This window comes from Sediminispirochaeta bajacaliforniensis DSM 16054 (assembly GCF_000378205.1).
Lineage (GTDB): Bacteria > Spirochaetota > Spirochaetia > DSM-16054 > Sediminispirochaetaceae > Sediminispirochaeta > Sediminispirochaeta bajacaliforniensis.
The window spans coordinates 57,672-115,342 of the sequence record NZ_KB899412.1; the positions used below are offsets into that span (position 1 = coordinate 57,672).

At 50.9% G+C, this 57,671-nt stretch carries 51 protein-coding genes (2 of these 51 cut by a window edge); 22 read left to right on the plus strand and 29 right to left on the minus strand.

The features are described 5' to 3' along the window. The 5 genes from F459_RS0108055 to F459_RS24400 form a co-directional block, all read right to left on the minus strand. Nucleotides 1–630 carry the 5' portion of an ArsA family ATPase gene (locus F459_RS0108055; RefSeq protein WP_020612223.1) on the minus strand. Its footprint begins 300 nt before the window's first position, so 630 of the gene's 930 nt are visible here — the first part of the coding sequence; its start codon is at nt 628–630; its stop codon lies beyond the left edge, outside the window. Continuing rightward, nucleotides 630–920 (minus strand): hypothetical protein, encoded by a 291-nt coding sequence (locus F459_RS0108060; protein ID WP_020612224.1) that lies wholly within the window; start codon nt 918–920, stop codon nt 630–632. Before F459_RS0108060 ends, F459_RS0108055 begins: the two co-directional genes overlap by 1 nt. A 90-nt stretch (nt 921–1,010) precedes the next feature. Beyond that, nucleotides 1,011–2,699, minus strand: coding sequence for a carbon starvation CstA family protein (locus F459_RS0108070; RefSeq protein WP_020612225.1), 1,689 nt, complete (start codon nt 2,697–2,699; stop codon nt 1,011–1,013). 83 nt (nt 2,700–2,782) lie between these two features. After that, complete coding sequence (hydE, locus tag F459_RS0108075; protein ID WP_020612226.1) at nt 2,783–3,934, minus strand: [FeFe] hydrogenase H-cluster radical SAM maturase HydE; 1,152 nt, start codon at nt 3,932–3,934, stop codon at nt 2,783–2,785. Between the two features lie 6 nt (nt 3,935–3,940). Then, on the minus strand, nt 3,941–4,372 hold the full coding sequence (locus tag F459_RS24400) for a TM1266 family iron-only hydrogenase system putative regulator (protein ID WP_020612227.1): 432 nt from the start codon (nt 4,370–4,372) through the stop codon (nt 3,941–3,943). Here F459_RS24400 and F459_RS0108085 point away from each other — a divergent pair. Then, entirely contained in the window at nt 4,371–5,531 is a 1,161-nt protein-coding gene (locus tag F459_RS0108085) for a hypothetical protein (protein WP_020612228.1), read from the plus strand. The genes F459_RS24400 and F459_RS0108085 overlap by 2 nt on opposite strands. 52 nt (nt 5,532–5,583) lie before the next feature. Here F459_RS0108085 and F459_RS0108090 read toward each other — a convergent pair whose 3' ends face one another. Then, nucleotides 5,584–6,576, minus strand: coding sequence for a LacI family DNA-binding transcriptional regulator (locus F459_RS0108090; RefSeq protein ID WP_245540121.1), 993 nt, complete (start codon nt 6,574–6,576; stop codon nt 5,584–5,586). A 69-nt stretch (nt 6,577–6,645) separates the two neighbouring features. On the opposite strand from F459_RS0108090, the gene F459_RS0108095 reads away from it, so the two are divergent. The 3 genes from F459_RS0108095 (at nt 6,646) to F459_RS0108105 (ending at nt 9,907) form a co-directional block, all read left to right on the plus strand. After that, nucleotides 6,646–7,320 (plus strand): D-lyxose/D-mannose family sugar isomerase, encoded by a 675-nt coding sequence (locus F459_RS0108095; RefSeq protein ID WP_020612230.1) that lies wholly within the window; start codon nt 6,646–6,648, stop codon nt 7,318–7,320. Continuing rightward, nucleotides 7,317–8,486 (plus strand): carbohydrate kinase family protein, encoded by a 1,170-nt coding sequence (locus tag F459_RS0108100; protein WP_020612231.1) that lies wholly within the window; start codon nt 7,317–7,319, stop codon nt 8,484–8,486. Before F459_RS0108095 ends, F459_RS0108100 begins: the two co-directional genes overlap by 4 nt. Nucleotides 8,487–8,548: 62 nt before the next feature. After that, nucleotides 8,549–9,907: an MATE family efflux transporter gene (locus F459_RS0108105; protein ID WP_020612232.1), complete on the plus strand. Its 1,359-nt coding sequence runs from the start codon at nt 8,549–8,551 to the stop codon at nt 9,905–9,907. 74 nt (nt 9,908–9,981) lie between these two features. Here the strand turns inward: F459_RS0108105 and F459_RS0108110 are convergent, their stop codons facing one another. The 5 genes from F459_RS0108110 to F459_RS0108130 all read right to left on the minus strand — a co-directional run bounded on the left by F459_RS0108110 (nt 9,982) and on the right by F459_RS0108130 (nt 15,806). Further along, entirely contained in the window at nt 9,982–10,932 is a 951-nt protein-coding gene (locus F459_RS0108110; RefSeq protein WP_020612233.1) for a bile acid:sodium symporter, read from the minus strand. 254 nt (nt 10,933–11,186) lie between these two features. Next, nucleotides 11,187–12,548, minus strand: coding sequence for a family 4 glycosyl hydrolase (locus tag F459_RS0108115; protein WP_020612234.1), 1,362 nt, complete (start codon nt 12,546–12,548; stop codon nt 11,187–11,189). Between the two features lie 29 nt (nt 12,549–12,577). Continuing rightward, nucleotides 12,578–13,441, minus strand: a complete 864-nt coding sequence (locus tag F459_RS0108120) for a carbohydrate ABC transporter permease (protein WP_020612235.1) — start codon at nt 13,439–13,441, stop codon at nt 12,578–12,580. Next, on the minus strand, nt 13,434–14,456 hold the full coding sequence (locus tag F459_RS0108125) for a carbohydrate ABC transporter permease (RefSeq protein ID WP_020612236.1): 1,023 nt from the start codon (nt 14,454–14,456) through the stop codon (nt 13,434–13,436). The genes F459_RS0108120 and F459_RS0108125 overlap by 8 nt, the downstream gene beginning before the upstream one ends. Before the next feature lie 63 nt (nt 14,457–14,519). Further along, the gene (locus F459_RS0108130; RefSeq protein WP_020612237.1) at nt 14,520–15,806 is read right to left on the minus strand and encodes an ABC transporter substrate-binding protein; all 1,287 of its coding nucleotides are present in this window, start codon (nt 15,804–15,806) and stop codon (nt 14,520–14,522) included. Between the two features lie 312 nt (nt 15,807–16,118). Between F459_RS0108130 and F459_RS0108140 the strand changes: the two genes are divergently transcribed. Genes F459_RS0108140 through F459_RS0108150 form a run of 3 tightly spaced genes read left to right on the plus strand, consistent with a single transcriptional unit; the run spans nt 16,119 to nt 18,054 of the window. Beyond that, nucleotides 16,119–16,871, plus strand: a complete 753-nt coding sequence (locus tag F459_RS0108140; protein ID WP_020612239.1) for a FadR/GntR family transcriptional regulator — start codon at nt 16,119–16,121, stop codon at nt 16,869–16,871. Beyond that, nucleotides 16,846–17,142, plus strand: a complete 297-nt coding sequence (locus F459_RS0108145; RefSeq protein ID WP_020612240.1) for a hypothetical protein — start codon at nt 16,846–16,848, stop codon at nt 17,140–17,142. Before F459_RS0108140 ends, F459_RS0108145 begins: the two co-directional genes overlap by 26 nt. Before the next feature lie 21 nt (nt 17,143–17,163). Continuing rightward, a complete protein-coding gene (locus F459_RS0108150) occupies nt 17,164–18,054 on the plus strand; it encodes an ADP-ribosylglycohydrolase family protein (protein WP_020612241.1) in 891 nt (296 codons plus the stop codon). Between the two features lie 16 nt (nt 18,055–18,070). Here F459_RS0108150 and F459_RS0108155 read toward each other — a convergent pair whose 3' ends face one another. The 3 genes from F459_RS0108155 to F459_RS0108165 form a co-directional block, all read right to left on the minus strand. Next, the gene (locus F459_RS0108155; RefSeq protein WP_026294952.1) at nt 18,071–18,655 is read right to left on the minus strand and encodes a DNA-3-methyladenine glycosylase I; all 585 of its coding nucleotides are present in this window, start codon (nt 18,653–18,655) and stop codon (nt 18,071–18,073) included. A gap of 87 nt (nt 18,656–18,742) precedes the next feature. After that, nucleotides 18,743–20,335, minus strand: a complete 1,593-nt coding sequence (locus tag F459_RS0108160) for a ClC family H(+)/Cl(-) exchange transporter (protein WP_026294953.1) — start codon at nt 20,333–20,335, stop codon at nt 18,743–18,745. A gap of 245 nt (nt 20,336–20,580) precedes the next feature. After that, nucleotides 20,581–22,008: a nucleobase:cation symporter-2 family protein gene (locus F459_RS0108165; RefSeq protein ID WP_020612245.1), complete on the minus strand. Its 1,428-nt coding sequence runs from the start codon at nt 22,006–22,008 to the stop codon at nt 20,581–20,583. A gap of 302 nt (nt 22,009–22,310) precedes the next feature. Between F459_RS0108165 and F459_RS0108170 the strand changes: the two genes are divergently transcribed. Together F459_RS0108170 and F459_RS0108175 are read left to right on the plus strand one after the other, a co-directional pair. After that, nucleotides 22,311–24,578, plus strand: a complete 2,268-nt coding sequence (locus tag F459_RS0108170; protein ID WP_020612246.1) for a xanthine dehydrogenase family protein molybdopterin-binding subunit — start codon at nt 22,311–22,313, stop codon at nt 24,576–24,578. Next, nucleotides 24,575–25,066, plus strand: a complete 492-nt coding sequence (locus F459_RS0108175; RefSeq protein ID WP_020612247.1) for a (2Fe-2S)-binding protein — start codon at nt 24,575–24,577, stop codon at nt 25,064–25,066. The genes F459_RS0108170 and F459_RS0108175 overlap by 4 nt, the downstream gene beginning before the upstream one ends. Before the next feature lie 31 nt (nt 25,067–25,097). Here the strand turns inward: F459_RS0108175 and cysK are convergent, their stop codons facing one another. The 6 genes from cysK to F459_RS0108210 form a co-directional block, all read right to left on the minus strand. Then, entirely contained in the window at nt 25,098–26,036 is a 939-nt protein-coding gene (gene cysK / locus F459_RS0108180; protein WP_020612248.1) for a cysteine synthase A, read from the minus strand. A 1-nt stretch (nt 26,037) separates the two neighbouring features. After that, nucleotides 26,038–27,318, minus strand: coding sequence for an O-acetylhomoserine aminocarboxypropyltransferase/cysteine synthase family protein (locus F459_RS0108185; RefSeq protein WP_020612249.1), 1,281 nt, complete (start codon nt 27,316–27,318; stop codon nt 26,038–26,040). Next, nucleotides 27,315–28,256, minus strand: coding sequence for a homoserine O-acetyltransferase MetA (gene metA / locus F459_RS0108190; RefSeq protein WP_020612250.1), 942 nt, complete (start codon nt 28,254–28,256; stop codon nt 27,315–27,317). Before metA ends, F459_RS0108185 begins: the two co-directional genes overlap by 4 nt. A gap of 68 nt (nt 28,257–28,324) precedes the next feature. Beyond that, the gene (locus F459_RS0108195; protein WP_013255509.1) at nt 28,325–28,762 is read right to left on the minus strand and encodes an RrF2 family transcriptional regulator; all 438 of its coding nucleotides are present in this window, start codon (nt 28,760–28,762) and stop codon (nt 28,325–28,327) included. A 270-nt stretch (nt 28,763–29,032) separates the two neighbouring features. Beyond that, complete coding sequence (locus F459_RS0108205; protein WP_020612252.1) at nt 29,033–30,316, minus strand: NCS2 family permease; 1,284 nt, start codon at nt 30,314–30,316, stop codon at nt 29,033–29,035. Between the two features lie 66 nt (nt 30,317–30,382). Then, nucleotides 30,383–32,035 (minus strand): N-acyl-D-amino-acid deacylase family protein, encoded by a 1,653-nt coding sequence (locus tag F459_RS0108210; protein WP_020612253.1) that lies wholly within the window; start codon nt 32,033–32,035, stop codon nt 30,383–30,385. Nucleotides 32,036–32,098: 63 nt separating this feature from the next. Here F459_RS0108210 and ade point away from each other — a divergent pair, with 63 nt between their 5' ends. Then, complete coding sequence (ade, locus tag F459_RS0108215) at nt 32,099–33,829, plus strand: adenine deaminase (protein WP_020612254.1); 1,731 nt, start codon at nt 32,099–32,101, stop codon at nt 33,827–33,829. 8 nt (nt 33,830–33,837) lie between these two features. Here the strand turns inward: ade and F459_RS0108220 are convergent, their stop codons facing one another. From F459_RS0108220 to yqeC, 7 genes are all read right to left on the minus strand, one after another. Then, on the minus strand, nt 33,838–34,608 hold the full coding sequence (locus F459_RS0108220) for an ABC transporter ATP-binding protein (protein ID WP_026294954.1): 771 nt from the start codon (nt 34,606–34,608) through the stop codon (nt 33,838–33,840). 1 nt (nt 34,609) lies between these two features. After that, nucleotides 34,610–35,635 carry a FecCD family ABC transporter permease gene (locus tag F459_RS0108225; RefSeq protein ID WP_020612256.1) on the minus strand — a complete coding sequence of 342 codons (1,026 nt, stop codon included), beginning with the start codon at nt 35,633–35,635 and terminating at the stop codon, nt 34,610–34,612. Beyond that, entirely contained in the window at nt 35,625–36,716 is a 1,092-nt protein-coding gene (locus F459_RS0108230) for an ABC transporter substrate-binding protein (RefSeq protein WP_020612257.1), read from the minus strand. The genes F459_RS0108225 and F459_RS0108230 overlap by 11 nt, the downstream gene beginning before the upstream one ends. 21 nt (nt 36,717–36,737) lie before the next feature. Next, nucleotides 36,738–37,379, minus strand: a complete 642-nt coding sequence (yedF, locus tag F459_RS0108235) for a sulfurtransferase-like selenium metabolism protein YedF (RefSeq protein WP_020612258.1) — start codon at nt 37,377–37,379, stop codon at nt 36,738–36,740. A gap of 10 nt (nt 37,380–37,389) precedes the next feature. Continuing rightward, a complete protein-coding gene (gene selD / locus F459_RS0108240) occupies nt 37,390–38,430 on the minus strand; it encodes a selenide, water dikinase SelD (RefSeq protein ID WP_020612259.1) in 1,041 nt (346 codons plus the stop codon). Next, nucleotides 38,427–40,037, minus strand: coding sequence for a selenium-dependent molybdenum cofactor biosynthesis protein YqeB (yqeB, locus tag F459_RS0108245; protein WP_020612260.1), 1,611 nt, complete (start codon nt 40,035–40,037; stop codon nt 38,427–38,429). Before yqeB ends, selD begins: the two co-directional genes overlap by 4 nt. A gap of 90 nt (nt 40,038–40,127) precedes the next feature. After that, a complete protein-coding gene (gene yqeC, locus F459_RS0108250; RefSeq protein WP_245540122.1) occupies nt 40,128–40,919 on the minus strand; it encodes a selenium cofactor biosynthesis protein YqeC in 792 nt (263 codons plus the stop codon). Nucleotides 40,920–41,008: 89 nt separating this feature from the next. Between yqeC and F459_RS0108255 the strand changes: the two genes are divergently transcribed. The 11 genes from F459_RS0108255 to F459_RS0108305 all read left to right on the plus strand — a co-directional run bounded on the left by F459_RS0108255 (nt 41,009) and on the right by F459_RS0108305 (nt 54,386). After that, on the plus strand, nt 41,009–42,553 hold the full coding sequence (locus tag F459_RS0108255) for a response regulator (RefSeq protein WP_154651659.1): 1,545 nt from the start codon (nt 41,009–41,011) through the stop codon (nt 42,551–42,553). Between the two features lie 53 nt (nt 42,554–42,606). Further along, nucleotides 42,607–43,911, plus strand: a complete 1,305-nt coding sequence (locus tag F459_RS0108260; RefSeq protein ID WP_020612263.1) for a glutamate-5-semialdehyde dehydrogenase — start codon at nt 42,607–42,609, stop codon at nt 43,909–43,911. A gap of 9 nt (nt 43,912–43,920) precedes the next feature. Next, the gene (gene proB, locus F459_RS0108265; RefSeq protein WP_020612264.1) at nt 43,921–45,021 is read left to right on the plus strand and encodes a glutamate 5-kinase; all 1,101 of its coding nucleotides are present in this window, start codon (nt 43,921–43,923) and stop codon (nt 45,019–45,021) included. Nucleotides 45,022–45,059: 38 nt separating this feature from the next. Next, nucleotides 45,060–46,643, plus strand: coding sequence for a spiro-SPASM protein (locus F459_RS0108270; RefSeq protein ID WP_245540123.1), 1,584 nt, complete (start codon nt 45,060–45,062; stop codon nt 46,641–46,643). Beyond that, nucleotides 46,618–47,577 carry a glycosyltransferase family 2 protein gene (locus tag F459_RS0108275; RefSeq protein ID WP_020612266.1) on the plus strand — a complete coding sequence of 320 codons (960 nt, stop codon included), beginning with the start codon at nt 46,618–46,620 and terminating at the stop codon, nt 47,575–47,577. The genes F459_RS0108270 and F459_RS0108275 overlap by 26 nt, the downstream gene beginning before the upstream one ends. Then, a complete protein-coding gene (locus F459_RS0108280; protein ID WP_020612267.1) occupies nt 47,574–48,281 on the plus strand; it encodes a cytidylyltransferase domain-containing protein in 708 nt (235 codons plus the stop codon). Before F459_RS0108275 ends, F459_RS0108280 begins: the two co-directional genes overlap by 4 nt. Beyond that, nucleotides 48,274–50,130 carry a methyltransferase domain-containing protein gene (locus F459_RS0108285; RefSeq protein WP_020612268.1) on the plus strand — a complete coding sequence of 619 codons (1,857 nt, stop codon included), beginning with the start codon at nt 48,274–48,276 and terminating at the stop codon, nt 50,128–50,130. Before F459_RS0108280 ends, F459_RS0108285 begins: the two co-directional genes overlap by 8 nt. Then, complete coding sequence (locus F459_RS0108290; protein ID WP_020612269.1) at nt 50,114–51,781, plus strand: ATP-grasp domain-containing protein; 1,668 nt, start codon at nt 50,114–50,116, stop codon at nt 51,779–51,781. Before F459_RS0108285 ends, F459_RS0108290 begins: the two co-directional genes overlap by 17 nt. Next, on the plus strand, nt 51,766–52,773 hold the full coding sequence (locus F459_RS0108295) for an N-acetylmuramoyl-L-alanine amidase family protein (RefSeq protein WP_020612270.1): 1,008 nt from the start codon (nt 51,766–51,768) through the stop codon (nt 52,771–52,773). Before F459_RS0108290 ends, F459_RS0108295 begins: the two co-directional genes overlap by 16 nt. 15 nt (nt 52,774–52,788) lie before the next feature. Further along, entirely contained in the window at nt 52,789–53,283 is a 495-nt protein-coding gene (locus F459_RS0108300; RefSeq protein ID WP_020612271.1) for a GerMN domain-containing protein, read from the plus strand. 86 nt (nt 53,284–53,369) lie between these two features. Beyond that, complete coding sequence (locus F459_RS0108305; protein WP_020612272.1) at nt 53,370–54,386, plus strand: flagellar filament outer layer protein FlaA; 1,017 nt, start codon at nt 53,370–53,372, stop codon at nt 54,384–54,386. Nucleotides 54,387–54,835: 449 nt separating this feature from the next. Here the strand turns inward: F459_RS0108305 and F459_RS0108315 are convergent, their stop codons facing one another. Both F459_RS0108315 and F459_RS0108320 read right to left on the minus strand, forming a co-directional pair. After that, entirely contained in the window at nt 54,836–55,717 is an 882-nt protein-coding gene (locus F459_RS0108315; RefSeq protein WP_020612274.1) for a hypothetical protein, read from the minus strand. Next, a complete protein-coding gene (locus tag F459_RS0108320; RefSeq protein WP_020612275.1) occupies nt 55,717–56,901 on the minus strand; it encodes a hypothetical protein in 1,185 nt (394 codons plus the stop codon). Before F459_RS0108320 ends, F459_RS0108315 begins: the two co-directional genes overlap by 1 nt. 143 nt (nt 56,902–57,044) lie before the next feature. Here F459_RS0108320 and F459_RS0108325 point away from each other — a divergent pair, with 143 nt between their 5' ends. Continuing rightward, nucleotides 57,045–57,671, plus strand: partial view of a chemotaxis protein CheA gene (locus F459_RS0108325; RefSeq protein WP_020612276.1) — the 5' portion only. 1,737 nt of this gene lie beyond the right edge of the window; 627 of the gene's 2,364 nt are visible here — the first part of the coding sequence; it begins with the start codon at nt 57,045–57,047; its stop codon lies off the right edge, out of view.

The window sequence follows — 57,671 nt, forward strand, 5'->3', positions numbered from 1 at the left end:
ATAAAGCTTTTCAAGTCGCGAGGAAATGGCTCCCAGCTGCAGTGAGACCTTATCGTCTTCTTTTTTACGTGCCCCCTTTAGGCTTGCCGCATCGGGGTTGAGTCTGGTGAGGGTCTGCCGCTTTTTGAGTATTTTTTCCCGCATGGCACTTAACTCTCCAACCCATAATCGTGTGATGGACGGCATAGCGAGAAAGCGCAGGGTGAGGGCCGTGGGCGGCGTATCGAAGACGATATAATCGTACTTATCATGCCATCGGTCGTAGAGGCTCTCTATGGCCCAAAGTACGGCATACTCTTCGGTTCCGGGAGAGTATTTCAGGATATTGATATAGGAATCAAGATTGATGGTAAGGTTGTAGTTGTAATTTGAAATGATCTCGTCTCGACTGCTTTTCAGGTAGTGCTGGACCCAATACTGAAGGTCGATCTCTATGGCGTCGAGCCCCTCAATAACCGAGCTCCTCTTATCGGAAAGTTCCATCTCATAGATATCACCGAGGTTATGTGCGGGGTCAAGACTGATAATGAGAACACGATAGCCGTTCAGGGCGAGTCGATAGGCAGCGGTCGAAGAGATTGTAGATTTTCCGACCCCTCCCTTTCCCAGAAAAAAAAGCATCCGCTTCATCAGTCGATCTCCAGCATGCCGAGAAGGTTTCCAAGAGGATCCTGTGCAAGATCGGCTCTGGAGATCATTAGCTTGATCTCTTCTTCCATATAAGGCATCAATTCGAAAGCCATGGCTGTGGGTGGAGTGGGCAGGCCCACAAAGCTACCGAAAAGCAGCATGACGAAGATGTTTTCCAGCTCCTTCAATTCAAATTCGAGCATGCCGGTTGCCTTGTCCCGCTGGACTTGACTCGCGACTCTCCATATCTGCCGAAGGAGACGAACAAAGCGGCCGAGTAATGACTTCATGGGGAAACCTCTTGCTCTTGAAACCATTCGGCCTGTGGGTCCTGAAAAACCGCACAGGCCGATAAGGATGAAAAAATGATAAGACGGGCTTTAGGCCTTTACTGCTTTATCTTTTCCGAAATTCTTAAAAAAGGTCACAACCATAGCGATGTTGATAATGATCATAATGATATTCATGAGCCCGACCAAGGTCCCTGTGATAAGATTCTTGATGTTCGCAGGATCCGCAAAATGGGCGGGGACAATTGCAATCTGATACCAAATGATGGCGGCGGTGACGGTTATCCAAAGAAAAACAGCAGGAATAAATACCAGATTGGTATATTTCTCATTCAGCTCCTTTTTCACCCACATTGCCACGGTCAGCATGACAATGGAAGCAATGAGCTGGTTTGCGCCGGAAAATGCGGGCCAAAGGATGGTGTAGTTTCCGCTCCAGGCAAGGCCGATACCGAAGAATGCAACGACAAGGGAACCTACCCATTTGTTGTTGAAAAACTTATAAAGGCCGGGACGCTTATCCTTTGCAGGAAGCGAAAGCTCGCTGACAATGTATCGTCCCAGGCGATTTGTTGTATCAAGGGTAGTGAGAGCGAAAGAACTGACCCAGATAGCAGCGAAGAGCTTCATAAATTTTGCCGTGAAAAAGGGCATTGCAGATGCGACCATTGCCCCGTAGCTTGCCGTAAAGCGTGCCAAGGGCGGGGTGGCGAGGACCTTTCCTTCGCCGAGGGCCTGCACACCGAAAGCGGCAATGGCAATAACGGAAATCGTGGCAAGGAAGCCTTCGGTCAGCATTGCACCGTATCCGACAAAGAGGCCGTCTTTCTCATCACGAAGCTGCTTGCTGCTCGTGCCCGAAGCAATGAGTGCGTGAAAACCGGAGAGGGCACCGCAGGCGATAACAAGAGGAACGGTAGGCCAAAAAGGTGAGGGTTTTCCTCCGATAACCTTTGCGCTGAAACTTGTGAAAACAGGCACGGAATCGAAACCTTTTGCCGCCAAAATAGCGCCGATTGCTCCGGTAATCAGCCCGAAATAGAGGAGAAAACTGTTCAGGTAGTCTCTGGGCTGAAGAAGAATATTCACCGGCAGGGAACTGGCGATGATGATGTAGATAAAAATAACCAAAAACCAGACATCCTTACTTGCCGAAATCCCCACATGCTTACCAATGACAAAGGAAGCAATGAGCAATACGATGCCGATAAGGGTGCTTACGATCATCGGCAATTTTGTCCGATACATCAGAATTCCGAGCACAATGGCGGAGGCGCAAAAAAGAAAAAAGGTTGATGCTACAGCCCCATCTCCTGCAAACTGTCCTGCTACGATATCACCGAACGCCGCGACAACAAGGAAGCATAGGAAAAGGACAAACCAACCGAAAGATTTTCCTGCCTTTTTGCCGATCAGTTCCTGAGCAACGAACTGTACCGAGCGTCCGTCATACCTAACAGAGGCAGTCAGCGCAAGATAGTCATGAATAGCACCAATAAAGATGTTCCCAAACCATATCCACAGAAGGCCGGGAAGCCATCCCCAGGCAATGGCAATTGCGGGACCAACGATAGGCCCTGCTCCTGCGATGGATGCAAAGTGATGGCCGAAAAGGACATATTTACTTGTTGGAATATAGTCCACGCCATCTGAGAGCCTTTGCGAAGGGGCAGCAGGTGCTTCTTGAGATTTGAGCAACTTTGTTTGAAGCCCTTTACCGAATGAGAAATAGAAAATCAGGTAGATCGCCAAGGCAACTACAAGAACCAGAGTTGTCATAGCTCCTCCTCATATAAATAGATTATTGCCCCATACTAATTCGAAGGTCTGAAGAATGCAACACTTATCGTTATAAAGTGTTATCACTCTATAGGGAATTTCCTTTTAAAAAAACGAGGTGAATCCCCCCATGCATTGAGCCCGACGCTTCTTCCCGTTGATGCAATGCGCCCCGCAAGGCAGGCCTCACATGCCTCTTTTCGTTCGTTCATGCACGGCTTGTCTTTGTAGAGCCTGTAGGCTTTCCGTACGCGAAGGGGAGTAATATTGGGCATGGTTACGTTTGCCCCGAATCGAAGGCCCCGTTCTCTTCCGTCCGGCACAAGGGCCTGAAGAGCGGTGGTTGCGGCAATATTTGCATCGGGCAATGCAAGCCGTGTCGCCGCAATCATGAGAAGCGAAAGGTGCAGCAACGCTTCCTTCTCCATCATTCCCTGCACTGCCATGGGTGTATCCGGATGGGTAATATACGGCCCCATGCCGATCATATCAACATCGATATCCCGGAAAAAGAGGATATCGCGTGCGAGCATATCGATGCTCTGACCGGGAATGCCGATCATCACCCCGGTACCAACCTGAAAACCTGCTTTCCGCAGGTCGTGCAAAGCCTGGAGACGGGTTTCAAAACGTTGCTCAGGCGGATGGATGGCAGAAAAGAGCTCGGGGTTGCTGGTTTCGATTCTCAAAAGATATCGATGTGCTCCCGCATTGTAGAATCGGCGATAGGTCTCAAGGGTTTGCTCCCCCACGCTTAGGGTAATGCCCACTCCGTCCGGAAGTTCCGTGCTGCGAGAACGTTCCTTTATGGTTTTGACGATCCTTTCCACAAGACCGATGAAGGCTTCGTCTCTCCTCTCTCCGGACTGGAGTACCACCGATCCGTAGCCCCTTTCCGCACACCAGAGAGCCGATTCGACGATCTCCTCCTCATCGAGAAGGTAGCGACTGGAGACATGGGTATTACTTCTGCGTATGCCGCAGTAGCGACAATCCTGGGTACAGATATTCGAGAATTCCACTATACCTCGGTAATAGACGAGGTTCCCGACCTCCCGTTCCATCACCTCCGTTGCCGTAGATCGAACCTGCTCCACCAGGGCCTTTTCACGATAAGGGATAGAGAGAATAGCCCGAAGCGCTTTTTCGCTGGGTATGGCTCCATGACGAAGCGTATGTATGTATTCTTCTTGTGCGAAATCCGGGGCTGTGACGTCAATCGATGTGTGCATCATACCGCGTTACTTTTTCGCCAGACTCGATTTCACCGAAACACCCTCTATGGCACCCAGTTTTCCGGTGAGGCTGCCAAGAGCATCCGTGGTTGTGTCGACGATCAGGGTGATGACCGATAGCCCCTTTTCCCGATACGGAACACCGGTTCTGCAGACAATCTGATCTCCGAAATCGGTTAAAAGCTCCTGAACCTTTCCTGCTGTCTCGTTTCTGTTTTCGATGATGATACCGATAAAGCCGAGCCGTTTTTCCATCCGAGTGCCTCCCTCCTGCAACAGGGAAGGAAGGCGCAGGCAGATCGTATCTATAAGCGTCTCCCTTGGTTTCGGTCTTACCCTTGCCGCAGGTTGATATTTCAGTACATACTTTACCGTGTGAATAATCTTTTGTATAGATTGAATACCGCTTCCGAAAAGGATGGTAAAGGAGTCGGCCATGGATGAAAGAACAGAAATAGCGGGAGAACCCTCTTTCGGACTGATGAATAGCTTGGTAGAACTATTTGTTACCGAACGAGGGGCCCAGATGGCGCCGGTACATTTCTTTCCAAAGGATGCTAACCCGGTTCAGCCCTATCACCTGAGCCCCTGGCAGGGAGAATCTCGCGAGCAGACGGTAGATCAGCCTGCGGTGCTTCGTCCCCTTCGGGGGGATTTTTTCTGCATGCCTTTTGGGGACAACGATGAGCTGCCGGATGGGATCGGTGAGCATCATCCCCCTCACGGGGAAAGCGCAGGCTCAAAATGGAACCTTGTGTCCCGACAGGAGTCTGCCGATGGACGGTCCACCTTGGAGCTTGAGCTTAGCACTTCCGTCCGACCAGGCTCGATTCGGGCGACGTGGCAGCTGACGGGAGGCGACAGTTGTATCTACACCAGGCACCGCATCGCCGGGAACAGGGGGCCTGTCACACTCGGCCACCATGCCACCCTAACGGGACAAAACGGGCAGCTGCAGATAAAAAGCTCTCCTCTCCTTTTTGGGATGACCAACGCCTACCAGCCCCCCTTCTGTCATGATCGAGAGTATTATTCCCTTGCTTCCGGTGCCTTCTTTGACGACCTGTCGCATGTCCCGACGATCTGGAAAGATCCAGCCTTTACCGATTGTTCTCACTTTCCCGCCCGGGAAGGGTTTGTCGACATCCTGCAGCTCTGTCAGCGGCCGAGCGAAGAACCCGGCTGGATGACCGCCCTCTGCCGTGAGGGGGGCTATCTCTGGTTTTCTTTCAAGAATCTTCGGCTTCTTCCCTCCACCGTCATATGGATGGAAAACCGGGGGCGTCACATGGCTCCCTGGAGCGGCAGGAATGTTTGTATCGGCTTGGAAGATGTGTGCGGTTATCTTGCCCAGGGCCTTGATGCTTCGGCCGCTGATAATCCGCTGAGCCGACGCGGCCTTGCAACCACCCTTTCCCTTGAGGGAAAAGAGGCGCTTTCTGTTTCCTATATACAAGGGGTGATCCGGCTGTGCGATGGCTTTGATGAAGTCGATACAGTCCTCTTTTCCCCCGAGGGTGCCACCTTTCTTGCAAAATCGGGGAAGCGGCTCTTTTCTCCGGTCCGCTGGCGTTTTTTATTTGGTGAGGATCTTTGATTTCCTTACTGTTACGAATATTGGTGGTGAAAGGGCATAATGCTCTTTTGGCTTACCCTGCTTCACAGACGATGTGCTGTGAGGGAAGATCCGGCTGACGGATGACATCGAGAAGAAGTTTGGATGCTGCTTCCCCCATCTTCTTATGGGGATGGGGAATATCCTCCATGGAAGCCTCGACCCACCGGGGAGTTTCGCCAAATCGAATGATCCTTGCATCGAAGTGGTGAGTACGCAGGATCCAGGAAAGCTTATCCGCCAGACCGCTGGTCGTGACGAAAAAGGTGTCGACCGGTGAAGCGCTTCTCATCACTTCCACTGTCTGCTTCTCGAGATCATCACTTTCGGGATTGAGAGAAAAGAGGGAGATGATCGTTTCTGCCATTCTCGCTGCTCGTACCGCTTCCCGGTAACCGGCAAGTCGGGCATCGATGGATGATGCAGCAAGGGCAAGGGAAACGCAGCACACATTCCTGGCCCCCTGACGTATCGCTTTGCTGACCGCGTTTCTCGCAGCTTTCCGGTCGTTCTGGAGAACCGTATGGGTTTCAAGCCCCTCGATGGTGCGATCGACAACGACGAAGGGATACCCTTGTCTCAGCAAGCCCTCAATATGGGATCCGTCGTAAGGCGCCGCTCCATGGAAGGGCATGGTCGGGATGAGAATGATACCATCGACTCCCTGCCACACCATCTTTTCGATCACGGAACATTCCCGTTTGTTGTCGAAGCGACTGGTCGAGATCATAAGGGAATATCCCCGCTCGTAGAGCACCGATTCGATGCCCCGAATGATGTTGTTCATAAAGGATTCGAAAACATCGGGGAAAACCGCTCCGATAATATCGCTTCGACCACGATTAAGCGCCTTTGCAAAGTAGTTGGGCTTATAGGAGGTCTTTTTAACGTAATCCAGGACCATCTGCTGGGTTTCCCGACTGATGCGGTATTCATCGCCTCTTCCCTGGAGCACCAGAGATACGGTAGTGCGCGAGAGCCCGAGATGCTCGGCCACCTCCTTCATGGTCCTTGTCGATTTAGCCATTAGGGATGAAATTATCACTTGTCAGCCGTAGTTACAAGTGCTAAACTACGTTAGCTATGGAGGAACAATATGAAACGAAGTGAAATAAATGCAATCATCGAAGGGGCGCAAGCCTTTTTTAGTGAACAGGGGTTCCATCTGCCAGAATGGGCATTCTGGAACCCTGAACAGTGGGCCGCACATAAAAACGAATGTAAGGAAATTTTCGACTGTAAGCTTGGCTGGGATATCACCGATTTCGGTTCAGGGCGATTTGAAACCAGGGGACTGACCCTGTTTACCCTGCGAAATGGCCTTGAAGGAAGCTATCCAAAGCCCTATGCGGAGAAAATCATGGTGGTTGGAGAGGAGCAGGAGACTCCTTTTCACTTTCACTGGAATAAGATGGAGGATATCATCAACAGGGGAGGTGGGAAGCTCGCTTTTGAACTCTATATGTCGGATGCACAGGACGGCTTCTCCACGCAGAGCGTTACTGTATCCGTCGATGGTGTAAAACGGACCCTGAAGGCAGGCGAGCGACTTGTTCTTGATTCCGGATCGAGCCTGAGCCTTCCCCAGCGCCTATATCATCGCTTTTTCGCCGTAAAGGGATACGGAAAGGTAATGTGCGGAGAGGTCAGCATGGTAAATGACGACGACAGCGACAATCGTTTCAAGGAGGAACTTGGGCGCTTTCCTGCCATTGATGAGGATGTACCTCCCACGCGGCTTATGGTCGGCGATTACCGGAGATTTGCATGAAAATTACGGCTACGGGGTGCTGCCTGATCGATGTACTCTATCGGGAGATATCCTATGCCGGAGATGCCTTTTGCCGCCTTCTTTCCCGGGTCCCGGGAGACGGCGGCCTCATTCCCGGAGGCCTCGTTCTCGCCAATGACCTCGAGGCCTTTGCAGGCCGCCCCTTTCCCGAACTTTTATACGAAATAAGCGGTGGTACGGAGCCCACGGCCGTGAATCTGGGAGGACCTGCCATTGTCGCCCTGGTTCATGCGGCACAGCTTCTCGAGAAGCAGGGGGTGGAGAGTCGATTCTACGGTATTGTCGGTGATGATCCCCTTGCCGGGCAGATCAAGTCCTTTATCGGAGAAACACCGATACAGGCGTTTTTCCAATACATGGATAAGAGTCCTTCGCCTTCTACCGTCGTCCTGGCAGACCCTTACGCCCTGGAAGGGAAGGGGGAGCGTAGCTTTGTCCATACCATCGGGGCGGCGGAACATCTTGCCGTGGAACAGTTTCCTGACGATTTTTATGATACCGATATCCTTCTTATCGGAGGTTCGGCCCTTGTTCCTCCGCTCCACGCCGCTCTTACCCCGCTTCTTAAAAGGGCGAAAGAGCACGGAGCCCTGACTATTGTGGGGACGGTGTATGATTTCCGAAGCCAAAAGCGTGACCCAAAGGGAATATGGCCTCTGGGAGATCGGGACAGCTATCGGTTTATCGATCTTTTGGTCTGTGATGAAGAAGAGGCCCTTCGCCTGAGTGCCACGACACGTATCGAAGATGCCGCGAACCGCTTTATCGACTGGGGGGTCGGTGCTTTGGTCATCACCCGGGGGGCAAGGCATTATCTTCTTTGGTCGGGGGGAAAGCAATTCCTTTCCCACGAGATGGCCATGCTGCCCGTCAGCCGCTGGGTCGACGATCGACTTGCTGCAGATCCTTCATTGAAAGGGGACACCACCGGATGTGGAGATAACTTCCTTGGTGGCCTTGTCGCCTCGTCTGCAATGCAGCTTCCCAAAAAACCCTCGTTACGTGAGGCGGCCGCCTGGGCCGCCGCCAGCGGGGGCTTTGCCTGTTTCTACCACGGGGGCACCTATCACCAGAAGCGGAAAGGGGAAAAACGGCGGCTTCTGGAGCCGATTGTCTTCTCATATCGAAGGCAGATCGGAGACTGAAGCTCTTCCCTTGATGGGGTAAACTAGCTATCCTCAAGAAAAAAAGGTAGAGGGAGGATGCTATGCGCGAAACTGTGGGGGGAAATAGCCTTGATCCCCTTTTGAGGGAGCCTGTTCCTCGTCTTGTTCGGACCATCGGCATACCGGCTGCCGTAGGCTTTCTCTTCAATACCGGGTTTAATGTGGTTGATACCTGGTATGCGGGAATGCTCTCTACAAGTACCCTTGCGGCCTTGAGCCTCTCCTTTCCCCTTTTTTTTATTATCATTGCCTTTACCGAAGGTTTTTCCGTCGGGGTCACCGCTGTTGTCGGAAACGAATATGGCGCCGGGCGCGAGACCTCCGGTCGCTTTGTCTCCGCCCAGGTCTTTTCCCTGGGGATCATTCTTTCATTGTTGCTCACGCTTGTGGGGGAGCTTGCCGCATCACCGCTCTTCCACCTGCTTGGCGCAGACGGGGATTATCTTTCCAAGGCCCTGGCCTATATGCGAATCATCTTTGCAGGTGCTCTGTTTTTCCTCTTTAATGGTGCGATAAACGGCATTCTGCGTGCTCATGGCGATACCAAAAGCTATCGCAATGTCCTGATTGCCGGTTTTCTTTTGAACCTTCTTCTCGACCCTCTTTTCATCTTCGGCTGGCTTGGTATTCCCCGGATGGGCATTCGCGGGCTTGCCTTTGCGACGATCCTGGTTCAGGCCCTTGGTATGTCCTACATGCTGTATCGGCTGCAAAAGTATACACGCTTCGCTGGGGCACATCGACATGACTTTCTTCCCCGTCCCTCGGCATGGCTCCAGTTACTCGGACAAGGGGTGCCTGCTACTTTGAACTCTCTCACCGTGGGGGTAGGGATTTTCGTCATTACCTGGTTTCTCGGACAATTCGGCGAAAGGGCCGTTGCCGCTTATGGGGCCGCAGTGAGGATCGAGCAGATTGCTCTGCTCCCTACGATTGGAATTTCTACGGCGGTACTGAGTATTTCGGCGCGCAATAGCGGTGCCGCTCTTTTCCATAGGGTGAAAGAGACCGAGATATCGGCGCTCAAATACGGTCTTGTCCTTCTCGTTCCAGCTGCCTTTTTCCTTTTAGCCGCACCGGTGCTTGTCGGATTTTTTAGCAGCGACCAAGAGGTCATTGCTATTGGGGCCCGTTATCTGCGTATCGATTCCCTGACCCTTTACGCTTATGTTGTTCTTTCGGTCCATGTCTCCCTGCTTCAGGGCCTGAAAAGACCGCGTTTTGCCATCGCCATCGGGCTCTTCAGACAGCTGCTTGTACCTGTCCCTCTTTTCTGGCTCCTTTCTAAGACCGCAGGCCTTGGGGTAAGCGGGGTCTTCTGGGGAATCTTTGCGGTAACCTGGATGGCGGCAGTGATCGCGGCCCTTTACTGTCGGCATATACTTTCTGAATATGCCTAATTTACATATGCGGAAAAATGGTTTCCTATCGGCGGCCTCTTTCACTGAACGGCCTTGGTGTATTCATGTGTGATTCATATTTTTTGCTTTGGCAAAATTCGTACAACAACAAAAGCAGCACCTACCATTATTAAAATATAATAGAAAATTATCAGGAGGGAAACGGAAGAGACTATTTCCACATTCTTCGGGAAATAGATCGTTGCAAGAGGAATTCCCATTCCCATTGTTTTCTGCGTTCCTGTAAAGATAGAACAGACTTGGTCCTTCCGTGAAAATTTACAACCAACGGTCAAAAGTGATACCAGCAGTAAAAGTAATGAACAAAAGGCAAATACGCCAATCAGGGGTATCGAAAGCAAATGGAAGTATTCAAGAAGATCTCCTTTACAAAAGGTTGCCGCCAATTTCATATAGAGAATAAAGAATATCCCATAATAGGTAACAATTCCCGGAATACGGCCCAATAACACATGCCTCTGGCGCAAAAACTGTCCGATAGCAAAGGGGATAATCATTTTCTGACATAAATTTTCCACTACCTGTGAGAAAGGGATAACAGAGATAAATTGAGTTGCCAGTAACGTAGAAAGTAACAAGGGGGTAAGGAGCAGCCCCAAAAATTGCGAAACAATTGAATTGTACAATGCTCCAACAGTATTACCTCCGTATTCCTTCGTCAGCATAATGCAGGACGTTATGGTAGTGGGTAAACAACCGAGAAACAACAGACCTATAGCATATTCCAAATGGGAATATCGCATGACAGCATGAAAAATACCATAAGCCAGTATAGGTGAAAGGCCAAACAAGGAAAATTGCGAAAAAAGGATAAGTTTCCAGTTCCTTAATCCTACCAACAATTGCCGGGAGTCTGTTGTTATCCCCATTCCGACATACATAAGCATAATCGTAACCGTAGCGAACATTTCATGCGAGTTCAGCATTCCGCCAAAATCACGCAGGAACCACGTAATAAAAAGTGTAATAGCCAACACAAGGAAAAAATTAATATGTCGATCCATGTAATATCCACCTTACTTTCTTGCCAAAAAAATCACACAGGACTCATTTTCAGGGGTTTTTATTATCAGTGTTAAATAAAAATACTTTCTTTTGAAATATTGGGTAGAAAATATTCCCTCCGTAATATTGTTGCAAAATCAGACGGAAAACAATCGATACAGAGGATAAGCCCTCTGTATCGACTTCAAACATATTCAAAAGAAGTACAATCCGTTTTTTACATAAAACACAATTACACGAATAAAAGGCAACCTCATCCTAAATAATCAAGCCAAGGCTTTTGCCTATCTATCATAATGTCTACTAATTCGGGAAGACACCGACACTGGTCAACGACAGGATTGGCCATCAATGCTTGAATGACATATTCTTTCCGACTAGTCAGCACAGCTTCAGCAATCAGGTCATATACACCACAATAATTACGAAGCAGTGCCGCAAAGCCTTTGGGATAGGCAGGAAATTTTACCCCTTTTATTCCCGATGCCGAAACGATGCCTGGTACTTCAACGGCAATCCATGAAGGAAGTTCAGGTATCAGATCCTCATTAAGAATATTGACAGCCGGTTCTTCATAAGAAGCAGCCCCCTTTAAAAGCGCCTCAAGTATATACACCAATCGTTCGTGTGTTTCCGTACCGATTTTTGGTTCATTTCGAGAGAGCATTATTTGGTAGAACTCGTAGAAATCCTTGATACCTTTGTGATCAGCGATTTCCCAGGCCCAAGAAATATATTCCCCTATATGGCTGTCACCTGTAATCGGCAATAAACGATATCGTTCCAAAATGGTCTTAAAAAGCGTGCGATCAGCCCAAGACTTGGAACTGCGGGTACCGGCAAGTAACGATCGCCTGTCGCTTCCCTCTGTTTGTTCAACAGATCCTCCCTTTTGTACATACGAGAGCAGATCGGAATATCCAGGTTCCCGTTCAAAAAAAGCAGGGGCCCTCTCAAGGATATCAGGATAGGCATCTTTGCCCGTCGACCGATAGGAAGCTTCAAGCAGAACACTGAAATGATTCAAACCTGCAGCCCGGAGAGCAATATCTTCGTAGGGGGTATCCAGAATTATCGGCACATAACGTTTCAACGAAGCTATTTCGTGGCACATTCCGATGAATTTAAGTTGAGGATACTTTCGCAACACTGCTGTCGTTATTGCTGTCATCGGATTGGAATAATTGAATACATAGGCATTAGGACAAAATTGCATTACATCATCACAAATTTCCACAATCACCGGAGTGATGCGAAGAGAATGGAATACCCCACCAGCTCCACCGTTCTCCCCATAAACCTGATGAATTCCATATTGCTGTGGGATGGTCCAATCTTGATTCCAAAGAGGAAATCGTTTACCGACCTCAATGGAGATGACCACGACATCGGCATCCCGCAGGGCTTCTTTCCTGTCAGTGTATGCCTGGACCAAAAATGGTTTGCCACTTTCCTCCAGGAAAGATGTTGCAATCTTTTGTACATGAGCCAGTGCTTTCTCGTCGATATCGACGATGTCAATTTCGCTTCCTTCCAGAGCCTGGCTCTGAAACAAATCACCCAAGGTACCCAATCCGAATTGAGCACTTCCCGCTCCAATCAACACAATTTTCATGATAAAGCTCCTTTCTAACTCAATAGAAATTATTGTTTTATTGCACCAGAAGTTAATCCTGCAACGAGTTTTTTCTGAAATACAATCACAAGGATTAACAAAGGTAGCGTAATGACGACAGATGCAGCCATGATTTCGCCAAAAGGATATTGTCGGGAAACGGTTCCGCTGAACATGGCAATGGCAACGGGAATAGTTCTCGATTTTGGGGAAACCGAAGAAAACGTCAGTGCAAATAGATATTCGTTCCAAGCCGCGATGAAGGCAAGCAACCCTGTAGTAACAGCGGCGGGTATCGTAAGTGGAAGTAAAATATCAAAAAAACTTTGAAATGGCGTAGCTCCATCAACATAAGCCGCCTCAAGGAGCGATGATGGAAGTTGCCGATAATATGATGTCATGACCCAAACAGTAAAAGGTAGTGTAAACAGAAAATAAGATAAAATCATGCTTTGTATTGCTGATATATGCAGAAACCGTATTACGGAATATAACCCACTAAGAACCGAGACTCGAGGAAACATTGTCATAGTAAGAATGAGATACAGGATAATCTTTTTCCCCCGAAAATACAATTTTGCAAGAGCATAGGCTGAAAAAGAACCAAGGAGCAAGGAAACCAGTGTCACTACTCCGGCAACAATAATGGAATTTGCAATGCTATGAAGGAAAAGGGTGTTCTTCAATACTGCCTGATAATTGATTGAGGAAGGTAGGAATTTCATTGAAATATGATCCAAGGGAACCAGTGTAGCAGGAGTCATCATCAATTGATTTTCCGTTTTCATTGATGTATTTACCATCCAGTAGAACGGAAAAAATACAAGCAAAATAAAAAAGAAAAGGAAAATGCAAAAAATCGTATTATAAATTATCTGGTTTTTCTTAATCATTTTTACTTATTCCTCCTGCTAACTTGACATAAATAAGTGAAACTAAAAAGACCAGAAGAAAGATAAGAATACTGGAAGCTGATGAATATCCCATAGCTTTACTATCAATCAGCTGATAATATGTATAGGAAGCCAAGGAAAAACGTTTTTGGGCAAAGATTATTTGGAAAAGATCAAAAACCCGTAATGCATCAAGCGTACGGAAAATCATGGCCACCATAAGGGCATTTCTTACCAGAGGAAGCGTCACGCAAAAAAAGGTCCGACCGGCTCCTGCTCCATCTACCTTTACTGCTTCATATAGTTCCTTAGGGATTGCTTGTAATCCGGCAATAAGAAGCAGGGTCATAAATGGAGTAGTTTTCCATACATCTATGCAAATAATACTCCACAATTGAGTTGATTTCTCCAGCAAAAATGGAAACTGTCCATCTGTAAGACCAAATCGTTGCATGATGACATTGATAATTCCTGTTCGAGTGGCTCCAAACATCCATGCCCACATTTTTGAGGACACAGCTGTCGGAATAGCCCAGGGAATCAACATGATCATTCGGAGGACCCCGACACCTCTAAAAGCATGTGAAAATACTAAAGCACAAGCCATTCCCAATACTGTTTCAAAAAATACGGTTATCATGGTGAAAGAAATTGTATCTTTCAATGCACGAAGAAACTCTGGATCCGTGGCCACAAAAACATAGGGCTTACCAATAAATGAAAATGTTTTCATGGGTTTATAACGATATGGTTCTGACGGCATGGACTGCAGAAGAGCAACAGTATCGCTGGAATCAATAGTATCTGGAATCGGAAGAACCTTCACATGTAAAAGCCGTGAATAATTATCTAATCCAATACATTCCGTTATTTTTGATGATGCAAAAGTCCTATTGGTAAAACTTGTTATCAATACAGAACCTAAGGGATATAAAGCAATGACGCACATCACAATCAGGGTCGGAGCAAGCAAGGCAATGGCCAAATGAGATTCTTTCTTTTTGAGGGCATTCATCAGCAACTTCCTATAATGGCCGTCCAGAAGAAGCATTGCCTCGCTTGACGGCCATAATTTTTATTACTTACTGTATTCGGACATATCTATGGCCATTGCTGTAACAGCATCAGCCCCATTCATCTGCTTTCTCAAGACATCATGCGTATAGGAGTAGAAAATCTTGGAGACTTGTGCATAATTGGGAGCAGCGGCTGTCGAAGGACGGGGGACGGCATTTAAGAACACATCGTACAATTTGGCAAAGAAAGGATTTACTTTTACAACATCCGCATCGGAATAGAGTGATTGTATGGTAGGTTCATAAGACCCTTTGATCGCCCTGCGTTTTTGCTCTTCTTTTCCTGAAAGATAAAATATAAAATCAACCGCTTCTTTTGGATGTTTTGAGTATTTACTTACGGCCAGTTGCCATCCCCCAAGCGTGCAGGCATTCTTGCCCTCAACATTCGTGGGAAGTAAGGTCAAATCAAATCTACCCTTAATAGCACTGCTGTCAGACTGTCCCAAAGAATAACAATATGGCCAATTCCTCATAAACATGGCATTCCCTGCTTGAAAGGCAGAACGGGCATCTTCCTCCACAAAACCAGTAATTCCCGAGGGAGAAATGGTCCCAACCCAATTGGCTGCCATATCCAATCCTGCAGCAGCCTTAGGATTATCTATTGTTACTGTGCCATCTTTATCCATTATGGTTCCTCCACCATGTGAATAAATCCATTCCAAAGCATTGCACGTAAGACCTTCATAGGCATTGCCTTGCCAAACAAACCCCCAAAAATCTTCATTTCCTGCAGCTCTTTCCCCAGATTGGACAACCTGAGCAATATGTTCCAATTCGTTCCATGTTTTTGGGGGAAGTGTAAAGCCGTATTTCTTGAGTAAATCGGTACGATAGTACAAAACACCGGCATCCGTATATAAAGGCATGGCTAACAATTTTCCATGTACGGTGTTGTTTTGCACCATAGTAGGAAAATGTTGGCTCGTATAGGAAGCTGCACCATATTCATTGAGATCTATAAGATGCTCGTTTAATTCTCCCGGCCAGACAACATCAATCAAAACAGCATCCAATTCACTGGACTTTGCCTCAAAATACTGTAGATACAGGCCCAATCTATCCGTAGAGGATTCAGGCGTTTCAACAAGCTCAATATCGATGTCGGGATGCAACGATTCATAGGTTTCACTTGCCTCTTTCATTAATTCGTAGTCTTTACCCACAGATTTGACAGCGAATCGAATTTTCGTTTTTTTCTGTGTTTCAGATTCTTGTGTCCCATTTGCAAAGAGCGTCCCCAGTGACAAAAAAATACACAGAACCATCACTAAACAGTTTTTCATATTTCCCTCCTTCTGTTATTACATACCCTACAATTCAGGGTATGATTTTTTTGACTATCCATCTCTTTTGGTATACCGTATCGTTATTGGTATACCATATATGGTAATTATTTCTTTGGAAATTATCCTTGCTTTTTTAAATATTGTCAATATTTTTTATTATTTGTACATTTCAAAGTAAAATAAGGAATTTATGGCTTTTTATGTTTCAGTTTTATGATATTTATGGTATACTTATTATGAATCAATTTAATTGGTATACCATTGTAATGGATGCCATCCATATAGTGTTAACAATTGGGAGGTAGTAAAATGCACCATGAAAAAAGTGGTACTCATTACAAAGATATTATCGAACACATAAAAGATTTGATTGCAACAGGAGTTTATTCTGCAGGAGATAAATTCCCTTCCGAACGAAGCCTGGCAGAAAAATTTAACGTCAGCAGGGTCCCTGTTCGGGAAGCCCTGAAGGTTCTGGAATATATCGGTATCTTAAAAAACGTCCCTAACGATGGGTTGTATGTACATAACCTCGACATATCCCATATCATAGAAAACCTCAGTTTCGGCTTATCAATACAGTCTCAAAGTGTTTTATCTCTTTTTGAGGTACGTATTTCCCTGGAATCGACGGCCTGCTATTATGCGGCAATACGACGAACAGGTGAAGACATTACACAAATTCGTTTGACGCTGAAAAAGATGCGGGATCTTTTGAAAGAGACTAAAATCAAGGATGCCGATTATGAGATGCTTCGGTTATACTCCCATGAATTCCATGCACTTCTGGTACGTTCAGCACACAATGAAATACTGACGGGTATCTATTGCTCTCTGTTCAGTCTCCTGGAATTGTCAAAGCAATATACCATAAGAAGGGAATTTGATTCCTATGACTCATTGCTGGCCCATGAGGCGATTTTCAATAAAATTCTTTCGAAAGATAGCAACGGAGCCCGTGATGATATGATAGGACATTTGGTGTGTGCGCGCCGTAAATTGGAGGAAGCCGTTTTGGCAGATACCGAAAGCGTACATGACATTTCTGATACAGCTACATAAAATACAACTTGAGCAAGGCTCTTTTTTTGTTTCATCGAACAACAATACAGAAAAAACCATTGATTTCCCAATTCATTATCGACTGGAAATCCATCGCATCGGCAAAAGGGATGCCGTGACGGCACTATTATCCATGGTACACGATCCTGTCGGTGATTGCCGTGGTCAAATACTTATTGGCGAGCAATGGTTCCATGCATTATCAGCGGTTAAAAGGAATGTTCAGAATCCTGGTGATGTTACGCTTTCCCCTGTATTTGCCTTTTTGTAGCGTAATTACTACCTTGAAAGTATGAAACATCATGATACACGTAAGGGAATCATCTACGGGGCATTGGCCGCCGATTCTTTAAGTCTCGGCAGCCATTGGATCTATAATGTCGATGCCATTGCCAAGCGGATCGGCCGGCCAAGTGACTTGAATGATCCGCTGGTGAAAACCTTTCATCCGAATAGAAAGCGGGGTGAGTTTACCCATTACGGTGATCAAACCCTGTGGCTTCTTGAATCGATTGCCGATAAGGGCGGTTACGACCAAGAGGCCTTTTTTCAGCTTTGGAAAGAGAAGATGGCCATCTATGACGGCTATATGGATCATGCCAGCAAGGATACCCTCTCTGCCGGGAAGGCCAGCTCGATGGATGACTTGGGCGGGGCCGGACGGACCGCCGCCCTTGCATTGCTTTTTGCCGATCCGGTCGCTTTGGCGAATGCCGCGGCTTCCCAGGCTTCGTTGACCCACGATCATCCCCTGGTACGGGATGTCGCCCGATTTTTCAGCCGACTCCTGTTTCATGGTGATGAGCCCATGAAAGAAGCCCTGTGGGCCACGCTGGAAGAGGAGGTTTGGGAGAGCGGAGATCTTCTTCCCTCTCAAGTAAAGGCTGGTGCGGAAACCGCAGGGGAGGAAACGATTGCCGTGATCGGCCGCTTCGGCCAGATGTGCAGCGCCGAACGAGCCCTTCCCGGGACAATCCACCTGCTTGTTTCGTATCCCGACAACTATGAAAAGGCGATGATTTCCAATGTTGCTGCAGGGGGCGATTCTGCCGCCAGGGGCCTGCTTGCCGGGATGATCCTTGGCGCGCGTTCCGGCTTTTCGTCTATCCCCGTCCGTTGGACGGGAGCCCTGGCAGCCGCCGATCGCATCGATGATGCAGTCGACCGCATAGCTTCCCTTTGAGCTGTTATGGGAGCCGCTATGGTTTTTCCCTTAGCTCGTTGTAGCGGAAGCAATGTGTCAGATGGTCGTTGATAACGCCGATGGCCTGAAGATGGGCATATATGGTCACTGCTCCTACGAATTTGAAGCCGCGCTTTTTTAGGTCGGCAGAAACCCTCTCCGCCAGTTCATCTTTTACCGGCATCTGGACCATCGTCGTCAGCCGATGGTCCACCACCTTACCGTCGGTGAAGGACCAGATGTAGCGGTCAAAACTTCCCCATTCTTTTTTGATGTGAAGAAAGGCCGATGCGTTGGAGATTGCAGCTTCGATTTTTCTTCGGTTTCTGATGATTCCGGCATTATCCATCAGCCTTGCTTTATCTTCTTCGCCGAAGCGTGAAACCTTCTCTACGTCAAATCCCGCAAAGGCTTTGCGAAAGGCCTCGCGCTTGTTGAGGATGGTTTGCCAACTCAGTCCCGCCTGCATGGTTTCGAGGAGCAAAAACTCAAAATGCTTCTTCTCATCATGGAGGGGAACTCCCCATTCCGTGTCGTGATAGCTTTGCATAAGGGCATTTCCCATGCACCAGGGACAGCGATTATCTGCTTTCTCTTTCATGCGCTAAGTATACCCGTGCGTTTGGATGGAAGATAGTAGTGTTACGAATATTGGTGATACAGGGTGGATCATCATCGATAACGGTCGTCAATCCTCCGGTGAAGCACCCATGGCGATCAGAGACATCTGGACCTTTCCCGCATCTTCTTCCGAAGCAAGAATCAACAGCTGATCACCGGGAAGTATCTCCGTTTTCGGTTTTGGGATGAACTCTTTTTCGCCCCGCATGATACCGATGAGCACCGTTCCCTCGGGCCAGTCGATATGGGCCACTTGTTTATGTTCCAGAAAGGAATCAATGGAGACTGGAATTTCGAGGATAACCTTACGGCGCTCATTGCCGACGAAAATTCCCGGATTTCGGTGTATTAGGCGGTCAAGCAGCACATCATATACGGGTCTTGACTTTATGAAGCTGCCGACGAGGTAGGTACTCATGCAGACACCTACCAGACCGAGGAGGTGATTAAAATTTCCACTCATCTCAAGGATGAGGATTGCTCCTGTTACAGGGGCCCTAACGATGGCGGTAAAATTTGCCGCCATCCCCATAATCATAAAATTCATGTTGTGGGAAGAATCTATAAGACCGATGGCCTGTAAAAGCCCCCCGTATATCTGTCCCACCAGCGCGCCGATGAGCAGCAGGGGTAAAAAGATACCTCCGGGGTTTCCCGAACCGTAACATAGTGTGGTGAAGAGAAACTTGAGGCACAGGAGAACCGATAGGAAAAGGAGGGTCTTGTTATCGTAGCAGAGGCTTTCGATTAAATGATGTCCTCCTCCCGTCACATCGAAGCAGTAGAGCCCCAGAAGCACGGAGAGCAGAAGGGGCAGGACCGGTCGCAATATCACGGGGATACGCAGCCTCACGTAGAAATCCTGAAAAAAGTAGAGGGCCTTCTTAAAAAGATGGCCGACAAAGGCGATGACAATGCCGAGAATAATGGCAAAATGAAAATATTCCTGGGGAATGACGTTGATTGCGTGGAAATCGAAAATGGGCCTGAGTCCGAAGAAGTGACTTGCGACAAAGTCCGCAGCGGTTGACGAGGCCATGGAACAGACCAGCAAGAGCGGCGAAAAGCTTTTGTGCATCTCTTCGAGGACGAAGATGACACCGGCAAGGGGAGCGTTGAAGGCAGCCGACAAACCTGCTGCAGCCCCGCTGGTAATAAGATATTTACGTTCCAGATTGGGGGTTTTTGAGTGGTGAAGCATACTCAATCCTACGTAGGAACCGAGTTGCACACAGGGACCTTCCCTTCCGAGGGAGAGCCCTGCACCGATACCGACGATACCTCCGAAAAACTTTAAAAAGAGTTCGGGGAACCAGGAGAGGCGGATTTGTCGGTTAAGGGCCCCTTTCACCTGTGGAATACCGCTTCCTCGGATGAGCGGGTATCGTTTTATCGTATATCCTATGAGTAAACCTGCTATAACAAGAAGAAATACCCAGCCCAACTGAATAGGAAGGGGCTTCTCAGACAATGCTTCGTATAAGCTTTTTCGTATATCATGGGCGGCAGTGAGGCCGATACGCAGGGCCACGACAATGAAACCGGTTACCACGCCGACTATGATACTCTTTGCAAAGAGTACCGGCCGAAATGAGTACCAGAAGTTTAAGGTGGGCAGGATACTTTCGTTATCTGTGATGTTTCGTGATGCTACTGACATTCTTCTTTACACTCTGCGCAATCTTCTCATGGATTACAATTTTTTGCAAATGGCTCTGAAGCCCTGATCCTAAGGATGACGCTATTCTGCCGGATATCGGCGCAAGGGACGGAGCGGAAATCCCGCAGCCCCGGCAGGGAGCGGCGGGCGATCGGGAGTGAGCCCGGCTGCCGCTCCCGCCCCGGACGGGGCGAGGAATTGCAGCAAAGGAGCGGTCCCCGAAGGGGATGCGCCCCCTAAAAAAATCAGGTCATATCGGTGCGAAGGTCGTCGTGGACCTTCTGTTCCTTGTAGGAACGGGGAAGAATGATGTTGAGGAATATGGCGGAAAGTCCGCCGGTGGTGATTGCCGAACCGAAGATGGTTTTTGCCAGGGGAGGAAAATGCCCCAGGGCATCAGGAACGAGGATCACACCGAGGCCGAGCCCGAAGCTTATGGCCATGATAAGGATCCCCCGGCGGTTGATGACGTTGGTGCCGATCAGCTTGATGCCGCTGGCTGCAACGGTCCCGAACATGATGATGGTGGCTCCTCCGAGAACAGGGGAGGGAATGAGGCTGAAGATTCCGCCGATGATGGGGAAGGCCCCGAATATGACAAGCAGAGCGGCGATAAAGTAGCCAATGTAGCGACTCGCCACACCGGTAAGCTGGATGATGCCGTTGTTCTGACTGAACGTGGTATTGGGAAAGCTGTTGAACAGGGCCGCTATCGCGGAGTTCACACCATCGCCGAGGACCCCTCCGCTGATGGTTTTAATGTACTGTTTTCCCTCAATGGGTTGATTTGATACCAGACTGGTTGCGGTGAGGTCGCCGATGGACTCCACGGTGGTGATCAGGTAGAGGAGTGCCATGGGGATGAAATAGTCGAAACGGAATTTGAAGAATCCGTATTTGAAGGGTATCGGCACGTTGATCAGGGATAATCCGTCGAGCTTGGTAAAATCGATACGCCCCATGAAGGCCGCAACGATATAGCCGACGGCAAGGCCGATGACGATGGCTCCCATGCGGAGCCATTGGTTTTTGCTGCGGTTCAGGATGATGATGGTCACCAGGACGATTGCCGCCAGACCGAGGTTCTGCCAGCTTCCAAAGGCGTCGGTTCCTACTGCGGCCGATCCCCCTGCGATATCGGTGAACCCGACCTTGACCAGGGAGAGTCCGATCATGGTGACGATGATACCGCTGACCAGGGGGGTAATGATTTTCTGGAGGAACTTGAGAAATCGAGAAAAGACCATTTCGATGAAACTGCCGAAGAAGCAGATGCCGAAGATGGTGGCAAGGGCGGCTTCGTTGCTGCCGCCATCTCCCTTGACCGCCATGCCTATGGCGATGATGGTCCCGAGAAAGGTGAAGCTTGTGCCCTGTATGGAGAGAAGTCCGCTCCCGACAGGGCCGAACTTCTTGGCCTGGATGAAGGTTGCGATGCCAGAGACGACCAGGGCCATGGAAATGATGTAGCTGGTCATCTGAATGGGCAGCCCCAAAACACCGCAGATGATGGTCGGCGGGGTAATAATACTGACAAAGATGGCAAGAAGGTGTTGCAGTGCCGCGAAGAGTGATTGCAAAAAGGAAGGACGATCGTCTAGACCGTAGATGATCTCTACGGCACTGCCTGCTGCCCCGTTTTGCGGGGGTGTTTGAACGGAGGTATCGCTCATGAGGTCTCCTTTTCGGACGCTCCTTTGGTTTTTTGGTGCGGTATGTTTCGGCCCGGTAAAGGAGCACCGAGCAGTTCCGGGAAATACAACAATCCGCAACGCGAGCGACCAAATATTATGCAACAGTATACAACACTATATTGAGTTGTAAAGAAAAACTTAACGAAAATGACCCCGCGGTTTCCTATAATTGATATGGATTTTTTTCTGATACATACCCCGCTTTTATTTGCATTAGGGCCTATTGTGTTGTAATATGTTGCAAATCCCTCTCCTTTGGGATATGTATTCAAGGAGTTATTATGCCAGTTTCCGGAACGACGGTTTTCAGAAACGATGCCGTTTCCAAGGTGACCGGACGGGCCAAGTATACCGACGATCTGAAATTCTACGGTATGGCCCATGCGGTTGTCGTTTATACCGGCTATGTACGAGCCGAGCATCTTCGCGTCGATGTTGATGCGGCGTCGGCCGCACCCGGGGTTCTCGGAGTTTTTACCGCAGCCGATATTCCCGGACAGATCTGCTTCGGCCAGATCAACCGCGATTATGCCATGCTTGCCCAGGAGCGCATCCTTTGCGAAGGAGACGTCATTGCCCTGATTGTTGCCGAAACCCGGGCCGAGGCCCTTGCCGCTGCGTCCTTGGTCAAGGAGCAGGCAGAAGAGCTTCCTCCCGTTACCGATTCCTTTGAGGCTCTCAAGCCCGATGCTCCGATCCTTCGTCCCGGTTCTGCGGGAAATACCAACCGTATCAACCATGGACGGGTCAGGAAAGGGAATGCGGAGGCTGTTTTGCAGGGGTGTGATCTTGTTCTTGATGAGGAGTTTTCCACCCAGTTTATCGAGCACGCCTATATGGAGCCCGAGGCGGGGATTGCCGTGCCTCGTCCCGATGGTGTTATCGAGATATACGGCAGCATGCAGCATCCCTATTCAACCAGGCGTTTTGTCTCGGCTATGTTGGGCGAGCCCCTTTCCAACATTGAGGTCTATATGACGCCCATGGGGGGAGGCTTTGGGGGAAAGGACGATACCGCCGCCATTGTGTGCGCCAGGGCTGCTTTGGCGGCACGGAAACTGAATCGACCGGTGAAACTGACCTATGATCGCAGCTGGTCTATGAAAGAGAGTTACAAACGCCATCCCTATTATCTCCATTATCGTGTCGGCTTTGATAAGCGGGGAAAGTTTCGGGGTGCCGATATCGATATGGTAAGCGACTCGGGGGCCTATACCAGCGTAACCCCCTGGGTGAACTGGCGCAGCACCGCCCAATGCTGCGGTCCCTACACCGCCGATGCGGTGCGCATGGATATCGTTGCCGCGACCACCAACAATGTCTTTACCGGAGCCATGCGGGGATTCGGCGCTCCTCAGGTCAACTTTGCCGTTGAGCAGCTTATGGACATGGCCGCGGAAAAGCTGGGGCTCTCTCCTGTTGAGATTCGCCGCATGAATATGGTCAAGCAGGGGGATGCAACCATAACCGGGCAGGTGCTGGATAACCATACCGTCAGCCTCGAGGCGGTAATGGATCGACTTCTCGCCGAATCTTCCTACAGGGAAAAGTACCCCTCCTGTTCCCGGGGTAAGGGGGAAGGGGATGAGCTCTACGGTATCGGCTTTTCCATCAGCTATCGGGGAGCAAGTCTCGGGGCGGAGGGAATGGATTATTGTTCCTCCATCATCAACTGCCAGATGGACGGATCGATCCTTCTGGAGGCGGCCATCCATGAAAACGGGCAGGGGGCAGAATCGGTCCAGATGATGATCCTCAGCGAAGAACTTGGGGTTCCCCTTTCGAGGATTCGCTATAAGCGACCCTCCACCAGCAATATTCCCGATGGCGGGACCACCGTAGCGACCCGTGGGACCATCATGGGAGGCGGCGCCGTGGCTATTGCCGCCCGGAATCTAAAGAAGCTGATTGCCGAGACCCTTGCCGAAGAGCTGGGCGGCGACCCTTCTGAGGTCGTTTTCGAAAACGATACGGTCAGCGTTCCTCTGGGGAAGAGCTTCAGCTGGGAAGAGGCCATGAAGGCGATGCATCTTCATCGGGTCTACCCCTACGCTTTCGGCACCTTTCAGGCTCCCCATGTTTCCTGGGACGAAGAGCTTGGGCAGGGTGATGCCTACTTTACCTTTGTCTACAGCGCCCAGGCTGCCGAGCTGACGGTAAGCCGCAAAACCGGTAAGATAAAGCTCCTTTCTTTAACCGCGGTCCACGATATCGGTCGGGCGATCAACAGGGCCATGGTTTTAGGGCAAATGTACGGCGGTATCGCTCAGGCGGTGGGGCAGGCCTTGAGCGAGGATCTGGCGGTGCGGGACGGTCGGATCGGCAATCTCAATCTTGACAAATACAAAATTCCCAGGGCGAAGGATCTGCCCGAGATCAAGGGGATCATTGTGGAGAATCCCGATCCAACCTCTCCCACGGGTGCTAAGGGAATTGGCGAGCCCGCCCTTGAACTGATGGCCCCGGCCATTGCCAATGCAGTTTACAACGCAACGGGACTTCGCTTCCACAGCCTTCCCATCACGATAAACCCGGAGGACTTGAAATGAGCAGCAGTGATGAACGAATAATAACGATCAACGGGGTGGTTCGCAGTGTTGCCGAGGCCGATCTCGATCTCAGCCTTTTAGAGTATCTTCGGGAACGGCTTGACCTTACCGGAGTCAAAAACGGCTGTGGAGTCGGGGCCTGTGGGGCCTGTACCGTAGTAATCGACGGCCAGGGAAAACGCAGCTGCCGTACCAAGCTTTCGTCGGTCTTGGGAAAGAATGTAATCACTGTCGAGGGGCTTGAAGGGCCGGACGGAAGCCTTCATCCGATCCAGCAGTCCTTTATCGACTGCGGTGCAATCCAGTGTGGTTTCTGTACGCCGGGTATGGTGATGAGTGCCTATGCGCTTTTACTCCGGGAGAAACGGCCGAGCCGGGATAGAATTCGCAAGGCAATGAGCGGAAACCTCTGCCGCTGCACCGGCTACCAGCAGATCATCGATGCGGTGGAGATGGCCGCAAAACGAATGTACCCGGGAGGGCTGTAGGTTCCCTCTTCGGGCACATTCCTTTTTTGTCTTACGCTTCTTCGAAAAGCCAGGTGGAAAGGTAGCGCTCGCCGGTGTCGGGCAACAGTGCCACAATCAGCTTTCCCGCATGTTCCTTCTCATCGGCAAGTCTCGCTGCCGCTGCCGCAGCAGCCCCTGAGCTGATACCAACCAAAAGTCCTGCCTTTTTTGCAAGCAGCCTGGCACTCTTTCCTGCCTCCTCATCGGAGATGGTGATGATCCTGTCTATGACCGACATATCCACCACCGAGGGAACGAAGCCTGCCCCGATGCCCTGAATTTTATGCGGGCCTGCACTTCCTCCGGAAAGAACCGGAGAGCCTTCGGGTTCCACGGCGACAACGGATATTTTCGGATTCTTTGCCTTAAGGGCGCTTCCCGTACCGGTAACAGTTCCTCCGGTTCCAACTCCGGCGACAAAGAGATCGACCTTGCCGTCGGTATCGCGCCATATCTCCTGGGCGGTGGTCCTTCGATGTGCCTCCGGGTTGGCCGGGTTATCGAACTGCCCCGGAATAAAGGCGTTTTCCCTGCTTGATGCAATCTTCTCTGCCTCTTCAATGGCCCCCTTCATGCCTTTCGCCGCCGGGGTCAGCACAAGTTCTGCACCCAGGGCCGCAAGGAGTTTGCGTCGTTCCATGCTCATGCTTTCGGGCATGGTGAGAATGATATGGTAACCCTTTACCGCAGCAACTCCAGCAAGTCCGACACCGGTGTTGCCGCTGGTAGGTTCGACGATGATCCCTCCCGGCCTCAGGCTGCCGTCGGCTTCTGCCTGCTCTATCATGGCAAGGGCGATCCGCTCCTTCACACAGCCGAGGGGATTTGCCGACTCAAGTTTGACAGCGATCCGCGTGCCCTGGGCCGCTGCCTGTGGAGAGAGGAGTACATCCGCATATATCAGGGGGGTGTTCCCGATAAGTTCCGTCATGTTTTTTGCTATCTTCATCTTAGACCTCCTTCAAAGCCTGGTTTATATCGTCGATGATATCGTCTCGATGTTCAATCCCTATGGAAAGCCGAATAAGCTCCGGCTTTACTCCGGCGGCAATCTGCTCCTGGTCGCTGAGCTGCGCGTGGGTGGTGCTTCCCGGATGGATGGCAAGGCTCTTTGCGTCTCCGACGTTGGCAAGGTGGCTGAAGAGTTTCAGCTTCTCAATAAAGCGTTTACCAGCCTCCTTACCTCCCTTTACGCCGAATACAACCATACCGCCGTAGCCCCCGCTCAAAACCCTGTCGGCGACCTTTTTCGAGGGGTCCGTATCGAGCCCGGGGTAACGTAACCAGTCGACCTTGCCGTGGGTGGAAAGAAATGCGGCGACCGCAGCGGCATTTTCGCAGTGACGCTCCATGCGCAGGGGAAGGGTTTCAATCCCCTGGAGAATGTTCCAGGCATTATCCGGGGAGATGGCCGCCCCTGTATTCCTTAAGGCAACGGTCCTCATCCGCATAACAAAGGCCGCCCGCTGCTGGTCTCCGAGGTCCCTTGCCCAGCGTATCCCGTGGTAGCTTTCATCCGGTTCGGTGAAACGCGAGAACCTGCCGCTGGACCAATCGAAGTTACCACCGTCGATCACGGCACCTCCTATGACCGTTCCGCTTCCGCAGATCCACTTTGAGAGACTGTGGATGACCACATCTGCACCCAGCTCGATGGGACGACTGAGAACCGGAGTCGCAAAGGTCGAGTCTACAATGAGGGGAAGGGCCTCCTTGTGGGCCGCCTCGGCTAAGGCTGGTATGTCGGCGACATCAAGGCCCGGATTGCCGATGATTTCGGTAAAGACGGCTCGGCTCTTTTCGTTGATTGCGGCCTTGAGGGCGGGAATATCATTGGGAGGAATCAGGATTACCTTGATTCCCAGATCCGGCAGGATTGAAGTGAAAAGGGTGTGGGTGCCTCCATATAGGTTGGCTGTTGCAATAATCTCATCACCTGCCGTTGCCAGATTGATGATGGAGTAAAAGACAGCTGCCGTTCCCGATGCAAGGGCCAAGGCCCCGACACCACCTTCCAGAAGCTGCATCCTCTGTTCAAGGACATCCTGGGTTGGATTGCCGATCCTCGTATAAATGAATCCCGGTTCCGCCAGATCAAAGAGCCGGGCCGCATGACCGCTGTCCTTGAATTGATAGGCTGTTGTCCGGTAGAGCGGTACCGCTCTGCTGCCCGTTACGGGATCGGGAATAGTGCCACCATGAAGTGCGATGGTTTCCAGATGCTTGTTCATTGTTGTTCCTCCTCGAACATCGGTTTCAGGCTTCCCAAATCGTATGGGGTTGCCTGATATACTGAATAATTGAGCCAGTTTGAAAAAAAGAGGTGGGCATGAGCCCTCCATGTGGAGATGGGAAAAGCATTGGGATTATCCTGAGGAAAGTAATGGGCGGGGGTTGGCACATCCAACCCCTTTTCCGTATCCCGTTGGTACTCCTTTGCCAGAGTGTCGGCATCGTATTCAAAATGACCGGTTATGAAGATCTGCCGTCCCGCCTGCGCCTGGATGACGGCGCTACCTGCTTCCTTCGATCGTGCGAGAATCTCGAGCCTTGGAATCCTCTTTAGAGCAGCCTCGTCGACCCCCGTATAGCGGGAGTGGGGAAGGGGAAAACAGTCGTCGAAGCCTCGAAAGAGTGGCGAATGATCATCCATTCGCCGGTGCTCGAACACCCCTGTCAGCTTGTGAGGTAAGAGAAGCTTGTCGATTCCGTAGTGGTACCAGAGGCCTGCAAAGGCCCCCCAGCAGATATGGAGTGTCGAATAGACGTTCTTTTTGCTGTGCTCCATGATTGCAGCCAACTCATCCCAGTAATCCACCTCGGTGAAGGGAAGGGTCTCCACAGGCGCTCCGGTGATGATCATCCCGTCGTAGCGCTTTTTTTCAACCCTTGAGAAGGTGGTATAAAAGCGTTCCAGATGGGCCGGAGAACTGTGGCGCGAGGTATAGGATTCGGTGTGAAGTAGATCGATATTGACCTGAATTGGGGAGTTGGCCAGTAGCCGCAAAAGCTGAATCTCGGTATCTATCTTTGCCGGCATCAGGTTGACGATGGCAATCTCCAGCGGGCGTATGTCCTGATGCATTGCCCGCTCGCTGGTCATGACGAAAATATTTTCCGCCTCTAAGGCCCGGCGGGCAGGAAGAGCCTCGTCTATCTTTATCGGCATAAAAAAGCCTCCTTCTTCTAAAGCCCCAACCGGACACGCCGGCGGGGCTTGTCGGAAGGGGCGAGGTATCAGTTTGTCATCATCATGCTGCAGGTATTGGCCTTGGTGTTCCGTATAAGATCGCCGAGGCTTCGTTCTTTAAGGAAATTTTTGACAAGATCATCAAGCTCCATCCAAAGAGGAAGAGTCGGGCATCGGGAGGCTCTTTCGCAGTGTTCATCCTCTCTGAGGCAGTTGATCGGCGCAAGGTCCCCTTCGAGAAGCTCGAAAAGACGGTCAAGACGCACTTTGTCGGGGTCAACGGCGATCTTGTATCCACCTGTGACACCACGTGCGGAATCGAGGATTCCGGATGGCTTAAGGAGCCTGACAATCTGTTCAAGGTATTTTTGGCTTACCTTTTCGGCTTCGCTGATTTCGCCGAGCTGAACATAACGATCTCCCCCCTCGCTTCCGAGGTAGATGAGGAATCTGAGACCGTAGCGTGTTCTGGTCGAAAATTTCATACCTACATAGTATGGTATTGTGAAAAAAAAGGCAAGGGGAACAGGTTGTTTTATTGGTTCCTAGTGTTCCGAAAATTGGTGGTATATGAAGCGCAATTCCTGTATCCATTGGCAATTGCTAAGGAGGAATACAAAAAAAGCTCGGCAGGGGGGAAACGTAAGGATTTTACCAGCAAAAAGGGCGAGGTATCACCAGGATTCGGAACACTATACAAAGAAACGGCCGCCGGATGACCGGGGCCGTTTGTACAATCACGTTTACTTAGGAAACTACAACAAAAACTTGATCAAGAAAAGAATACCGACAATATAGGTAACAACAGAAACATCCTTTGCCTTACCGGTAAGGACCTTCAGGACGATGTAGCCGAGCATTCCGAACATGATACCTTCGGCAATGCTGTAGGTAAGGGGCATCATGATCATCGTCAAGAAGGCGGGGATTGCTTCGGTGTAATCATCGAAATCGATATTCTTGATCGGGCTCATCATAAAAAGACCGACAAGAACCAGGGCGGGAGCGGTAGCCGCACCGGGGATCATGAGAAAGAGGGGGCTAAGGAAAAGAGCGAGGAAGAAGAGTACCGCGGTTGAAACAGCGGTAAGTCCGGTTCTTCCGCCCTCTGCAACACCGGAAGCGCTTTCCACGTACGTGGTAACCGTAGAGGTTCCGAGAATAGCACCGAAGGCTGTTCCGAAAGCATCTGCAAAGAGGGCACCCTTAACCTTTGGGATATTCCCGTCCTTATCAATCAGGCCTGCCTTGGTCGATACACCGATGAGGGTTCCTACGGTATCGAACATATCGACAAAAAGGAAGGTAAAAAGAATGACCAACATGTCGAGGCTGAAAATCCTGCTGAAGTCGAATTTAAAGAAGATGGGTGCCAGGGAGGGGGGAGCCCAGCTGCCTGAAGGTGCGCTGGTAACCCCAAGGGGAAAACCGATAATGGTAGCCGCAACGATACCGATGAGGAGAGCCCCTTTTACACGGAAGGCGAGGAGGATACCCATGATCACCAGGCCGATAACGGCCACGAGGGCCTGGGGGCTGGTAAGTTTGCCGACCGTTACAAGGGTAGCTTGGTCGGCAACAACGATTCCGGCACCCTGCAGTCCTATGAATGCGATGAACAGGCCGATACCGACGGAGATAGCCCGCTTCACGTTCATGGGAATGCAGTTTACGATTGCTTCACGAACATTGAAGATGGTCAGGATGATGAAGATAATACCTTCGAGAAATACCGCTGTCAGGGCAAACTGCCAGGAGTAGCCCATTCCGAGGACGACGGTAAAAGCGAAGAATGCGTTGAGCCCCATCCCGGGAGCAAGGGCAAAGGGAAGGTTTGCCGCAAAGGCCATGATCAGAGTCGCAACTGCCGAACTAATTGCCGTTGCGGTGAAGATGGCTCCCTGATTCATTCCCGTAGCGCTTAGGATCTGGGGGTTGACGATGAGAATGTACGCCATGGTCAGAAAGGTGGTCAGACCGGCGATCATCTCTGTCTTGGCTGAAGTATTGTGTGCCTTCAGTTGAAAGAATTTTTCCATCTGTACAACTCCTATCGTACTTGTGGGTTTTAGTGACATCACGATTGTACAATAGGATATTCGATCTTACAAGGATAATGTTGCATCTTGTTGCATGCATGTTCTGATCAGCCTTCCCGGCTTTTCTGAACGGTAGTGCCCATCGGCGATTTTGGCCTTCCCGTTGATAAAAAGCCAGTGGATTCCTTCGGATTCCTTCTCTGGGAAAGCTGTGCTTGAACAGTCCTTGATATTCGAGTCGAAGACCACGATATCCGCCTTCTTATTCGGGGCAATGATGGCCCTGTCTTTGATTCCAAACAGGTCGGCCGCAGCCTTTGAGCTCTTTCTCACAGCCTCTTCCAAAGAGAGGTGGGAGGTTTCAAATACCTGCCAGCGGAAAAAACGGGGAAATGTGCCGTAGACCCTGGGATGAAGCCTTCCTCCCAGAAGGGTGTCGCTGGAAAGCATACCTGCGGGATGGAGGAGAATCTCTTCGACGCGATCTTCCTGGCTGTAGCGATCCATCATCCGTCCCGCGCCCTCTGTCGCTGCAAGGAGAAGGCCGAGAGCCGCAAGCGGCGAGCTTTGCTCTTCTTCGGCTATGCGGGCGATACTCTTCCCTGTATATCGTAAGGCTTTTTTCTTTGACACTCCGGGCAGGTCGGTTACCACGATGTTATCCCAGCCTATCAGAAGCGGGAGGTTATCCCATGGGACGCTGGGAGGCGCCGCTTGTGCTCCACCGTAAAGTGCTTCGAGCCTTTGTATTGTTTCGGCGTCACCTAATCGGCCAATTGCCCCCTCGACGCTGCTTCCTTCGAGGAGGAAGGGCGGCAAAAGAGAGAGAAGGCTGGTGCTGCCGAAATCATAGGGATAGCTGTCAAAGCTAAGCCCCTTTTGTTCGATGAACCTGAGAACCTGCGGAATCTGCCGCTGATTTCGTTCTCCTATGGCCTTGAGATGGCTGATATGGAGCCTGCATCCCGCCTCTTCGGCGATGTCGGTGATTTCTCTCAAGGCCTGAAAGAGCTCATCGCTTTCGCTTCTCATATGAACGGCAAGGAGTCTTCCATATTCGGCACTCTTTTTCGCCACGGCAAGCAGTTCGCTTCGTCCGGCAAAAAGAGCGGGAACATAGATGAGGCCGAGGCTTGTTCCTATAGCACCGGCATCGAATGCTTCTTCAAGCATGTCAAGCATCTTCGCCTCTTCCTTCGGCGAGAGGGGAGCACTTTTGTCGCCTGCTGCAGCGTAGCGGAGGGTCCCGTGGCCCACAAAGGGGAGAACATTACACTCAAGGCCCGCTTTTTCCACTGCGTCGTACCATTGGGCGGTAGTTTCCCAGCTCCATGAAATATCGGGATTTCCGATGACGAGTGTTTTTCGCCAGGAAGCCTGCCGTTCCTTCGGCATCGGCGCAATACCGAGACCGCAGACCCCGACGGTTTCGCTTGCGATACCCTGGGTGATTTTGGGGCGAAATCCCTGAGGAAGAAAGGGTGCTGCATCGGTATGGGTATGCGGATCAATGAAGGCGGGAGCAAGGTAGAGCCCCCTGCAGTCGATCCGTTTTATGCTTTCATCATTACTATGCAGCGTGTTTTCGACGGCGGTGATCGAATCGCCTTCGATCTTTACGTCGCCGACAAAGGGAGCCGTCCCCTTTCCATTGATGACGGTCGCACCCGAGAGTAGAAAAATATCATTCTTTGTTGCGTTTTGTTGTGTTATAATCACAGGAGTATCGTATACCCAATATATCCGCCTTACAAGACGGATGAACGAAAAAGGAGTAGTGTTATGGATAACTTGAAACAGCGGATAGATATTGCGGCCGGACGGAAGCAGGCCTCATTGGTTATACGAAACGGCGTCGTGGTCGATCTCTTTGGTCACGGCCTGGTCCATGGCAGTGTGGCCATTGAAGGGGGAACGATCATCGGCATCGGTGACTATAGGGGCCTTCATGAGATCGATGCCGCCGGCCGTTATATCCTTCCAGGTTTCATCGATAGTCATGTTCATATCGAATCGTCCCTTTCCACACCTGCCCAGTTTGCCTCTGCCGTTTTGCCCAGGGGCACCACTACCGTGATTGCCGATCCTCATGAGATCGCCAATGTCTGTGGACTTGACGGTATACGGTATATGCTGAAGGCAAGCAGGAATTTGCCGGTTGATATCTATTTTATGCTTCCATCCTGCGTTCCCGCTACCGGATTCGAGCATTCTGGTGCCGTCTTGGGTGCGGAGGAGTTGGAACGTCTTATCGATGAAGAGCGTGTGCTGGGCCTTGGAGAGCTTATGGATTATCCTTCTCTCATCGCCGGTTCCGAACCGGTGCTGAAAAAGGTGATGCTTGCCAAAAGCCGCCATAAATTTGTCGATGGTCACAGTCCCATGGTTTCGGGAAATGACCTTACCGCCTATGCGGTCGCAGGGGTTCGTACCGATCATGAATGCTCTACGGTCCAGGAGATGAACGATCGCTTGAGCCGCGGCATGTATGTTTTGCTGCGTGAGGGCTCTGCCGCCCGAAATATGGAAGCCCTCATTAAGGGGGTGACCCCTGAGAATAGCCGACGCTGTCTCTTTTGCACCGACGACCGCCAGCCGGAAGATATCCTGGCCACGGGCCACATCGACAATCATCTGCGGATAGCGGTCAGAAACGGAATCGATCCCATTACCGCAGTAACGATGGCAAGCCTCAACGCCGCCGAATGTTACCGGCTCGACGGAAAAGGAGCGGTGGCCCCCGGCTACGATGCGGACCTTGTTTTCGTTGAAGATCTGAAGGATTTTGCGGTATCCACGGTTTTGGTTGGCGGAAATGTGGTGGCAAAGGATGGACGCTCGCTTTTTGAGCTTCCGAAGGAGATTGATGCCTCTTCTGTTACCGACACGGTCCACGTCAAACCCTTTGGCGTCGATGCCTTTCGTCTGAAGCTCGACTCCTCGCGTGCCAGAGTCATTCAGGTCGCCGAAGCCTCCCTTATCACAGAAGCGGTGGAGCGGGAGGTCGAACGGGATGATGCCGGTTGTTTTCGCCCTCTTCCGGGAGGGAATATCGTAAAATTGGCGGTAATTGAACGCCATAACGCGACGGGCAATATCGGCCTTGCGCTTTTGGAAAACTACGGAATCAAGGGAGGCGCCGTGGCGTCGACCATAGCCCATGACAGCCATAATATCATCGTTGCAGGGGATAGAGACGAGGATATGTATACGGCGGTCCGTGAGTTGGTCAGTGTGGGGGGAGGAATCACCATTGTGGCAGGTGGAAACGTCATGGGGACCCTGGAATTACCCATTGCCGGATTGATGAGTGATCGAAGTGCAGCCGAAATCGACGCACAACTTAGCCGAATGCTCGATGTGGCCAGGAATACACTTGGTATCAATCCGGGGCTCGATCCATTTATGACCCTGAGCTTTCTTGCCTTACCGGTGATCCCAAAATTAAAACTGACCGATATGGGGCTTTTTGATGTCGAGCACTTCACCTTTACCGGTAATTCCGTGCCTTGACCCCATGTCTACTCCTGGATGATGACCGGTTTTCCTTCCACCGAACGGACATGGATAGGGACATCGTACAGGCGGGAGAGGTTCCTTCCCGTTAGTATCTGCTCGGTGGGCCCTGCTTCCAGAAGCAGTCCCTCCTTGAGAAGCACCAGGTGGGTGGCGATGGCCGCGGCCAAGGCGGGGTGGTGGGTGGTAAAGAGGATCGTCACTCCTGACTGCGAAAGGGATGCGAGAATGGTCGAAACCCGCCTCTGGTTTGCAAGATCAAGCTTACTGGTCGGTTCGTCGAGGAGCATGATCGAAGGCTCCTGGCTAAGGGCTCTGGCTATCATTAACAATTGATATTCGCCGCCGGAAAGACTCGTAACAGGCCGCTGTTTCAGCTTTGCGATTCCTGTCTTTTCAAGGGCATGCTCGGCAATCGCTCTGTCTTTGATACCGGGCATTTCCAGCTGTTCCAGATAGGGGGCTCTACCGAGCAGTGCGTATTCGATTACCGAATAACCGAAGGAAATTCGCTCGTCCTGCGGAACGAGACTTATCAATTGTCCCGCTTCTCTTCGGGAATAGGAGCCGATAGGCCTGCCTTGAAGCAGCATTGAACCACGGGAAGGCTGCTTCCAGCCGAGACAGAGATCGAGAAGGGTACTCTTTCCCGCACCGTTCGGACCGAGTATTGCGGTAATGCTTCCTTTCTCCACTCCCATGGAAAGGTCCGAGAGAACGGGCTTTGCTTCCGCGTGATAGCGAAAACCAATATCTCTTGCCTCAAGAATCATCATCTCACCGGCCTCGCTTTGTGCTTTTTTTCGTGAGGAGGATAATGAAAAAACAGGCACCTATGAAGCTGGTGAGCACGCCCAGGGGAATTTCCCCGGCAAGGAGGGTTCTCGCAAGGGTATCGCAGACGATGGTGAAGCAGGCACCGAGAATCATTGCACCGGGCAGCGACCATCTGGAATTGGCGGAGAAGAGTTTCCGCGCCATATGGGGGACGATCAGACCGACCCAGCTGATCATGCCGCTGATGGAGATGACCGCTGCCGTTGCCGCCGTTGCTGCGGCAAGGAGAATAAGCCGTTCGCGTACCGGTGCGATTCCAAAGGAAAAGGCGGTCCTGTCGTCCATCGAAAGAAGATTGAGGCGCCATCGATGGGCAAAAAGAAGAAGTGCTGCGAGAAGAACCACAGGAAGCACCGAAAGGACCTCTTTCCAGCCGACGCTCCAGAGCCCACCGAGAAGCCAGAAGGTGATCTCCGGTAGTTGGCTCATGGGGTCGGCGGTGTATTTGAGTATTCCCACTCCTGCGGAGAAAAGGGCCGAAACCGTTATACCCGCCAGGACAAGACGAAGGGTCCAGCCTCCGAAGCGGAAATGACGTGCGAGAAGATAGCTCGCCCCGAGGCCGACAAAGGCAAAGCATGCCGCCGATATCTGTATCAGCCAGGCTGCCGTTCCTCCAAGTACGATGGCCGCGGCAGCCCCGAAAGCGGCGCCCTGGCTCACACCGAGAAATCCCGGTTCCACCAGGGGATTTGAGAAGAGCATCTGAAAAACCGTGCCCCCGGCTCCCAGGGCGAGCCCAAGCAAAAGGGAAGCAATAAGCCGCGGCAGCCGTAAGGAGAGAAGCAGGTTACGAGCAAGCCGGTCATGAATAAATGTCGAAGGAGCGGTAAAACCGGCGGACGGGTACCTGCCTGCCAAAAGGGACAATAAACACACTACCCCTAAAGCGCACAGTAGCTTTACCATGGTCCGTCTGCGCTTTTCCTCTTCGGTATCTGAGTGGAGGTCTCGGCTATTCAGCAATCTCTCCTTCGAGCCTGGGAAGGACAACTTCCTCGATCACCGATTGGTCCAGATGATACAGTTCATTATAAAAGCGGATCACCTCATCGCTTATCTTCATGTCCGAAAATTCTTCGGGGTAGAGCGTTTTTGCCATCCAGCCGATACAAAGTATCCAACGGGTATCAGGCTGGGCCCAGCTGTGAAAATCGGAAGGGACGGCCTGCACCCTGCCGGCCTTTGCCGCCCGCAGTTGCTGCCACGTCGTATCTGCAAGTATTCCGGGAAGGAAATCGCCGCTGTCGCTATTGAAGCTGGTAATGAAAATGTAGTCAGGATCCCAGGCCGCTATCTGTTCAAAATTGACTGTTTTCCATCCCCCGCCTTTGTTGCTTTCCTTCCAGACTGCCTTAGCCCCGGCCTTTTCCACCTGAGCAGTCTGTATCCAGCTTGCCGGTGAGATGTTAAAGGCACGCTCTCCTCCCTTGTTGGAGTAATAGAGCAGGAGTACCGATGGTTTATTCTGTTCAGGGATCTTCCCGACTTTTTTGTTTATTCTGTCGAGAAAATCGGCATAATAGGCGTTGATCGCTTCTGCCCGTTTTGTGTCTCCAAAGATACGCCCGACAATCATGATGTCATCGATATACTGGCTTGGCGTTTCAAGAGATAGCGCTATGGTCGGGACCCCTAACTTTGCCACCGGTGCACCAAGCTTTTCATATACAAAATCTTTTACGATAAAGAGATCCGGTTTGAGGGCGACAACCTGTTCCGGCCCAACCTCATGGCCAATTCTGGTTATCTCCCCGATGTTGGGATCAAGATAAGGGAAAAAATCGCCCAGCCCTTGATTTGTTTTTCCCAGCCCGATGACCTTTCCCCTTGCCTCGGGAAAGAGAAAGAGGGTATCGGCGGTTATAAGAGTCGATTTTCCTGCGACGACGATCCGTTCCGGAGAGGCGGGGAGTACAACGTGGTTTCCGATTGAGTCGGTGACGGTGATACCCTGCTGGGCTTCCTGTGAACCGGAGGCCCAGAGCGAAAAGATTGCCGAAAAGAAAAAAAGAAGGGAACATAATATTTTTTGTTGCGCACTCATGATATATCTCCTCTTCCTTGGCTATACCGTAACGGTATCCCCTTCAAGAAGGGCAGTGGCGATATCGTACATGTTCGAGACCATACCGACGGCGAGTTTATCCTTCAATCCGTAATAGTCTAGACAGGTCCCACAGGCGAGAATCTCAATGCCTGCCGCTTCCAGTTTTTTCAGGTCGCCAAGCTCCTTTGCCGATTCTATGGTCAACTTGACACCGCTGTTCATAAAGACAAGCCGTTTGGGCATCTGATCGAGTTCTGTAAGAGCAAAAAGAAAGGCGCTCATGAGCAATCGCCCGAGTTCACGGTCTCCTTCTCCTACGGTATCTTTGGAAATAAAAACGGTTTTTCCCGCCGTCCCTCCGGATTGAGTCACCGGACAGCTTGCGATGGCTTGGTCGAAGGCCGCCGCCTCGCTTTCCTGGGAAACCTCGGCGCCTCCTGCTATGGAGATGGTAAAGGCACCCTCCTGTCCCTCTGTGCCGATCACCTTATAGCCGGCATGTTCGGCGTAACGCGTAACATTGGTAACCGCTGCGCTATTATCGACAATCACTTCGAGTGTATCGAAATTTCCCTCACCAAGGGCCTTCTTGGTGCGAATAACAGGCTGGGGGCAGGGGAGCCCTCTGGCGTCTACTACATGCTTTTTCTCTTCAGACATCTTTCCTCCACTATGCTATGGTGATTTTTTCGGAAGGACCTTCGACGCTGCCTATGAGGGCCGCGGATAGTCCTTTTTCATTCATTGCTTCGACACATCTTTCAGCATCCCGTGGGGAAACGGCTGCCAGAAGTCCTCCCGAGGTTTGCGGATCAAAAAGAAGGTCGAGGAGAACCGGATCAATCGTTTCCGCATTGGCGATGAAAGGCAATCTGAACTCCTTGTTCCGGTAGGTCCCCTCGGGGACAAGGCCCATGGATGCATATTCCATGACATCGGGAAGGAGCTTAAGGCTGCCGCTCTTGATCGTAAACCCCCAGGCGGAACCTGAGACCATCTCTGCTGCATGTCCAAGGAGACCGAAACCCGTCACATCGGTACATGCAGATAGATCGGCGGTTTTCAGAATTTCCATTGCGGAAAGATTGAGGGTCGCCATCTGCCGGGAGGCGGCCTCTATTGCCTCCTCGCTGGCCAACTCCGCTCTGAGCGCCGTGTTGATCAGCCCCGTTCCGAGGGCCTTTGAAAATATGAGGGCATCCCCCTTTCTGAGGGTGTTGTTTCTCCATACCTTCTGAGGATCCACCCTGCCGGTAATGGAAAAGCCCAGCTTCAGCTCCGGGTCGTCGACACTGTGCCCTCCGACCAGGGAGCAGGATGCCTCGGAGAGCGCGGAGATTCCTCCCTCCATCATACTGCGCAGATGTTCGAGGGGAATCTTATCCTTAGGGTAGCAGAGGATGGTGAGCGCCGTGAGTGGTGTTCCTCCCATGGCAAAAACATCGGAGAGGGCGTTGGCTGCTGCTATCCTCCCGAAGGTGAAGGGATCATCGACGATAGGAGGGAAAAAGTCGACAGTTTGGACCAATGCCATATGCTCGTCGATTTTATAGACCCCCGCATCTTCCGCAGCGGAAAAATCACTCAGAACCGCCGGATTTTCGGCTTGCGAAAGGCCGCATAATGCCTTATCAAGCAGCCCCGGCCCTAATTTTGCCCCGCAACCCGAGAAACGGGTGAAACCGGTTAATTTTATTGCTTCATCTTTCATACTATTTTTTTCCTCCGTGCCAAAAGCATCAAGATTGCCTCAAGGACCCCGCCGGCTACGGCACGGGCCTTGTCACTTACGGTGGTGAAGTCAGCTTTTTCTCCCCGGGGATCAACATCCCCGATTTTAAAGTCTTTGGTAACCTCGCTTCCTCCCTTGATTAGGCCCCTGACCATGCCATCGATGGGAGCCGTAACGATATCCTTCTGCCCATCTTTCCCTCTGATGGCCATGACAGGATCTCCGCTACGTACAATATCGCCAAGGGCGCAAAGTTCTTCAATGATACCGGCTACCGGGGCTCTGATGACACGCTTTGCAGAAACCCCCGAGATGTTTCCCGGAACATTGGTATTGGCCTGTGCCGAGCCGTGGAGGATGACTTTTCCGAGGTGATGTCCCCGATTGGTCTCTATTACCGCATCAACGTCGTCACCTGCGGAAAAGCCGGGCCCCAGACCGATGACCGCAGGAGCCATCTTCTTATGTGTTCCGAGATTCTTTTTTGCAAGAATGGCGTCGACAACGGCAGCCGGACGGAGCGCCTGAATAAGTGATCCTTCCGGGTCGGCAATGATGGGGATCTTACCTTCGGTAAGCACCGCCTCAATTTCTTCAAAGCTTTCGACACGACAGGCGATGATTCCTTCCACCACCATGGTTCCGTCGAACATCGCTTGAGCGAAGGCGACGCTACGTCGTATCACCGTCGGATGCTTAATCTCGAGTACGACGACCTCGAAGCCCGATCTGAAAAGCCGACAAATGGTGCCGGTGGCGATATCGCCTCCTCCCCTGACCACCACACGCCTTGGGTGGTCTCCCGAAAGAGGCACTCCCGTATGCCCGCTTCGAACGGCAAGCAGTTCCGCCGCTATCGATATTGCAATCTCCTGTGGTGTTTCCGCTCCGATATCCAAACCGATGGGGGCCCTTACCCCGGCAAGTTGTGCCTGAGGCACGCCTTCGTCGGCCAATTTATCCATGAGCAGACGAACCTTTCGACGGCTGCCGAGCATACCAAGATAGATAAACGATTTACCAACAAAATAACGGAGAGCCCGCTCATCGCTGCTGTTGGTCGCAATGATAATAAAAGAGGAGGGATCAGAGGGTAGTGAAGCCATTGCCTCTTCGAGATCGTTTCCGAGATACAGCTTTGCTGCCATGGGAAATCGCTCAGCGGAACAGAATTCGGCTCGCTCCTCCACCACCTCGACACGAAAGCCAAGTTTCGCCGCTACCTTTGCAATCTCAAGACTTACGTGTCCCCCTCCTACAAGAACGAGCCTGGAACCCGGATTGACACATTCTATAAAAACCTTTAAGGACCCGCCACATTCCATGCTTATGCTTTCGACCTTGTCACCCCGGTCGAGGTCATATTCAAGAAGCTTGGATCGATCGAAGCGGATACATTGCAAAGCCTCCTCAATCACTATCCCCTCTACAGGGCCTCCTCCAATTGTTCCGAAACTCCTGCCATTGCTTAGGACAATCATTTTCGCTTTGCTTCGGGGGGTAGAGCCTGATGATGATACGATAGTGGCAACGGCAAAGGGAGTGTGCTCTGCCGACAGCTGTGCGGCTTTTTCAAAAAGGTTCATGGGACAGCTCCTGAACAGCATTGTTTTCACGCATTAGCGTTGTAGCATACCATTGTTTTGATTATGATCCAATGGTATTCCATCATTTTTTTAAACGGCCATTATCTGTGCCTTTACGTCCTTCGCCATCATTGACCCGAAGAGCATCTCGATCCCTTTTTCTCCCCCTTCGGAGTGCAGGAAAAGCCTTTCAAGGCTCTCTTTAAGATTGGCAGCACGATCTTTATTCAGCATATCCAGCTTGTTAAAAAGGAGAAAGCGCCGTGCATTGGAAGGGGCCGATTTAAAAGCGCCTTCGGGATGGGTGGCAAGACGATAGTAGTGTTCCGCCGTAACCGGGCATTCCGGGCGGCAGCCCGTAAGAGATGCGAAACGTTCCGGACGGTGAACATGGTTTTCATCCATGGGGGCCTCATAACTGTCGAGCCCAATTACGGCAATGAGGTGGGTGGTGCACTTCGGTATCTGAGGCTCCTGGGATCCCGGAGCCTTAAGCGGACGCCGCTTTGCCCCATCAGCCTCTACAATGATCAGATCGTAATCCCGGCGAAGTTCACAGATACGGTCCCTTTCATAGCCCTTGACCTTCTTGATTTCCGGAAGTTCCGCCTCGGCTGCAAAGGTTATGGATCCATCCCCGGAAGAGGGTGGGACAACCGTTTCCCCTATGAAACAGCGATGAAAACGAGCGGTAGGGTCTATACGCGGATCGAACATCTTGGTTGTGGTAGTGATCAGCACATTCTTTCCCCGACGTGCTGCAGATTCGGCAAGGTGATAGAGGGTCGTACTCTTTCCTCCTCCTCCGGTGAGGGCGATGATCGGAGGATGGAGAGGGGAAGCTTGTTCTGTCTTGTCGAACAACATGGTAAAGAGCTCCATAGCGAGATGATCATAACAGATTTTATGCTGCTGTGCTAATCATCCGCTTAGCTATTGACCTGGCATATCTCTATGCCTACATTTTAAGGGTGAGTAACGATGAAATCTTGCCGCATGTCCTCGTTGTTGATGACGAGGCCATAAATCGCCTCCTTCTTATTACGGCCCTGAGAAAGCGGGGCTATCTCCCGGAAGAGGCGGCCAACGGTAAAGATGCTTTAGAAAAGATAAAGCAAAAGTCTCCTGATCTTATTCTGCTTGACGTGATGATGCCCGATTTAACCGGGTTTGATGTCTGCCGCAGCCTTAAAGAGCATAAAGAGACTGCGGATATCCCTGTAATTCTTGTCACAGCCCTTCATAGTCGTGAGGATATCGAAGAGGGAATAAAAGTAGGGGCCGATGAATTCATCTCCAAACCGGTCAATATCAATGAACTAATGGTTCGTGTCAGGACCTTGCTGAAGATACGTGAACTCAATGCCCACGTTGCCTCCAGCGGACTTTTGTCTTCCTTCGACGGGATAGCCGCTTCGGGTCTCTCAGCCCCGACGGAATTGAGTTGTGCCGAGGCTGATCACCTTATTGCAAGTATTATTGAGGCCCATCTTGCTGTCGGACCGGAGGATTATCACAGGCCGCATGCTGTTTTTGTCTCCCTTAGTGCCGGGAGCTATGAATGCGGAGGAAAGCTGTTTTTTAGAACGGAAGAGGATATCGAGGAAGAAAATATCGATGCCGAACTTAATATTGAGCAGTTGCAGTCCCTCGGGGTGTGGCAAGAGGGAATGTTGATGTCGAACTGGCAGGGGGCCGCTTCCTCGCCGGAGGCGTATACAAGGTTTTTTCCTGAAAAACTTATAGAAAAGCTTGGGACGATACGGAACTTTATCCTCTATATTAATGATTCCCAGCGCATTCTCTTTCTGAACTTTCATCGTAGTCTTAAACTGTTTGATCTTACCTGGTACCGTCACCTCGGGTTTTATATTTATCTCTTGCTGCTCGTCTTTGAAAAGATGGGCAAAAAAGAAGACGAATATCTCAATCTTGTACGTGAGCTGGGAAAGATAACTGAGGTAAAAGAAGGATCGGAGGGGAAGCATAGACGTATACAACGGGTCTGCGCTTTACTCTGTAATAAGCTCGATTGCTCTCCCGGTTATACAACGACACTTCTTGATGCCGTGCAACTCTACGATGTCAGTAAGCTGATGATAGATCAATCCATACTCAGTAAAGACGGCCCTCTCTCTGGTACCGAATGGACGCTTGTTCGTAAGGCCCCTGTTTTGGCTTCCTGGGTATTTCACGAATTACCTCGTCTTTCCACGGCGAGAGAGATCGCCGCAAATTTGTACGAGCGATACGACGGGACGGGATATCCTCTCGGCCGAAAGGGCCGGGAAATTCCTTTTGCGGCTCGATTGGTACGGGTGGTCGATATTTATGAAAGTTTACGTTCGCGACGCAGTTTTCGTAGTCCGTTTTCCCACGACGAAGCCATCGCACTATTGAGCGAGGGCGATGATCGCCTCTCTCCCGATCATTTTGATCCGGAAATTCTCAGGCTCTTTCTCTCGCTGGAAGAAGATGTTCAGACCATCTACGGCGATATCCCGAAAGCGACCTGAACAGCAGTGATTGGTTGTTGCCACGCTGGGCTTTTACGGTCTACCATGTGTGTATGAGTGTCAGAGAAAAAGCCCTGATGGTGAAAGATGCCCAGATTTTGCTTGGGGCGGCAAAGGGATCTGAGAAAAATGATGCGCTTGTCGGCATGAAACAGGCCCTACGAAAAGGAGCAAAAGCAATTTTCGAGGCGAACAAGGCCGACCTTGATGCTGCCGAACGCGAGAAGCTTTCGGCTCCTCTTTTGAAACGACTCAAATTCGACGAAACGAAACTCGACCAGGTAATCGCCGGAATCGATGCCTTAATCGAACTTCCGGACCCTGCCGGAAACATCCTTGAAGCGAGGAAACTGGACGAGGGGCTCAACCTCTATCGGGTAAGTTGTCCCATCGGGGTCATCGGCATGATTTTCGAGTCAAGGCCGGACGCCCTGGTGCAGATTGCATCTCTCGCACTCAAAAGTGGAAACGGATTGCTTCTCAAGGGAGGAAGTGAGGCCCTGCGGACAAATAGAGCTCTCGCTTCTCTTATTGCCGAAGGGAGTGTTGCCTCCGGTGCCCCCGAGGGGTGGATGGCCTTTTTGGAAAGTAGAGAGGAGGTGGGAGAGCTCCTTGAACTCGACGATCTGGTTGATCTCCTTATTCCCCGGGGATCGAACGACTTTGTACGCCATATCATGAAGAACTCCTCCATTCCAGTTCTCGGACATGCCGATGGCATCTGCCATCTCTATCTTGCCGGGGATGCCGATGAAGAGATGTCTGTTTCTATTGCCGTTGATTCGAAGACCCAGTATATGGCCGTCTGCAACGCCCTTGAGACCCTTCTCGTTGACGAGACTGCTGCTTCCCGGCTGTTGCCTCCCTTGCAAAAGGCCTTTCAGGCTGCAGGAGTGGAGCTTCGGGGATGTGATACGACCAGAAGCTTTATCGATGTGGCTGCCGCTACCGAAGAGGATTGGCGTACAGAGTATCTGGGGCCGATCCTTTCCATACGGGTTGTGAAGGATATCCATGAGGCTGTCGCTCATATCAACCGCTACGGTTCCGGCCATACCGATGCCATCGTGACGAATGATCCTGCCAAGGCGTCGTTCTTTATGGTCAGGGTCGATTCCGCCGATCTTTTCTGGAATTGTTCCACACGATTTTCCGACGGATATCGCTATGGTCTCGGTGCCGAAGTGGGGATCAGCACGAATAAGATCCACGCCAGGGGGCCTGTGGGGCTTGATGGCCTTATGATTTACAAGTGGCGTATGATCGGTTCCGGACAGATTGTCGACGATTACGCCTCCGGACGCCGTTCGTTTCTCCATCAAGATATCTCCGCCGATCCCTCCGATGCGCTGTTATAGGGGTCGGTTATGAGGGATGCCCTTCGAAAAGCAAATCGGATTGTGGTCAAGATCGGTACAAACCTTTTGGCCCGGGACGGAGGGCTTGATGTGGAGGCCATGGCGCGATTTTGTGATCAGATTGCTTCCTTGCTGGAGGTCGGGAAACAGGTTCTTCTTGTCAGTTCGGGGGCCATCGGTATGGGGGCTATGGAACTGGGTATAGAGAGCAAAGTGACCGAGGTCCGGATGCGTCAGGCCTGTGCCGCCATCGGGCAGCCCCTTCTCATGCACCAGTATCGGGAGTGTTTTGCAAATCACGGGATTACCATCGCTCAGGTACTTATTACACGTTATGTGCTGAACAATCGCAGGACCTACCTTAACCTTCAGGCTTCGGTGGAAACCCTGCTTTCCCTCAATGTTGTTCCCATTTTCAATGAGAACGACAGCATTGCCGTTGATGAGATCAACCTTGCCTTTGGTGACAACGACCGTCTCAGCGCCATGGTGGCCAGCAAGATCGATGCCGACCTGCTTATCATCCTTACGGATATTGACGGTCTCTACGATGGAGACCCCAAAAGCGACCCTCATGTACGTCGCATCGCCGTTGTTCCCAAGATCACCGATGAGGTGTTCAGCTGGGCAGGGAGCCCCGGAAGTACCTTTTCCACCGGCGGTATGAAGACGAAACTCCTTGCCGCAGAGATTGCCGCCTCGGCTGGTTGCTCCATTGTCTTGGCCCATGGCAATGAGAAGAATGTACTTCCGAGAATTTGTGAAGGGGAGGATATCGGTACCCTTTTTCTTGCTGGCAAACGCCTTTCGGCACGTAACCGCTGGATTCTCAACAGCGCCCCGCGTGGTACCATCTGGATAGACGAGGGGGCGGTCAGCGCGCTCAGGCGCCACAAAAGTCTTTTACCTCCGGGGATCGTAGGAGTCGAGGGCTTCTTTGATTCGGGCGAGGTGGTTGCCATCAACGATATTGCCAAGGCGGTGACAGCCTTCGATAGCGAGGAGCTTCGGAAATTGATGGGACATCACACCGCCGACATCACCTCCATCATCGGTAGTAAACGGCGGGACGAGGTTTCGCTGCCTGAGGATATTGTCTTTCTTGATTAATGCTACAATCCCCTTTCGGGAGTGTCGATAAACGAGTTATGGATATCTTTGTTGTTCTGAATGCAATTCACATCGACGGTCATGCCTTCGATCCTCTTTTCTCCGACGGTGATACCGCTTTATCGAGGACGGTTCGAAAAGCCTTGTCTCTTGCCCCCGGCGGCCGGTGCTTCCTTTTCCTTCCCGTATGCTATGTAGATGTCGCCTCCAGGCATCTGCGGAAAAAGGGACTTAATGCCGTAGTCTTCGTACAGCGGCAGCAGTGGGATACCGATGCCTTTCTCCAGGCCCTGGATGAGGCTGCATCGTCGCTTCCGTCTCCGGCAGAGGGGGCTTTGCAGCTTTTTTACCACCTCTATGCCGATGCTCCCCTCTTTGATGAAAGCCTTGCCCTGCGTATGCTGCATAATCACGAACATTATTATGCAACCTACAGTTTTGCCGACGGTTATCCCCGGTTCTTTGCTCCCGAGATCGTATCGGTTTCGGCGATAGGACAGATACGGGAGCTCTATCGCTCCTCACACTCTTCCGGCAAGGATGTACCGCTATCCGATTCCATCCTTTTCGATCTTATCCAAAAGGATATCAACGCCTTCGATATCGAGACGGAGATAGCCCCCGACGACCTGCGCCTTCTTCGGGTCGATCTTGTGGCCCGGGGAAAAGAGCGGACCCTGCTTCTCAAGCATATTATCGACGCCGGCGGAGAGGTGGATCCCATTCCGGAGATTTTGGTCCGACAGCCTGCATTGCTGCGGACCGTACCCGCCTTTATCTATATCCAGATCCATTCCGCTTGCCCTCAGCGTTGCAGTTGGTGCCCCTATCCGAAGGCGCCGTCGAAGGCGATCGATCGCAACGAATCGATGAGCCCCGAGGCCCTTGCATCCATCCTCGATCAGGTTGTCGAGCTTAGTGAAGAGGCGGTGATCGGCCTTTCCCTTTGGGGGGAGCCTGCGCTCCATCCCGACATCCAGACAATGGTTGGAAAGGTAATCTCCCGGCCCGGATTATCCGCCATGATCGAAACCTCAGGAGTCGGATGGAACTTGTCCGTGTTGGACGCCATTGCTGCTCTTGAGACAGCAACGGAGCGCATCGAATGGATCGTTTCCCTGGATGCCTTTGAGGTTGACAGCTATCGTCGCTTTCGAGGAGAGGGCATGGAAGAAGCCTTGGCAACGGTGAGGGCTCTCGCCGAGCGCTTTCCCGGTCATGTGAGGGTCCAGGCGGTCAGAACGAAAGAGAATGAGGCCGAGCTTGAGCAATTTTACCGCTTTTGGAAAAAGCAGAACGTGGAGGTGATCATTCAGAAATACGACAATTTTGCCGGAGCGCTTGAAGAGAGGAAGGTTACCGATCTTTCCCCTGTGGTCCGCTTCCCCTGTTGGCATCTGAAACGTGACCTTCATATCTTTCTTGACGGTTCGGTGCCGCTCTGCAAGGAGATCATTCCCGGAAGCGAGTCTATAGACCAGGGGACACTGCTCGGCAACGTTTTCGAAGAGCCACTGAAGGACATTTGGAAGCGTGGGGAGGAGCGGTATCTTGCTCATATCCGACAGGAATGGGGATATCCCTGCGAGGGTTGTGATGAGTACTACACATTTAATTTCTGACGATTCACATCTTCCCTATACCATCGTCGGGAAGAAACGCGAAGACCGAAAGCTCACCATTCCGCCCCTTTTATCTTTGGTTGTTCTCAATAGGGGAGGGCGTCCCTATCGGAACGATTATTTTCGGGAACTTGAGCGTATAGGGAATTTCGAGATTATCTCTGTGGAGGGACAGGAACGTTCCTTCGATGTTGAGGCCCTTTCGGCTAGATATCCCCAGGTCTGTTTTCTCTTGCTGCATCAAAGGGTTTCGGCTGGGGAGGCGGTCAATCTCGGTATGAAGGAGGCCCAGGGCCGACTTGTCCTCGTGCTTTGGAATGATATGCTGCCCGGTCCCCTTTCCGAGGGGCTCCTTTCGCGAATATTGTCCCAGGAACGGCTTTGTACGGTTCCTCATCTCCAATCGCCAAAGCTCGAAACGGTTCCTTCCATCGCGGCGCCTGCCTTTTATCGCAACAGGCTCAAGACGCTCCCCATGGTGCCGAGCGCCGATGCTGTTCCCTCTCTCTTCCCCTTCGATTATTGTGGCCTCTACGAACGGGAGCGCTTCCTCCTGCTTGGCGGGTACGATGGCCTGATCTCAAATCCCCATTGGCAGAAAATGGATTTTGGGTTTCGGACCCACATGTGGGGAGAAAAACTGCTTTGTTCCACCTCCTTCCGCGTTCGCTATCTTGGCGACCATGAAGCGGAGGATACCACTCCGGATGCGAGCTATGGTCGTTTTTATCTGAAGAATCTTGCCGTTCGCTTCGATGGGGATGCCGGTGTCTTGCCGGCAGGACGCTTTCTACCCTATGCAGGAAAGCAAGGAGGGTCGATTTTTTCCAGGATCAGGGAGTTTCGTGATGCTTCCCATTGGGTCCGCGAAAACCGGTTTCGTTTCTGCCGGGATGCCCGCAGTGTGACGGACCTGTGGGAGACTGTCGAATGAGTAGTACCACAAAGGATGCGGTTCTTCTGCAAGTGCGTCTGGATTCCACGAGGCTCCCGGGAAAGGCACTCCTTGCCTTGGGCGATTTAACCGTTGTTGAGCATGCCATGCGCTCTCTTTTGTTGGTCCCCGCTTCCAATCGGCTTCTTGTTACTGATGCCGATAGTGCTTCCCGGCTTCGACCTCTTGCAGGAAAGTGGAATTTTGAACTTTTTACAGGACCCAAAGAGGATGTTCTCAAGCGTTTTGCCCTGGCCATTGAAGGCAGGAATTTTAATCGTATCCTACGGGCAACCGGGGACAATCCCCTGGTCAGTGCTTCCCTCGCATCACAACTTCTCGAACTCCAGCAGATCCACGGCTGGGACTATTGCGGCTTTCTTGGCCCACCTCTTGGCACCGGTGTTGAGGTGATGAGGGCAGAGGCCTTGCGTTTGGCAGATAAGGAGAGCACCGATCCCTACGAACGGGAGCATGTCGCCCCCTATCTGTATCATCGACCCGAACGGTTTCGTATTGCCAGACCCCAGGCCCCTGTAGCCCTTTCCCTGCCGGATATGCGAGTGACCCTCGATACCCCGGAAGATTATCGTTATCTCTCCCGTATTTTTCGGGAGTGTTATACCGGAAAGCCCATACCGGTACAACGGCTCATTTCATGGTACCGTGCATCTGAGGAAGAAGGGAGCCGCGGGCGTGGGTGATAATCGACGAGAAAGCCCTCCGGTGGTATGTGTTCCCCGTTTTTCCAAGGGAAGCGGTACCGGCCATATTGTCCGTTCCCTTCGTCTGGCACGGCGTGCTCACGACGAGGGGCGTAAGATGCTGATTGCCGTCGATGAGGGTCAGCTTGTCAATGCGCGGAAGCTTGCCCTTCTCCATGGGGTGGACCCATGCCTGCTCTTTTCCTTAGAGGCTCTTCCCCATCACCCGGTGATCTGTGGGGAGAAAGCTCCCGCTCCTCTTATCGTCGCCGATCTTCGAGCCTCCTCAGCTGAGGAAGTGGCGTTTCTGGATTCCCTCGGTTATCTTGTGGGAATCGATGAGGGAGGCGATTTTCGTCAGCAGTTTCCTTTTCTCATCGATCTTTTGCCGAAGCGTAAACAGGGAGGGAAGGCCAATATCGGTATCCTTCCCTCCATCGGTGAAGTCGAAACAAAGAGAAGTTCTGATCTCCCGTCCGTTTTGATTTCCTTCGGGGGGGAGGACCCTGAGAATTTGACCCCTCTTATTGTCCGACTCTTGATCGATGGTGCCTATCTCCAGGCTTCTCAGATTCAGGTGATTCGCAGAAGCATAGGTGAGCCCTTTGCCTTACCGGCTGGAGTAAAGCAAATCGACCCGGTTTCGGATCCGCTTCCCCTGTTCCGTTCATCCGACCTGCTTATAAGCTCTTTTGGCCTGACTGCCTGGGAAGCGGTCTCCTGCGGTATTGCCGTTCTTTTGCTCAACCCCTCACGGTATCATCAGCTCCTTTCCACGCGGAGCGGTTTCTCTTCTCTCGGCTGGGTGTCGGGTAGGAAGGGGCGGAGCCGCCTTAAAACCCGGCTGCGGCACCTGTTTCCTGAACGGCAGCTTACCTGGTCGGGGATCAGTCGGCTTCATATCCCACATCCGGGGGATGAGTGGAGTTGCAATCGCGATGTTGAGTCGTTGATCCTCTCGATGAGGCCCGAAGGAGGCGTCATCTGCCCCCTGTGCGGCCGTCGCCTTAACAGTGTGGAGAGTCCTGTGGTACATCGGAGTGAGGAACGGTCGGTACGGCGTTGTTCCTCCTGTGGAGCCATGGTCCTTTTCGATCCCTTTCCTCCTGAGAATCGATACGGTGAAGACTATTTCTTTTCCGAGTACCGGAGCCAATACGGGCGGGATTATCTGGAGGATTTCGACCACATCAAGACCCTTTCTGTGCAGCGCTTGGAGCATATCACCGCCGTTATCGGGAAAACTTCCGGCCCTCGGCTTCTTGATATCGGTTGTGCTTACGGCCCCTTTCTTGCCGCGGCCCGGGATGCAGGGTTTTTCTGTGAAGGCATCGAGATCACCCCCGGTGCCGTATCATATGTAAAAGAGCGGCTCGGTATTCCGGTTTATGCAGGATCTGTCGATGATATACTTTTTGACGGTCCCCTTGAAGCAATGGCCGCACACTACGATGTCATTACCCTTTGGTATGTAGTCGAACACCTGCCGAACCTTTTTCAGGTCATCGAGGGGATACAACGTCTGCTCCGTCCCGGTGGTGTATTCGCGTTCTCGACGCCTTCGTTCCGCGGCATGAGTGCCAGACGTAAGCCTGATGCATTTTTTGCTGCGAGTCCTTCGGATCATCTTTCGATCATGGCTCCGGGGCAGGTTTCCAGCTGGCTTTCCCGCCATGGTTTTCGTGTCGACAGACTTGTTTCCACCGGTATTCACAGCGAGCGTTTCCCTTTTCCGTTTAGCGCTTTTCCTGAAAGCCTTCTCCATTCCCTTGCAGCTCGTTTGCGTCTGGGAGATACCTTTGAACTCTATGCAACAAAACAGGAGCGCCGTCATGATAGGCCAAAATAATGAAACTGCTGCGGCAAAAAAACGTATCTTGATTCTTGGAGCCGGAATTATGCAGCTTCCGGCGATTCGAATTGCAAAGGCGAAGGGGTGGTATGTGGCCGTGGCCGATGGATCCGACGAGGCTCCCGGCATTTCCCTCGCCGATCGGTTTTTTCATGTGGATTTGAAGGCGTGGGAAGCGATGACCGATGCTGCCGAGGTGATGCGGCAGGAAGGGGGTATCGATGGGGTGTTTACCGCCGGTACCGATTTTTCGCTCACCGTCGCGCGTGTGGCGGAAAAGCTCACGCTTCCCGGTATATCCGTCGAAGCAGCCATGGCTGCAAGCGATAAGGCGCTTATGCGAAGAACTCTTTCCAATGCGAATGTCCGTGTTCCCCGATTCGTGCAATTGGCCGGTGGAGAAAAAAAACTTTCAAAAGAGCTATCGTATCCCCTTGTGGTAAAACCGGTCGACAACATGGGTGCCAGGGGGGTCAGAAGGGTTGATAATGATGAAGAGCTTTCCTCCGCCCTCGATGACGCCTTTCGTTTCAGTCGAAGTGGTTCGGTGATCGTTGAAGAGTTTCTCGATGGACCGGAATTCAGCATCGACGCCTTGGTGGAGAAGGGACAGGTGCGTTTTTGCGGTATTGCCGATCGTCACATCACCTTTGCTCCCTATTTTGTCGAGATGGGGCATACCATTCCCTCTTCGGCTTCTGCCGATATGATCGAAGAGGTAAAGCGGGAATTTCTTAAGGCAGTAGCGGCCATTGGGATCGATAATGGTGCTGCAAAAGGAGATGTGAAGTTTTGCCGGGGAAAGGCCTGGATTGGTGAGGTCGCCGCACGACTTTCCGGTGGCTTCATGTCGGGCTGGACCTATCCCCTCTCCAGCGGGGTCGAACCGACCGACGGTGCCCTGAATATTGCCGTCGGATTACCGGCAAATCTTCCCTCTCCCGTGCGCAATCATACCTGTGCCGAACGAGGCTTTATCTCGGTACCTGGTGTCGTCGCTTCCGTGGAATCTCTGGGTAAGGCAAGGGCCATCAAAAGCGTTAAGGAAATATTCGTTCTTATTAAGCCGGGGAGTGAGGTGAACTTTCCGGTGAACAACGTACAGAAATGCGGAAATGTTCTGGCATCTGCAGACCGTCGTGAACAGGCTGTTTCCGCTGCCCAGGATGGGGCGGGACGGGTCTTGGTACGACTTGTTCCCGGTGAAAAACGAACAGGGGCCTTTCTGTTTGGAAAAAAAGAAGCCTGGATTCCCGATGCGTATACCCTTTCCTGTGAGGAGAATCGTGCTGCACTTTCACGTCTTGAGCCGATCTACGGCGTTGACAAAAGGCTTTCCTCGCCTCTCTCCGACTCAATTACCCTTGTCTCTCTGCCGATACTCAGAAACGAGGTTGCAGTAGATTGGCATGGCCTCGGTTTGAGGGAAGGCTTTGATCGTCTTCTTGCTCTTACCGGAGTATCTGCCGTGAATCCCCAAAAGTGGAGGATGTCCGGACAAGAGAGACTCCTCCTCGGGTCGCTCTTCTGGAGGGCTTTTCTGCGGGGAGGCGTTCAGGGAGGGGTATGGATCATCGACACGGTCCGCTCTTGGAGAGAGCGGGATATCGACTATAGGCGGGAGTTACAAATTTGGGAAAACGCATAGCCGCAGCCGCACTGCTGTTCTTTCTGTGTGCTCTTATCCCCGCGGCTGGGCAACAGGCTTTGAAACCGGAAATAGAGAGCCTTGGTCTGGGTTTTAGATGGGACCCCTATCTTGAAATGGGGGTTTTAGAGCGGAGTGGCCATTCTTTACGCTTTACTCTCGACGGAAGCTACTATCTTTTGGATGGGAATGAGATCGGCAGCGGTTCCGTCACCCGAAACAAGGAAGGGTCCCTTGTCGCTGACCAGCCTTTTATCACCGCACTGAGAGAGCATTTTCCCGTTTCCGATGTCAGTGCCGTCTCCGTAACGACCATCATTATCGATGCAGGTCACGGCGGTAAAGATCCCGGTGCCGTCGGTCGCCATACGATAGATGGAAAGCCTTATGTAATCAAAGAAAAGGACATCGTCCTTGAGGTTGCCAAAGAACTCTATGCCATGCTTTCGAAGAACTATCCGGAAAAACGTATCATGCTGACTCGAAATGACGATGTCTATCCTACCCTTGAAGAACGGACCGAGATAGCCAATTCGGTGGAATTGGGGGAAAACGAGGCGATGGTCTTTATCTCGATTCATGCCAACGCTTCCCTCAACAGCAAGGCTTCCGGCTTTGAGGTATGGTATCTGCCTCCGGATTACCGGAGAGAACTGATCGATCCCGAAAGTATTGATCCGAATGCCAGGGAGGTCGCTCCCATTCTCAATACCATGCTTGAAGAGGAATATACCGTTGAAAGTATCCTTCTCGCCCGTAGTGTTTCGGCAGGGATGGAACAAATGATCGGCGATAAAAGCGAAAACCGCGGGCTGAAAGAGGAATCGTGGTTTGTTGTACGTAATGCGAAGATGCCTTCGGTGCTTATCGAGCTGGGCTTTGTCACGAATCCCGAAGAGGCACGCCTTCTTGGAGACGCCGGCTACTTGAAGAAACTGACCCAGGGCATCTATAATGGCGTCGTTGGATTTATTAATCGCTTCGGCGAATGAGGCGGAGTTCTATTTGTGGTTAAACACGTAGCGAAACAGTATCGAATCCCGGTAATTGTTCCTTGGATGTCGTTGCTCTTACTGGCCCTTTTTCTTCTTTCTCTGACTCTTTTCCTGGTTCAGGGAAGGGAGATCAGGAGAAAAGTGTTTTTCTTTCCTCAGTATAAAGCGAGCATGGTTGCCGGTGAGAGCAGAAACCTTCCAGTGAGGGATGACCTCGAAGGAAATATCGAGCTTTTGGTAGATGAGATTCTTCTGGGACCGATTGTGGTGACCAACGAACGACTTTTCCCCGAGGGAACGAAACTTCGGACGGTCATGGTGAGAGATAAGACCGTTTATATCGATTTGAGTATCGAGGCGGTGCTGGATACGAAAAATAGCGAGTTAAGCTTTCAGGAAGCTCTCGGTGTACTCCGAAAGACCGTCAAGTTCAATTATCCCTCTGTTGAAAAGATCATCATCACTATTGACGGTGAAACGCCAAGACTCTCGCCTTCGAAAGGGTGAAAAACCAGAAAAATCGTTGACAAACCTAAACCGTTCCGTATAATTTTAGTTGGAAACGGTAACTTGTTTATAAAAAGGAGCACTGGATGAAACGATTCGGAATTCTTCTCGGCATCATGCTTTTGGCAGTGAGTTTCTCACTTTATGCGGAAGAATCGGTTCTCATCGATTTTTCTACTTTGACAGCCGATCTTGAAGATGGCAACAATGAAGCAACAATAGTTGATTTTTCCGGTAAAGCGGGTGTCGGTTATACCGATGAGGAAAAGCAGTTGATGAAGACTTCTCTTGCTATTGAGAAGTGGGATGTCAACCTGGCCTCTTCTTCCCAGACTGTAACGAACGAAAAGCTTTCCTATACAAAGGAAGCCCCAGTCAGTGAACAGGCAAGCAAGTTTGCCGGTGAAACGGTAATGGGTGTTCGTATTCATTTTCCAGAAGAGCCGTTCAACTCGTATGCGGTTATTAAACCCCCCTTTGAGATTCCCGGTTACATGCGGAAGACCCAGCTTCAGGCCGACGGAACCTTGGTCGAGGATGAGACAGATCGTGAGGGAAGCAAGTTTGACGGCTATGGTGTCGTAAAGAACGTCGGAGCCATCAAAAGTATTGCCGTCGATGTGTACGGAAGCAACTTTCCTAATGGTCTCGGTATTATTCTCAAGGATGAGAGGGGTGAAGAGAGGACGATGTTCCTTGATTACATGGATTTTAATGGTTGGCGGACCCTCGGTTGGGTAAACCCCAATTATATCTCCGATGTGCGGAACAGAGAACTTCACAAATACCCACTGTATCCCAGAACAACTCCTATGCGCAGGCTTGTCGGGTTTATCGTCTATAAGGATGCGGCTCAGGAGGGCGGTGATATCATTACCTATATCAAAGATGCGAAGGTTACCTATGACTTGGCAGTCATTCCGGGTACCGGAGATATCGATAATGAAGCCTTGTGGGGTATTCTTGATTCGAGAGAATCCTCAAGAAGAACCGCAGAATGGCGTCGTCTCGGAGAGATTCAGGTGTTGAGAGCTCTCGAGGCACGGAAGATTCATCAGGATTCCAGTGAGTCTGCGGCTCCTGCTGCTACAACAAATCCGTAAGTAGCGGGAAATATATAGAAGAGAAGGTTTGTTTTGACATCCTTTTCTGTTGGATTGTTACATTAGCTTTGTAAAGCGGTATAGCCGAGTCGTTATACCGCTTTTTTTATTGGTATTGGATAGTTACAAGTTTACAACGGCGGGATTAAACGCGATCGGGGCTCTAATGAGCTTCCGGGAAAAAAGCCTATTCAATGGTTTTGATGTATTTCAGGTCGAAAGCTGCTATCACACGCTTTTCATGACTTGGATAAAGACCCTTGCTGCACCGGTAAGAGCTCTTTCTTTTGAATAATAGGCAACTACTACTTTGCACGGTATCGGTCTGGTTTTTGATGTTTAAGGCGAAAAGCATGGCCGTTCCAGTAATAGCGTTATTAAGTTTTTTTGTAAGTATGCCGGAGGCAATGTGGGTGATGCGTGTGAAAAATTTCGGTTCCTTAATGTTCTTAAAAGCTCCAGGTTGCTCCAAGGGCGGCGCGAAAAAGATATGCCTCCGGTAATCCGTCGGGAAGGGTGAGGTCTTCATCTTCTTCGCTTCCGAAAGAATAGACACTGCTTTCGAGCTCCGCAAGAAGGGTGAGCGCGTCGTTTGCCCTGAACGTAAACTTTGTACCGAGGACGATGCTGTTCAGGACGTTTTCCGTACTGCTTGATGCCGATGTATCGGCGTAATTTCTGGTTAGCTGCTGATAGGCAAAGTTTAGTAAAACGCCATAGGGTACGTTTTTCTGGAAGATATCAACCTTGAAGGAGTATTCTTTAAACGAGTCCGTAATTTCGAGTGTGGAACTTTTGCGAACGGCAAATTCCTTTGTGATAAGGTTGAAGGAACAAATCGCATTTGGAATATAATAGCCCAGAGAAATTGCGCTGTATTCCTGAGAATAGTCGCCATCTTCCGAAAATCGTGCACCAATGGTGCTGTCCGATCGGAGAGATGCGTACAAAATTCCCGGAAGCTGGGCCTTTACTTCGGTAGAGATCCCCGGTTGCAGGATCTTTCCCGTTGTATTAAACGTTCCGAAAAAAGGGCCGACACCAAGAGTTATATAGTCCTGATTGTATTGAAATCTGGTAATGGTTGTGTATCTGAGGACCGGATCATAGACGAGTCCGGCATCCAGGGACAATGCATCGTTGATCTTTTGCGTCGCATACAAGGATGCCCCGTAAAAAAACGAACTGCCGGAGATTGAGCTCTGGGTTGTTTTTGCCATCTTGTCGAAGGAAAGATTTCCCGAATGCAATAATCCCGTCAGCTCAAGGGCCTGAAGGGAAAAGGTGATCGATACCAAAAGTATAAGGGTGACACTAAATCGTCGAAACATCAGAAAGCCGCCTTGATATAGATGATTCCTTCCACAAGAGTCTCGAGATGAAAGGGCAAAAGGTTTACATCACAAGCAAAATTCCAGGAAATTCCCGGAGATCCAAGCGAGATGTAGGGAGAGGTAACGATTTCAAATTGGTCCTCATCGGTCGATTGATAGTCCGTATTTACGATGAAACTTGTCTCCAGGCCGCCTGAGATTGTCGATTGTAAAGGATCTCCAAAGAGGAAATTGATATGAATGTCGGCCGATTCACCCTCAGTTGTTTCGCTCTGGAGATAATAATCAGGCTGCCAGAAAAGCGTAAGAATGACGGTAAGCGGATCAATATGGATTCTCGGCTCGAAAAGGAAATAGAAATCTCCTATCTCAAAGGCCTCACCTGCCGTCCATTTCGGAATACCGATCTCAGCCAGAAACTCTCCGGTCGTACCGGGATTATAGTAGAAAAGGAACCCTGCCCGGTATATGCCGGAGCTCTTCTGAGGGAAGCTTGTTCCGAGAAAGGTTTCGAATTTGATGGTTTCCAGATTGAAGGCTGTCCAGGCGTCTGCAGAATAGATACCCGTTCCAAGATAACCGTCCTGATAAAAGTAGAAATCGGTTTGATTTCGGTCCGTTCCCCAGGAGCTTCCTATGCGAAGTCCCGTTCCATTGACAGTGTGAATCCCGTCAAAGCCGCTTTCAAAGTATCTGTTTCCCTTATAGCGGGTTGTAATATCGGCGCTTCCGAATCGCGTCATGAAAACATCCCCGGAAGCGAAGCTGTCCGATTCCCCGACAAAAAAGGTCAGATCGTTATTACTGCTGCCGAACAGTTCACGGTAGGTCAATTCTGCGCCCTGGAACCGAAGATAGGTATTGTTATCGAGGTAGTTTGCCAGGGCGTTTACATCTGTCTGGGTGTCGCTTCCTTCAACGACATCGGATGCATCCTGATCAAGGTATCCGAGATCTTCGGAGAAGAAACCCAGTGAAAGGCTTCCCCCAAACTTGTAGCCTCCCGAAATGGCTATTTTCGTCTCCGCCGTTGTTACCAGATCAACCCGATTTGTATCTTGATTCCAGTTTCCTGTGGTAAGCAAATCAAGTTTGGGCACCGTCAGATCGGCCGCGTAAAGGGAAATGGCGGGAATCAGAAGAATACACAGCGTGAAAATCCTGGGGCGGATGATTCTCATGAAAATACTCCTCTTCTACCTGTCTCTTCTTTAGTAGTGTATATCACAGAAAATAAAAAAGAAAGGTTAATCTCTCCACTATTACGTATCGTCCGAAATTGTCACTTGACTTAAACCCTGTTCTATATAAACATTAATGCAAGATGAGCGACTACTTAGATCCAAATAACGAAGAACTCCTGAAAGATTTCTTTATGGAAGCAAATCTTCAGGTCGATACCCTCGAACAGAACATCCTTGTTTTGGAGAATGATCCGGGAAATCGTGATTCGGTTGATGAGATATTCAGGGCGGCACATACGCTCAAGGGTGGATCAGCAACCGTTCAGATGACCGAGCTCGCCGAATTTACCCATGTTGTGGAAGATGTTCTCGATGGTATCAGAAGTGATGAGGTAAGCGTCGATACCGGAGTGGTGGATACGCTTCTCGAATCAATCGATATCATAAAGGCAATGCTCGCGGCGAGAGCTGATAGTTCGGTCTATGATGAGCCGGTGGGTGATATCAAGGAGCGTCTGGAGTCCCTCCTCCCTGGAAATGGCGGTAAGGCTCCTGCCAAAAAGAAGGCCGCGCCTCCTCCGAAGGCCGTAGTGCAGCCTTCTAAGGTGGACTCCGATAGTGAGGGGCTTTCCGAGTACGATATCCTGGAATTACAGGAAGCTGCGGAGCTGCAGGAAAATGTATATGAGGTCGTCGTTCATTTTAACCCCGATCATCCGATGAATACCGTCGGGGGGGTGCAGATTTTTGCTGCATTGAAAGGTCTC

Bases quoted from the DNA above. Each gene is read 5' to 3' on its own strand.
- F459_RS0108160 (WP_026294953.1), bottom strand. From the start codon at position 20,335: ATGTCAGTAGCATCACGAAACATCACAGATAACGAAAGTATCCTGCCC.
- F459_RS0108105 (WP_020612232.1), top strand. From the start codon at position 8,549: ATGCGCGAAACTGTGGGGGGAAATAGCCTTGATCCCCTTTTGAGGGAG.
- F459_RS0108090 (WP_245540121.1), bottom strand. From the start codon at position 6,576: ATGGCTAAATCGACAAGGACCATGAAGGAGGTGGCCGAGCATCTCGGG.
- F459_RS0108315 (WP_020612274.1), bottom strand. From the start codon at position 55,717: ATGTTTCGACGATTTAGTGTCACCCTTATACTTTTGGTATCGATCACC.
- F459_RS0108220 (WP_026294954.1), bottom strand. From the start codon at position 34,608: ATGATGATTCTTGAGGCAAGAGATATTGGTTTTCGCTATCACGCGGAA.
- F459_RS0108145 (WP_020612240.1), top strand. From the start codon at position 16,846: ATGACATTTCTGATACAGCTACATAAAATACAACTTGAGCAAGGCTCT.
- yedF (WP_020612258.1), bottom strand. From the start codon at position 37,379: ATGTCTGAAGAGAAAAAGCATGTAGTAGACGCCAGAGGGCTCCCCTGC.
- F459_RS0108305 (WP_020612272.1), top strand. From the start codon at position 53,370: ATGAAACGATTCGGAATTCTTCTCGGCATCATGCTTTTGGCAGTGAGT.
- F459_RS0108125 (WP_020612236.1), bottom strand. From the start codon at position 14,456: ATGAATGCCCTCAAAAAGAAAGAATCTCATTTGGCCATTGCCTTGCTT.
- F459_RS0108275 (WP_020612266.1), top strand. From the start codon at position 46,618: ATGAGTACTACACATTTAATTTCTGACGATTCACATCTTCCCTATACC.
- F459_RS0108290 (WP_020612269.1), top strand. From the start codon at position 50,114: ATGATAGGCCAAAATAATGAAACTGCTGCGGCAAAAAAACGTATCTTG.
- F459_RS0108120 (WP_020612235.1), bottom strand. From the start codon at position 13,441: ATGATTAAGAAAAACCAGATAATTTATAATACGATTTTTTGCATTTTC.
- F459_RS0108205 (WP_020612252.1), bottom strand. From the start codon at position 30,316: ATGGAAAAATTCTTTCAACTGAAGGCACACAATACTTCAGCCAAGACA.
- F459_RS0108115 (WP_020612234.1), bottom strand. From the start codon at position 12,548: ATGAAAATTGTGTTGATTGGAGCGGGAAGTGCTCAATTCGGATTGGGT.
- cysK (WP_020612248.1), bottom strand. From the start codon at position 26,036: ATGAAGATAGCAAAAAACATGACGGAACTTATCGGGAACACCCCCCTG.
- F459_RS0108100 (WP_020612231.1), top strand. From the start codon at position 7,317: ATGAAAATTACGGCTACGGGGTGCTGCCTGATCGATGTACTCTATCGG.
- F459_RS0108130 (WP_020612237.1), bottom strand. From the start codon at position 15,806: ATGAAAAACTGTTTAGTGATGGTTCTGTGTATTTTTTTGTCACTGGGG.
- hydE (WP_020612226.1), bottom strand. From the start codon at position 3,934: ATGATGCACACATCGATTGACGTCACAGCCCCGGATTTCGCACAAGAA.
- F459_RS0108060 (WP_020612224.1), bottom strand. From the start codon at position 920: ATGAAGTCATTACTCGGCCGCTTTGTTCGTCTCCTTCGGCAGATATGG.
- metA (WP_020612250.1), bottom strand. From the start codon at position 28,256: ATGCCGATAAAGATAGACGAGGCTCTTCCTGCCCGCCGGGCCTTAGAG.
- ade (WP_020612254.1), top strand. From the start codon at position 32,099: ATGGATAACTTGAAACAGCGGATAGATATTGCGGCCGGACGGAAGCAG.
- F459_RS0108185 (WP_020612249.1), bottom strand. From the start codon at position 27,318: ATGAACAAGCATCTGGAAACCATCGCACTTCATGGTGGCACTATTCCC.
- F459_RS0108270 (WP_245540123.1), top strand. From the start codon at position 45,060: ATGGATATCTTTGTTGTTCTGAATGCAATTCACATCGACGGTCATGCC.
- F459_RS0108175 (WP_020612247.1), top strand. From the start codon at position 24,575: ATGAGCAGCAGTGATGAACGAATAATAACGATCAACGGGGTGGTTCGC.
- F459_RS0108230 (WP_020612257.1), bottom strand. From the start codon at position 36,716: ATGAGTGCGCAACAAAAAATATTATGTTCCCTTCTTTTTTTCTTTTCG.
- F459_RS0108280 (WP_020612267.1), top strand. From the start codon at position 47,574: ATGAGTAGTACCACAAAGGATGCGGTTCTTCTGCAAGTGCGTCTGGAT.
- yqeC (WP_245540122.1), bottom strand. From the start codon at position 40,919: ATGGAGCTCTTTACCATGTTGTTCGACAAGACAGAACAAGCTTCCCCT.
- F459_RS0108320 (WP_020612275.1), bottom strand. From the start codon at position 56,901: ATGAGAATCATCCGCCCCAGGATTTTCACGCTGTGTATTCTTCTGATT.
- F459_RS0108070 (WP_020612225.1), bottom strand. From the start codon at position 2,699: ATGACAACTCTGGTTCTTGTAGTTGCCTTGGCGATCTACCTGATTTTC.
- F459_RS0108140 (WP_020612239.1), top strand. From the start codon at position 16,119: ATGCACCATGAAAAAAGTGGTACTCATTACAAAGATATTATCGAACAC.
- F459_RS24400 (WP_020612227.1), bottom strand. From the start codon at position 4,372: ATGGCCGACTCCTTTACCATCCTTTTCGGAAGCGGTATTCAATCTATA.
- F459_RS0108165 (WP_020612245.1), bottom strand. From the start codon at position 22,008: ATGAGCGATACCTCCGTTCAAACACCCCCGCAAAACGGGGCAGCAGGC.
- F459_RS0108170 (WP_020612246.1), top strand. From the start codon at position 22,311: ATGCCAGTTTCCGGAACGACGGTTTTCAGAAACGATGCCGTTTCCAAG.
- F459_RS0108150 (WP_020612241.1), top strand. From the start codon at position 17,164: ATGAAACATCATGATACACGTAAGGGAATCATCTACGGGGCATTGGCC.
- F459_RS0108260 (WP_020612263.1), top strand. From the start codon at position 42,607: ATGAGTGTCAGAGAAAAAGCCCTGATGGTGAAAGATGCCCAGATTTTG.
- F459_RS0108110 (WP_020612233.1), bottom strand. From the start codon at position 10,932: ATGGATCGACATATTAATTTTTTCCTTGTGTTGGCTATTACACTTTTT.
- proB (WP_020612264.1), top strand. From the start codon at position 43,921: ATGAGGGATGCCCTTCGAAAAGCAAATCGGATTGTGGTCAAGATCGGT.
- F459_RS0108195 (WP_013255509.1), bottom strand. From the start codon at position 28,762: ATGAAATTTTCGACCAGAACACGCTACGGTCTCAGATTCCTCATCTAC.
- F459_RS0108085 (WP_020612228.1), top strand. From the start codon at position 4,371: ATGGATGAAAGAACAGAAATAGCGGGAGAACCCTCTTTCGGACTGATG.
- selD (WP_020612259.1), bottom strand. From the start codon at position 38,430: ATGAAAGATGAAGCAATAAAATTAACCGGTTTCACCCGTTTCTCGGGT.
- yqeB (WP_020612260.1), bottom strand. From the start codon at position 40,037: ATGAACCTTTTTGAAAAAGCCGCACAGCTGTCGGCAGAGCACACTCCC.
- F459_RS0108155 (WP_026294952.1), bottom strand. From the start codon at position 18,655: ATGAAAGAGAAAGCAGATAATCGCTGTCCCTGGTGCATGGGAAATGCC.
- F459_RS0108095 (WP_020612230.1), top strand. From the start codon at position 6,646: ATGAAACGAAGTGAAATAAATGCAATCATCGAAGGGGCGCAAGCCTTT.